This window comes from Pseudomonas sp. 910_23, from assembly GCF_052850795.1.
Window position 1 is genome coordinate 286,603 of sequence record NZ_VXCZ01000003.1, and the last position, 57,208, is coordinate 343,810.

The window sequence follows — 57,208 nt, forward strand, 5'->3', positions numbered from 1 at the left end:
CAAGATCGAAGCGCTCCCACTCAGCAAGAACCTGAATAATCTGGGTATCGAAAAGACCCGAGAAGCCCCCCCTGTCAATACATTCAAAAACCCACGCATCCACGACATCGCCCAGATGATAGTCAACGCGCAGGGCATCGACAGTGACGCCGTCAGGCGGCAAGCAGAAGGTAGGACGTCTACGGAAAGGAACCGTGACACCCTCAATACCATCGGCGAATTTATCCTCGACCTGATTCCGCTGAGAACGGCCATCGTCAATTGGCGTAACGGCAACTATAAAGATGCGGCTGTCGATCTGGCATTTGACGTCTTCGGTTTTCTCACTGCCGGCGTGGGCACCGCGTCAAAACTGCTGAAGGGCGCGCATAAAACCAGCAACGCCATCAGCAAACTGGCGCGCGCCACTCGAATAATCGGCGCCGACGTCTTGAGCGCTTTCAATCCGCTGGGTGGTTTAGGCGATGCGGCGGTGGGCGCCGGCAAACTGGCTCTGGCAGGTGCCGGCGCCGCCGGTGACGGCATACAGCGCCTGCGAGGCATGGCCAGGGGCAGCGATCTGGTCGAGGCAGGCGCGGCCTTCGATGATGTCGCTATCGGCCTGTTCAAGCGTGGTGACAAAAACCTGGAAGCCTCTGCCGTTCTACATGAGGGCAAATGGTACGCCGTGGATGCGAGCACCCGGGAGCCTTACGGCCCGCCTCTCGAGGGGTTCGTTCCGACGCATACTTACATGCCTGTGGCATACGCCCCGAGTCATCCGCAAGCGCATCGATTCGACCCGATAGGTCGACCTACACGTCCCAGGATCAGCAGCAAAGTCACAAGAAAGGAGCTGCCCAAAGGCAGCTATGTAGAAAGCATGAAAGGGAAACTGGAGCCAGGGCACTTCCTGCGCGGTGACGGCAAAGATGAAACCCTGAAAAAATTCATCGAGGAAATGTACGAGACCTACGACGCCATCAAAGAGGGCGCCCTGCCACCACGCATAGTGGCGCCGCAAATCTCCAAGACCGCGCCCGCAGCCGAAGTGATCACAGAGGCACTGAAAGTTTCCAATGGCATCGTGTTCGGAGAGTCCCATAAAGAGATGGCCAGCTTTAAGTTGCTCTTCGACAACGTTGAGAAATTCAAACAGGAGGGGGTGAAGAAGATCTATTTCGAAGGCGTCATCGACTTACCTCCCAAGGGCATTGTCGATGATGGCATCGGCAACCTTGCCAATCCCGCCCTCCCTCGCACCCAACCGACATTTGACGAGCTCAAAGCCAAATTCGAGTTGCATGGCATCGAAGTGTTGCCGCTTGATCACTATTATTTAACCCGGCATAAAGACGCAAAACTAGGCCGCACCGCGACAGGGTTCGGCTCCAGGCAACGCCTCGAAGAGTTCAATTACTATGCGTCAGAAGTGATCCAGGCCAACTCTGGAACGGAAAAGTGGCTTGCCTTGGTCGGTCAATCACACATGAATACCACTGAGGGTGTTCCGGGCTTGGCCGAGATGACAGGCAGCATCAGTATCGGGGTGTTCGACAAACCTTCGCCCAACGTACGAAGCCCTCTCTCCCCCACAGACTTGCCAGGTGACCTGGTTATTCAGGTTTAACCCTGCCCTGCGCTTCGAGCGACAGTGTGTCGCTCGAATGTGCGGTTTATCCCCGCTGCACCCAGCGCTGGTGCAGTCCACGTGCCAGCGCATCCAGCGCGAACCCCAACAGCCCGATCACCACCACCATCGCCATCAACTCCGAATACGCCAGGCGATCACGGGTATCGAGGATGTAATAGCCCAGGCCTGCACTGACCCCGAGCATCTCGCACGGCACCAGCACGATCCATAGGATACCGATGGCCAGGCGTACGCCGGTCAGCACATGCCCGACCACACCAGGAATGATGACTCGACGCAACGTCTCCCAGCGCGTGGCACTCAGGCTCTTGCTCAACTGCAACCACCGCGGGTCGAGTTGACGCACGCCGGCTGCGGTGTTGAGCACGATCGGCCATACCGCGGCAAACGCCAGCAGGAAATAGATCGGCTGGTCGCCTACCCCCATGAGCATCACCACGATCGGCATCCAGGACAACGGCGAAATCATCCGCAGAAACTGGAAGGCCGGCGTGGTCGCCGCTTCCAGTCTGCGCGAACTGCCCACCAGCAGCCCCAGTGGCACCCCCACTAACAGTGCGAGAAACAGCCCGACAAAAATGCGCTTGAGGCTCACGGCAATGTGCAGGTACAGCTCGCTGCGCCCAAGCAGCTCCCACAGGCTGCTTGCGGTGGCCGCCAGCGAAAAACGCGCCGACAGGCCATCGGCCTCGCCGAACACTTTCACACCCAGCCACCACAGCAACATCAAACCTGCCAAGCCGCTCAACCCCAGCGACCAGCCCAGGATTCTACCGTTGTTCAAACGCCAATCTCCTCATGCCGCTCATAGCCGTCCGGCAAGCCGAAGGTTTTCATGCCGCCCACCGCTTCGATCGCCTGACGCACAAAGCGATCATCCACCAGGTCCTTGGCGACAAGCGCCGGATCGAGGTCAGCGAGGAATTTCTTGTCGCCTTCGATCAGAGTGTCCTTCAAGCGCCGCACCAGTTCCTCGGTATAGCTCGGAAATGGATAAGGCTGGAAATCGATGCGGTGCTCGTCCCAATTGGCATGCTGGATCGCCCCGTCCGCCAAATAGGCGGCGCGGTCGCTGGCAGCCGGGGCCAGGACTTTGCTCAACACCGGCTCGGCGTGTGGCGTGTAACGGTTCGGGCCATCCTTGGACAAGAGTTTCACCGCCTCTTCGCGGTTGTCGCGGGTCCACACCTGGGCCTTGACGATGGCGTTCACCACCTTCTGCGACCACTCCGGGCGGTTGGTCAGGTCGTGCTCGTGCATGAACACCACGCAGCACGCGTGGTTGCGCCACACATCACCGGTAAAGCGCTGCACGCGGCCGACCTTGAGGTTCTCGGCCAGCGCGTTGAACGGCTCGGCGACGATATAGCCGTCGATGCGCTTGCTGGCCAGTGCGGGCGGCATGTCCGACGGCGGTAATACGATCAGGTTGACTTCATTGGCGGCAATCGAACTGCCGGTCGCACGCGTCACCGGCGTGAGGCCGTTGTCGCGGAACAGTTGCTGCACCACCACGTTATGGATCGAGTACCAGAACGGAATCGCCACCGACTTGCCGCCCAGTTGCTTCACATCGGTTATGCCTGGCGATACGGTCAGGCCCGAGCCACCCACATGGTTCCAGGCCACGACTTTGGCCGGCACCTTGCTGCCGTAGCGCGCCCACACGGTCATCGGTGACAGCAGATGAATCACGTTGACCTGCCCTGAGATGAACGCTTCGATCACCTGAGCCCAACTGCGCAACAGTACCGGACGTTCGGCCTTGATGCCTTCGGCTTCGAACAGGCCGTTGTTGTGGGCAACCAGCAACGGCGTGGCGTCGGTGATCGGCAGATAACCGATACGCACCGGCGCGTCGGGCTCATTGGCGGCGCGCGCCTGAAGGCTGCTCAACAGCGGCAAGGCGCCGGCGGCACTGAGCACCGCCGAGAGTTTGAGAAAGTCACGGCGCGAGTGGGTCAGGTCATCCAGACACATGGCTAAGCTCCTGTTGTTCAAGGGGGTTGGGTTGAGGGCGGCTCGCCTGCCGTAAGGTTTTCAGAATATCGATACGCAGCGCGCCGATGGCCTCGACCTGTTCGTCCCGAGGTTGCGGCAAGTCGATATGCCATTCACCCAACGTCCGCGCCGGGCGGTTACCCAGTAGCAGGATGCGGTCGGACAGCAGTAGCGCTTCGTCAATGTCATGGGTGATCAATACCGCCGCCGAACCTTGCTCACGGTTGACCTTGAGCAGCAGGTGCTGCATGTCGGCGCGGGTCACTTCGTCCAGCGCGCCGAAGGGCTCATCCAGCAGCAGCACTTGAGGCTGGCGGGCCAGGCAGCGGGCCAGCGCGGTGCGCTGGGCCATGCCGCCGGACAGTTGCGCCGGGAACTGCTGGCGCGCATGTTCCAGGCCTACCGCCGCGATGGCGTGGTCGACACGACGGCGGCGCTCTTCAACACTCAGGTGCGGCTGGCGGGCGAAGTCCAGGCCGAAGGCGACGTTTTTTTCCAGGTTCAACCAGGGCAACAGGCTGGGGTCTTGAAAGGCCACCGCCACCCGTGGGTGCGGACCGCTCAAGGGTTCGCCCAGCACGTGCACACGACCGGCCTGGGGTAGCTGCAAGCCGGCAAGCACACGCAGCAGGCTGGATTTGCCCACGCCGCTGGGCCCCAGGATCGACACCACTTCGCCCGCCTGCAACTGCAAGTCAAACCCTTGCAGTACCGGGCCGCTGGCATACCCCAGGCAAATCCCCTGGGCCGTCATGACCGCCTGGCTCATAGGTTGGCCTGGCGCTGCAACTCAGTGCGCAGTTGCACCAGGCTGGGCGTCACAATCGGCACAAATGCCGACTCGCGCCAGCGCCGCGCAAAGCCACTACCGTGGGCGGTGAGGTAGGCTTTGCCGCCACTGGCCTGCAGTTCAAGCTGCACGGCGCTGGCGGCGGTTTCTGCCAGGGCAATGCGCAGCTTGAACAAGGGGATCGGCTCGGCAGCAAAACGCCCAGCCAGCAACCCGCTCTTGAGCTCGCTGACCAGATGGTCAAGCGTCGCCCGCAAGGCTTCCAGCTCTTCGCGCAACACCGTGCGGCTGGCCCCCAGATGATTGGCCACCTCGGCCAGGGAGCGGCGGGCCAGGCCAATCGACATGCCGCACTGCAAACCAAGGAACGCGGGGCGCACTGCCGGCAGGAACTTGCGCGCGTCCTCGTGCAGCAACCAGTCACGGCTCAGCTCCACGCCTTCCAGGCCAAGGGCAGCGGTGTTGCTCGATTGCAACCCAAGCAGCTCCAGATCGCGGGAGCGCTGCAAGCCCGCCACTGAATCCGGGATCGCCAGGATAAACGGCGTACCACCGCCCGCATGTTCGATAGCAGCTGCGGCGACAAAACCATTCTTGCGCAGGTTGGTCACCCAATGCAGACGACCGTTGAGCGTCCAGCCATGCTCGTTGGGCTCGGCGCTGATCTGCAACGACTCGATACCCGATATGAACTTCATCGCATTCGACAGCCCGGTGGCTCCGGCCAACTTGCCGCTGAGCAGGTCCGGCATCAGGTGTTCGCGCAGGCGCTGATTGGGGCTCTGCAACAAGTACTCGATAAACGAGCGCTGGCCCCAGCACACAAATGCCGCCGCCAGGGAATGGCTGGCCACATTGGCGATGGCCTCGACCGCACCCGCCACATCACCGCCCAGCCCGCCCAGTTGGGTGGGCACACCGATTTTCAGAATATTGACTTCTGCCAGGCGTGGCAGCACTTCCTGTGGATCGCAACTGCCCACGTCCAGGGCCTGCGCTTGAACATCGAGCCAACGGCTCAAGATTGGGTCAAGCATTCATGTCTCTCCTTTTACAGCAGGTGGACCAACGCCGATTCAGCTTGCCGGTTTTTCCCAGCGGTACTGCGCCAGCTCCGGGTTCAGCGGGGTACGGGCAAACACGTTAGCGAAGTTGCACAGGGTTGCCAGGCTTACGCCCAGGATGACCTCCAGCGCGTGGCCCTTGGTATAGCCGGCCGCGAGAAACGCCTCAAAGCCGGCATCGCTGACATCACCCCGAGTGGCGATCACTTCACGGGTAAAGGCGGCGAGTGTCTCATAGCGAGTGTCAGGCAGCTCACCCAGCCGGCGCAGGGCCTCGATCACGTTCTCGGGCAGCTTGGCCTTGTTGCGCGCAACGGCGGTGTGGCCGGCGACACAGAAATCGCACCCGTGGGTGGTAGCAGCAATCAACTGCACCACTTCGCGGTCGGCCAGGCTCAGTTCGGCCTTGGCATTCAAGCCAGAGACAGTGATATAGGTTTCCAGCGCCGCCGGTGCATTGGCCAACACCGCCAGCAGATTAGGAATGAAACCCGAGGCCTTCTGCGCATTTTCCAGGAAAGGTTTCGCCGCTTCCGGGGCGGTGTCAGGGGTGAGCAACGGTACACGGGACATGGAGTGGTCTCCTGTTGGGTTCGAGTGCGCCAGTCTGTTGGTTCTAAAAAAATCGCTCAATAGGCTAAAGTAGCGATTACTTGCTCTTGAGTCTTTCCATTAGATGAATTCGTCCAGCACTCTTGTCGATTGGTTATTAGATAGCCTTGAACTCAATACCAATTTGTTTCACGTCGGCCGCTACTGCGGTGACTGGCACGCCAGCACGCACAGCCTGGCCCAGGCAAGCTTCCATTTGATCGTGCAGGGCGATTGCTGGCTGCATATCGACGGTGATCCAACGCCCCGGCACCTGAACAATGGTGACGCCGTGTTTCTACTGCGTGACCTGGCCTATCGGTTGTCCGGGGAAAGTACCGCGGCAAGCGCCCAAGAGTGCCCTCGCCGGCCGATGCTGCCCCTCGATAGCAGTGCCATGGATGGCGTGGGCCTGGTTTGCGGCTTCTTCCATTTCCAATCCGGCTTGTCGGCGATGATTGTCGACAGCCTGCCCGCCTGGATCATCCTGCGTGCCGGTGATCCATCGTTGACCGCTGCGCGCAATCTGTTCGAATTGATCCTGCAGGAGTGCGAGCGCCTACCCGCGCCCTCCTCGGCCTTGCTCGAACGTCTTTGCCACTTGTTGTTTTTATATGTACTGCGCCAGCAAGTCATCGACAACACTGAGCTGGGCGGCCTGGCAGCGCTGGGCCGGCAACCGGCATTTGCCGGCCTGCTGGAGCAACTGATTGCGCGCCCGGCCGAGCCCTGGAGCCTGGAAAGCATGGCGGCGTGCACGGGGTTATCCCGTTCGGCGTTTTTCAAGCGTTTCAGGGAGTTATGCGGGCAGTCGCCGGGGCAGGTATTGCTGGTGATACGTATGCGCCATGCCTGTGGGCTGCTCAAGGCGGACCAGACCGTGGCCGAGGTCTCGCTGGCGGCCGGGTATCAGTCGGTGGCCGCATTTACCCGGGCCTTTCATAAAGTCACCGGGCAGCAACCTGGCGCCTATCGCAGGGCACAAGCCTAACCTTGTAAACCCGTGCCGGGCCGAGCACGCAAGTGCACCAACCAATCCGTGACGGCCGAGCAACTGGCACTGGCCTGGGTATTGGCCCAAGGTGACTACATCATCCCAATCCCCGGGACCAAGCGGCGTACCTACTTGCAAGAGAATGTCGCGGCGGTATCGATCACCCTCAGCAAGGACGAACTGGCTGGGCTGGATGCAATCTTCCCGGCCGATGCAACCGCCGGTTTGCGCTACCCCAAGGAAGTGATGGCCCTGTTGGATATCTAATTTTCAGCGTGCTGATCAACGGCCTGAATATTCCTGTGCGAAGCGCGGGAGTCAGACTATTCTGACAGCTCCCAGTGTAAAAACCCGCCACACAGGAGGTGTGTCATGCACGCGACTGAGCAGCCGACCCGCTTGGAGCAGATCAGTCAGGAACGCTTCATCCAGGCCCCGATCCATACTGTTTACGATTATGTAACCCAGCCCGACCGCTGGCACGAATGGCACCCCTCCTCCCTCAGCGCCAACACCGGCACCCGCGGCTCATTACCGGTAGGCTCGCGCTTTACTGAAGACATCGACCTGCTGGGCATTCGCGTGTCCATGAGCTACCGCGTGCAAATCGCTCGCTGCCCCGACGAGTTCAAGACCGTGTTCACCTCACTGGCGGTGGACGGTTGTATCCATTATTTTTTGCAAGCCCATCAGGGTGGCACTCGGTTCAAGCGCGTATTGATGTATGAAACCGAACTGCAACTGGCAACCTTGCACGAACGCATGATCAAACTCTCCGCCATTGCCCTGGACCAGCTCAAGCAGCGGTTGGAAAGCCCAGGCTTCGTATAATTTAGAAACATTACCACCGCGTCTCAGTGTAAAAAGCAGGGAGAATGCGCGGTTTATTGCTGCGTTTTCAGTGAGACCCCTGATGAAAAACCCATTGCGATTGGCCTTGCTCTGCGCCCTGCTTGCCACCCCCCTGGCCCAGGCCGCCGAGCTGATTCCCCTAGATGTACACCGCGATGCCAATTGCGGTTGCTGCAAAAAATGGATCAGCCATCTGGAAAACAACGGTTTCAAGGTCAACGACCACGTTGAAGCAGACATGAGCGCGGTCAAGCAACGCCTGGGCGTCGCCCCGCGCCTTGGCTCATGCCACACGGCGGTAATCGATGGCAAATTTGTCGAAGGTCATGTACCTGCCGAACAAGTAATGGCCTTGCGCAAGCGCGACGACCTGCTGGGTCTTGCCGCACCGGGCATGCCCCTGGGCTCCCCAGGCATGGAAGTTGACGGTCGCAGCGAGGCCTATCAAGTCATTGGCCTGACCCGCGACGGCAAAGACGTAGTAGTAGCCGACTACCCGGCACACTGACCGGTGCTGACGGGTTACCTGGGCCTGTTCGTCGCGGCGTTTGGCGCCGCAACGTTATTCCCCCTGCAATCGGAAGCCGTGTTGGTGGGCCTGTTGCTGAACGGCCAGTACCAGCTGTGGCTACTGCTGGGCATCGCCACGTTGGGCAACGTGCTGGGTTCGGTGGTCAATTGGCTGCTCGGACGCTCGGTGGAGCGCTTCAAGGAGCGGCGCTGGTTTCCAGTGAGCGCCAGGCAACTGGACAAAGCTCGCCGACATTACGGGCGTTGGGGGCACTGGACATTGTTGCTCAGTTGGGTACCTATCATCGGCGACCCGCTGACCTTGGTGGCCGGGGTGATGCGCGAGCCGTTGTGGCGGTTTTTGCTGTTGGTTACCCTGGCCAAAGGCCTGCGTTATGGCGTGCTCGCAGCGCTGACGTTGCAATGGGTGTTAATCCCCCGTTAATCCTCTCCCAAGAGCATCCGGACATCTTTCTCGGAGCCCCAGCCCATGCCTTTCATCCGTTCGTTATGCATAGCCGGCCTGTTTTCAGTGAGCGCCACCCCCGTGTTAGCCGCCACCTATGGCCCCGAACTCCAAGGCTTCCAATACCCCCATCCTCTCCAGCATTTCACCTTCCAATCCCAAGGCAAATCCCTGCAAATGGGCTACATGGACGTGCCCGCCAAAGGCACAGCCAACGGCCGCAGCGTGGTGCTGATGCACGGCAAGAACTTCTGCGGGGCCACCTGGGAAGGTTCGATCAAGGCACTCAGCAGTGCCGGTTACCGCGTCATCGCCCCCGACCAGATCGGCTTCTGCACTTCCAGCAAGCCCGATCACTACCAGTACAGCTTCCAGCAATTGGCGGCCAACACCCACCAACTGCTGGAAAAACTCGGCATCCAGAAAGCCACGGTGATCGGCCATTCCACCGGCGGGATGCTTGCCACCCGTTATGCCTTGATGTATCCCGAGCAAACCGAACAGCTTGGACTGGTGAACCCCATCGGCCTGGAAGACTGGAAAGCCCTCGGTGTGCCCTACCAGAGCGTCGACCAGTGGTACCAGCGCGAGCTGAAACTGAGCGCCGACGGGGTGCGCAAATATGAACGCGACACCTATTACGTCGGGCGCTGGAAGCCGGAATACGAACGCTGGGTGGATATGCTCGCCGGCCTGAACAAAGGCCCGGGGCATATCCAAGTCGCATGGAACTCGGCATTGATTTACGACATGATCTTCACCCAACCGGTGTACTACGAATTCAAGGATCTGAAGGTGCCCACCCTGTTGCTAATTGGCACCAGCGACACCACAGCCATCGGCAAAGATGTGGCGCCGCCGGCGGTCAAGGCCAGGATTGGCAATTACCAGGTGCTGGGCAAGCAGGTGGCCAAGCTGATTCCCCACGCCACACTGGTGGAATTCCCCGGCCTGGGCCATGCGCCACAGATGGAAGAACCGGAGCAGTTTCATAAAGCGCTGTTGCAGGGTATGAATGCCCTTTGATTTCGAGGCCCATGGCATGTCGATATAGATCGCAGTGATAGATGACTGGCAGAACGTCGCCAGTGACGTGGTGGATTGGTCGGCGCTGGACGGCGTGGGCCAGGTACATTTTCTCCACGACTACCCCGCTGATACGGCGACAATGGTTGAACGCTTGAAGGGCTTCGAGGTGATTTGCGTCATGCGCGAACGGTCCACCTTCGACGAGGCCCTGCTGCGAGAGTTGCCCAAGCTCAAACTGCTGGTCACCGGCGGTATGCGCAATGCTGCCATCGATATTGCCGCCGCCAAGGCCCTGGGTATTCAGGTGTGCGGCACCGACAGCTATAAACACGCGGCGCCGGAACTGACCTGGGCGCTGATCATGGCCTCTACGCGCAATCTGCTGGCCGAAGCCAACTCGCTGCGCGCAGGCGGATGGCAGGTGGGCCTGGGCGGTGACCTGCATGGCAAGACCCTGGGCGTGCTCGGCCTGGGCAGTATCGGCCAGAAAGTCGCGACGTTTGCCCAGGCATTCGGTATGCGGGTGATCGCCTGGAGCGAAAACCTCACACCGCAACGGGCGGCTGAAGCAGGCGTGACATGGGTCAGCAAGCGCGAGTTGTTTGAACAGGCGGATATACTCACCATCCATCTGGTGCTCAGTGAGCGCAGCCGTGGGCTGGTGGATGCCCAGGCTCTGGCGTGGATGAAGCCCACGGCGCACCTGGTGAACACCGCACGCGGGCCGATTGTGGATGAGCAGGCACTGGAGCAGGCATTGAGCAGTGGCCGCCTGGCCGGGGCGGCGCTGGATGTGTATGCCCAGGAACCGCTGCCGGCTGATCATCCATTTCGCCGCTTGCCCAATGTGCTGGCCACGCCACACGTGGGGTATGTGAGTGAGCACAATTACCGGCAGTTCTATCAACAGATGATTGAAGACATTCAGGCCTGGGCCGATGGCGTGCCCATCCGCGTGCTGGGCTGACGCACCATTTAAGGGCGCCCCCCCCCCCCCTTGTGGCGAGGGAGCTTGCTCCCGCTGGAGTGCGCACCGCTCCAAGATTTTGGGGGCCGCTACGCAGCCCAGCGGGAGCAAGCTCCCTCGCCACAGGGGCATATCGTTAGATTTATTTTGTCCTACAAAAAACCGCGCTAAACCCGGCAGGCTCTGGGATCTGGCCTAGACTCATGACCGATGGGTCCGTTCCAAAACAAAAACCCCGCAAAAAATCTAAACTTTCCAACTCCGCCTCAGGTCAAGTTTTAGGTAAGGACGTGCACGAGCGTTTCACGCCGAATGCCCGTTCATCCAATCTTTTTCAGCCGACGTTGCAACTGGCATACGCCTTGCCAGCTTGTATAGCGCTGGTGTGCCTGGCCGCAGGATGCGGCCACTTGGAGCTGATGGCAGCGGGCCATTAGCGAACCAACAAATGGGAGTGCATTATGATCAGTGCCGCAGTAGATACTCAGGGAGAGCGTTTTAGTCAGCCGGTAGGGGGGCCAACGTCTTTGGTCGACCTGCCCAACACTGTGCGGCCGATCGTGAGTCAGAATCCGAATCGAAAGAAAGTCTTGTTCGTCACTTCCGAGTTCGCCGACCTGGTGAAAACCGGTGGCCTGGGCGATGTGTCCGCCGCCCTGCCCCGCGCCATGGCGCATTTGCACGATGTGCGGGTGCTGATCCCCGGGTACCCGCAAGTGATGGAAAGCGACAATCCGATTCATATCGTCGGTGAGCTGGGCGGCCACGCGGCGCTGCCGCCGTGCAAGATCGGGCGTATGGACCTGGCGGACGGCCTGGTCATCTATGTGCTGATCTGCCCCGAACTGTATGAGCGAGAAGGCACGCCGTACGGCGCCAATAACGGCCGCGACTGGCCGGATAACCATATTCGCTTCGCCCGCCTGGGCCTGGCCGCCGCCGACATGGCCGCCAACCTGGCACAGATCCATTGGTGCCCCGACCTGGTGCACGCCCATGACTGGCCCGCGGGCCTTGCGCCGGCGTACATGCACTGGCGTGGGTCACGCACGCCAACACTGTTCACCATTCATAACCTGGCCTATCAGGGTGTGGTGAGCCTGGCGTCGACGCCCGAACTGGGCATCCCACCCCACGCCCTGCAGCAGGAAGGCATGGAGTTCTACGGCAAGATGTCGTTCCTCAAGGCGGGCATGGCGTATTCCAGCCACATCACCACCGTGAGCGCCACCTACGCCCAGGAAATCACCACGCCGGAATTCGGCTGTGGCCTGGATGGCTTTCTTGCCAGCAAGACTCAACAAGGTTTGCTCAGCGGTATTCCCAACGGCATCGACGAAAGCTGGGAAACGTCTACCGATACGCACTTGACCCACAATTTCAATATCGGCGACTGGGAAGGCAAGGCGATAAACGCCGCCCATGTGCGCGAGCTGTTTGGACTGCACGCGTCCAACGGCCCGCTGTTCGCCGTGGTGTCACGCCTGGTTTATCAGAAGGGTCTGGACCTGACTGAAGCGGTCGCCGGCTTTATCGTCGAAAACGGTGGCCAGATCGCGATCATCGGCCGTGGCGAACCCGAAGAAGAACAGGCCATGCGCGAATTGGCGCTGCGCTTCCCGGGCCAGGTGGGTGTGCGCATCGGCTTCAACGAGACCGATGCCCGTCGCATGTTTGCCGGCAGCGACTTCCTGTTGATGCCTTCGCGCTATGAACCTTGCGGCCTGAGCCAGATGTACGCGCAACGCTTTGGTTCGTTGCCGGTGGCGCGTAATACCGGTGGCCTGGCGGACACCATCGAAGATGGCGTCACCGGCTTCCTGTTCAATGAATCGACGGTGCAAAGCTACGAAGAAGCCCTGCGCCGTGCCTTCAAGGTATTCGCCTTCCCCGGCCTGCTCAACGCCATGCGCAGCCGCGCCATGACACAACCGTTCAACTGGTGCCAGGCGGTTGAACCCTACGCCGAGCTCTACGAACAACTGGTGGCCAAGGCCTTGGGGAAACCAACCAAATAGCCACTTGAACCAACCTGGGAGGTCTTCATAGATGCCGTTACGGACTCTGGACACCTGGCCCCACGGCGCAATCATGCTGGACGCGCAACACACGCGTTTTGCCTTGTGGGCGCCAGACGCTTTTTATGTCAGCGTTGAATTGCAACACGGTAAATCCATCACCCTGCTGCCCCAGGCGGATGGCTGGTTCGAAGTCGAAGCAGCCTGCCCTGCCGGCACGCTCTACCGCTTTAACATCGATGGGGAAAACGCGGTTCCCGACCCCGCTTCCAGGGCCCAGGCCCAGGACGTGCACGGTTGGAGCCAAGTGGTCGACCCCAACGCTTACCCATGGCGCAATACCCAGTGGCAAGGCCGCCCCTGGCACACCGCGGTGATCTACGAACTGCATGTGGGCGCCATGGGTGGCTACGCCGAAATCGAGAAACACCTGCCACGCCTGGCTGAGCTGGGAATCACTGCGATCGAGTTGATGCCACTGGCGCAATTCCCCGGTGAACGCAACTGGGGCTATGACGGCGTGCTGCCCTACGCACCGCAGGCCGCCTACGGTACGCCCGAACAGCTCAAGCACTTGATCGACGCGGCCCATGCCCATGGTTTGGCGGTGATGCTCGATGTGGTCTACAACCACTTCGGGCCCGATGGCAATTACCTGGGCCAGTACGCCAAGGGGTTCTTCCATGAAGACGTGCATACCCCCTGGGGCGCCGGTATCGATTTCGAACGCCGTGAGGTGCGGGATTTCTTCCTTGATAACGCGCTGATGTGGCTGCTCGAATACCGCTTCGACGGCCTGCGCCTGGATGCGGTACACGCCATCGATAATCCCGGGTTCTTGCAGGAGCTGGCGCACCGCGTGCGTCAGCAGGTGCACGACGACCGGCACGTGTGGCTGGTGCTGGAGAACGAGCTGAACCAGGCCAGCCTGCTTAAGGAAGATTTCAACGCCCAGTGGAATGATGACTTTCATAACGTGCTGCACGTGCTGCTGACCGGTGAAACCGACGCCTATTACAGCGACTTCGCCGAACAGCCCACCGCCAAACTGGCGCGTTGCCTGGGCGAGGGCTTTATATATCAGGGCGAAACTACCCGCCACGGCCATGCACGCGGCGAACCCAGCGCGGATCTGCCGCCCAGCGCTTTCGTGGCGTTTTTGCAGAACCACGACCAGATCGGCAACCGCGCCCTGGGCGAACGCCTGCACCAACTGTGTTCGCCCCAGGCGCTGAACGCGGCGACGGCTCTATTGCTGCTCAGCCCGATGATTCCGCTGATGTTCATGGGCGATGAGGTGAATGCGGCCGAACCCTTTCTGTTTTTCACCGACCATCACGGCGAACTGGCCGAGGCGGTGCGCGAAGGCCGGCGCAACGAGTTCGCCGATTTCGCGGCGTTTCACGACCCCGAACAACGCGAACGTATTCCCGATCCCAATGCACTGGAAACCTTTGTGCAATCGGCACCCTCTTTCGTCGAGAACGAGCACACCCAGCTCTATCGTCAGCTGTTGAGCCTGCGTCACCAACACATAGTGCCGCACTTGCCGGGCACTGTAGCCTTGGGCGCGCAGGTGATGGCCGAGGGAGCTGTCACGGCGCGTTGGCGCCTGGGCAACGGCAGCCTGTTGCAGATAGATTTGAACCTGAGCGAACAGCCTCTGGATCACCCCGCGCCACACCCCATCATTTTCCAGACGCCTGCCCAGCAAGGTACGCAGTTACCACCGTTGAGCGCACGCGTTTGCTTATCACCTGCCGGAGAACACTTTTGAGCGAAGCGAACCTGGAACTACTCGCCAGTCGCGCGGGCCTGGCCGTCGATTGGATTGATGCCAACGGTCGCCCGCAACACGTGCAGCCCGAGGCCTTGCGCGCCGTTCTCAAAGGGCTGGGGCACCCGGCCGATACCGACGCCGAGATCGACGCCAGCCTGCAGGAACTGGAGCAGGTGCAACAAGACACGCACCTGCCGCCCTTGATCACCATCGACAGCGGCGCAAGCCTGGACCTGGCGCGCTACTTCTCCCCGGACACCCCGTGTCGCGTCAGCCTGGAAGGTGGTGAAACCCTGGAGCTGCGCCTGGACGGCAATGCGGTGCTGCCTGGGGTGATTGCCCTCGGCTACCACCAGGTGCATATCGATGGGCAAACCTTCACCCTGGCCGTTGCGCCCAGCCACTGCTACAGCGTGGCCGACGCGGTGGACAGCCGCCCCGCTCGCGCCTGGGGCTTGAGTGCCCAGCTGTATGCCTTGCGTCGCCTCGGCGATGGTGGTTTTGGGGACACCCTGGCCCTGGAGCATCTGGTGCGCTCGGCTGCCGAACGCGGTGCCGACGCGGTGGCGATCAGCCCCATGCACGCAATGTTCAGCGCCGACACCGAACGTTTCAGCCCTTATTCACCGTCCAGCCGCCTGTTTCTCAACAGTCTGTACGCCTCGCCCGCCTGCATCCTTGGCGAGCGTGAAGTGCGCGACGCTACCGAGGCCGTCGGCCTGACCGACGAACTGCGGGATTTGGAGCAACTCACGCTGATCGACTGGCCCACCGCCGCCAAGGCCAAGCAACGCCTGCTGCGTGCGCTGTATGAAGACTTCCGCCACGGCGCACATCCGCAACATGCCGACTTCCAGAGCTTCCGCCAGGCCGGCGGCGAGGCCCTGGAAAACCACTGCCGCTTCGAAGCCGTGCAAGCGCAACGTGCCGCCGCCGGCGAAGAGCTCGACTGGCGCCACTGGCCCGAAGACTGGCGCACGCCGCAGAGCCCGGCGCTGGCGCAGTTTGCTGAAGAAAACCGCGATGAGATCGGCTACTTTGCCTTCACCCAATGGTTGATCGCCCGCAGCCTGGCGCGCGCGCAACAGGCCGCCCGTGGCAGCGGCATGGGCATCGGCCTGATTGCCGACCTGGCGGTGGGTGCCGACGGTGGCGGCAGCCAGGCATGGAGTCGCCAGGATGAACTGCTGGCCGACCTCACGGTAGGCGCACCGCCGGACATTCTCAACCGTGCAGGCCAGGGTTGGGGTATCTCCGCCTTCTCCCCGGAAGGTCTCAAGCGCAATGGCTTCCGTGCGTTTATCGAAATGCTGCGGGCCAACTTCGCCCATGCCGGTGGCTTGCGCATCGATCATGTGATGGGCCTGCAACGCCTGTGGGTCATCCCCCTGGGTGCCTCGCCCCGCGAAGGCGCCTACTTGTACTACCCGGTGGACGACCTGCTGCGTTTGCTGGCGCTGGAATCGCACCGCCACCAGGCCATCGTCCTCGGTGAAGACCTGGGTACGGTGCCCGAGGGCCTGCGTGAAAAGCTCAGCGCCCGCTCGATTCTGGGTATGCGCGTATTGCTGTTCGAACAGGACCACGAAGGCCGGTTCACGCCGATTCTTGACTGGCCCGACAACGCCTTGGCCACCACCAGCACCCACGACCTGCCCACCCTCAATGGCTGGTGGCACAGCCGTGATATCGAGTGGAATATCCAGCTCGACCTGATCGACCCTCCCACCGTGGAGCAATGGAGCGAACACCGCCTGCGCGAACGTCATGCACTGCGTCAGGCCTTGAGCCAGGACCCGCAGAACTTTGTCGATGAGATCCGCAACGACACCGACCACGTGATCGACGCCAGCGTGCGCTACCTCGGCCACACCCGTGCGCCACTGGTATTGCTGCCGCTGGAGGACGCGCTGGGCATCGAAGAGCAAGCCAACCTGCCCGGCACCCTCGATACCCACCCCAACTGGCGCCGACGCTTGCCAGGCGAGGCCGCCAGCCTGCTCGACCACGACAGTGCTGCGCGCCGCCTCGAACTGTTGGCCGTGGCGCGCAACCAAGCCTATGAGCGTGACCGATGAACGAACTGCCCCTGCGCGCCACCCAGCGCCTGCAATTTCATAAAGGCTTTACCCTCGATGATGCGGTGCCGCTGGTGCCGTATTTTGCCCGACTGGGCATCAGCCACCTGTATGCCTCGCCGCTCCTGAGCGCCCGCGCCGGCTCCATGCATGGCTACGATGTGGTCGACCCCACCCGCGTCAACCCGGAGTTGGGTGGCGAGGCAGCATTGCGTCGCCTGGTCGCCACCCTGCGTGAACACAACATGGGCCTGATCCTGGATATCGTTTCCAATCACATGGCCGTGGGTGGCGCGGATAACCCCTGGTGGCTGGACCTGCTGGAATGGGGGCGCTTGAGCCCCTACAGCGAGTTTTTCGACATCCAGTGGCACTCGCCCGACCCGTTGCTCAAAGGCCAATTGCTGATGCCGTTCCTGGGCAGCGATTACGGCGAAGCCTTGCAGAGCGGAGCGTTGACGCTCAAGTTCGACGCCGCTCACGGCAGCTTCTACGCCGAGCATTACGAGCATCGCTTCCCGATCTGCCCACGGGACTACGCCTTGATCCTGGGCGGCGATGAGGTGCTCAAACCGCTGGCCGAGCGTTTCGCCGCCCTCGCCTATCAGGACGATGCCTACACCGAAGCCGCTAGGCTCAAGCAGGCGCTGACCGAACGCGCCACCGAGGTCTTACCGGCCATCAAGCAACGGCTGGCCGCTTTCGATGGTCGCCAGCCTGAGGGTTTCGAGCGCTTGCATCATCTGCTTGAGCAACAGACCTACCGCCTGGCCAGTTGGCGCACCGCCGCAGACGACATCAACTGGCGGCGCTTCTTCGACGTCAATGAGCTGGGCGGCCTGCGCGTGGAGCGCACGGCAGTGTTCGAAGCCACCCACGGCAAGATTTTCGAGCTGATCGGCGCGGCCTTGATCGATGGCCTGCGCATCGACCATATCGACGGCCTGGCCGACCCACGTGGTTATTGCCGCAAACTGCGCCGCCGTGTGGACGCGCTGTCGCCACAGCGCCATTTGCCGATCTTCGTGGAAAAGATCCTCGGCGAAGGCGAAACCCTGCGCGAAGACTGGCAAGTGGACGGCACCACTGGCTACGAATTCATGAATCAACTGTCGTTGCTGCAACACCATCCTGACGGTTTTGCTCCGCTGGCCGACCTGTGGACGCGCCACAGCGAACGGCCCTCGGCGTTTATCGACGAAGCCCGCTTGGCGCGCCAGCAAATCCTCAATGGCTCGTTGGGCGGCGACTTCGAAAGCGTGGCCCAGGCCCTGCTGCAAGTGGCCCGCGATGATGTAATGACCCGCGACCTGACCCTGGGCGCGATCCGTCGGGCCTTGCAGGAGCTGATTGTGCATTTCCCGGTGTACCGCACCTACATCAGTGCCAGGGGCCGCAGCGCCGCCGACGACAAGGTGTTCCAGCAGGCCATGGACGGTGCGCGCAGTACCCTTAACGAAGGCGACTGGCCGGTGCTTGAGCACCTGGAAAAATGGCTGGGCGGCCAGCCTTGGCGCAATCGCCCGGTGGGCCGTGAGCGCAAGATCCTCAAACATGCCTGCGTGCGCTTCCAGCAGCTGACATCACCCGCCGCAGCAAAGGCCGTGGAAGACACCGCGTTCTATCGCTCGGCCGTATTGCTGTCGCGTAACGACGTGGGCTTCAGTACCGAACAATTCAGTGCGCCGTTGGCAGATTTTCACCAGGCCAATCAACAGCGCCTCGCTACCTTCCCGAACAATCTGCTGGCCACCGCCACCCATGACCACAAGCGCGGCGAAGACACCCGCGCACGCCTGGCGGTGCTCAGCGAGTGCGCGCCCTGGTATGCCGAACAGGTCGAACACTGGCGCAACCTCGCCGCGCCTTTGCGCGAGGGCACCGACAGCCCCTCGGCGGGTGATGAGCTGATCCTGTATCAGGTGCTGCTCGGCAGTTGGCCGCTGGAGCACAACCCGGACTTTGAGGCTTACCAGCAACGGCTCTGGCAATGGCAACAGAAAGCCCTGCGCGAAGCCAAGTTACAAAGCAGCTGGAGCGCGCCCAACGAAGCCTATGAGCAGGGTGTCGAGCGCTTCCTCAAGCGTCTACTGCTCAGCGAAGCCGGCCAAGCGCTGCGCGATGCGCTCGACAGCGCCGCTCAAGCCATCGCCCCCTCCGGCGCTCTGAACAGCCTGGCGCAAACTTTGCTTCACCTCACCGTGCCGGGTGTACCGGATGTGTACCAGGGCGACGAGTTCTGGGACTTCAGCCTTGTGGATCCGGACAACCGACGCCCGGTGGATTTCGATGCGCGCCAGCGTGCCCTGGATACCCCACCCGACATCGGTGAGCTGTTGTTCAACTGGCGCGATGGGCGTATCAAACAAGCGTTGATCGCCCAGGTGCTGAACGCACGCAGAGCCTGTCCCGAGCTGTTTCGCAAAGGCAGCTATACGCCGCTCGAAGTGGTGGGTCGGCACGCGGAGCGCGTGGTTGCGTTTTACCGTGAGCACCAGGGCCAACAGCTGTTGGTGGTGGTGCCGCGCTGGCCTTATCCGTTGCTGGAAAACGGTGTATTTCCCCACATCAATGCGCAGGTGTGGGGCGATACCCGGGTGAAATTACCGTTCGCCACCACAACACAAAACTGGAAGGGACTTTTTCAAACAGGCGCAGTCACACCCAACAAGGAGCTGTTGATCAGCGCTGCCCTGGGGGATCTCCCGGTCAATGTCTTTATCAATCCTGATAATCAAGAAAGCTGAACATTTTCTGTGAGGAGTTTGTGATGAGTAAAGAAGACAAACGTATTCGCGAACTGGCGCATCAGATCTGGGAGTCTGAAGGCAAGCCGGATGGTGCGCACGATCGCCACTGGGAGATGGCGCGCAAACTGGCCGAAGCCGAGGCGCTGACGCCCAGCAAGCCCAAGCCTGCCGCCAAGCCGAAAACCGCGCCCAAGGCGGCCGCCAAACCCAATCCGGTAGCCGCCAAGCCCGCGGCGAAAAAACCGACCGCCCCGAAGAAGCCAAAACCACCCGCCCCATGATTTTTCGGGCCTGCAGCCGTTATCCCAGGCTGCAGGCCCTTTTTCGTCCATGTCCTTTGCTGAAACACCGTCAGCACGGCCGCGTTCGGCCCGAGAAAAGACCCCTTGCAGGAGCAACACCATGAGCAAACCCGAGAACACCACAGCGACGCCGGATCATGAACCGTCGCGGATTCGTGAAGGTTTGCCCTTCCCGCTCGGCGCCACCTGGGATGGCCTGGGCGTCAACTTTGCACTGTTTTCGGCCAACGCCACCAAAGTGGAGTTGTGCCTGTTCGATGACACCGGCGAAGTCGAGCTGGAGCGCATCGAACTGCCCGAATACACCGACGAGATCTTCCACGGTTACCTGCCCGACGCCCACCCCGGGCTGATCTACGGCTACCGCGTGTACGGCGCGTACGACCCGGCCAATGGTCATCGCTTCAACCACAACAAGCTGCTGATCGACCCCTACGCCAAGCAACTGGTGGGCGAACTCAAATGGTCGGAGGCGCTGTTCGGCTACACCATCGGCCACCCGGATGACGACCTCAGCTTCGATGAGCGCGACAGCGCACCCTTCGTGCCCAAGTGCAAGGTTATCGACCCGGCGCACACCTGGGGCAACGATCAACCCGTACGGGTGCCTTGGGACCGCACGATCATCTATGAAACCCATCTGCGCGGCATCAGCATGCGCCACCCTTCGGTGGGCGAGTCCGTGCGCGGCACCTGCGCCGGCTTGATGGAAGACGACGTGCTCAAACATATCCGCCAGTTGGGCGTCTCTTCGGTCGAGCTGCTGCCGGTGCACGCCTTCGTCAACGACCAGCACTTGCTGGAAAAAGGCATGACCAACTACTGGGGCTACAACAGCATTGCTTTCTTCGCCCCCGACCCGCGCTACCTGGCCAGCGGCAAGATCGCCGAGTTCAAGGAGATGGTTGCGCACCTGCATGAGCAGAAGCTGGAAGTGATTCTGGACGTGGTCTACAACCACACCGCCGAAGGCAACGAGCGCGGCCCGACCCTGTCCATGCGCGGCATCGACAACGCCTCTTACTACCGCCTGATGCCCGACGACAAGCGCTTCTACATCAACGACTCCGGTACCGGCAACACCCTGGACCTGAGCCACCCTTGCGTGCTGCAAATGGTCACCGACTCCCTGCGTTACTGGGCCACCGAGATGCATGTGGACGGTTTCCGCTTCGACCTGGCAACCATTCTGGGCCGCTACCGCGACGGGTTCGACGAACGCCACAGCTTCCTGGTCGCCTGCCGCCAGGATCCAGTGCTGCGCCAGTTGAAAATGATTGCCGAACCCTGGGACTGCGGCCCCGGCGGCTACCAGGTGGGCAACTTCCCGCCAGGCTGGGTGGAATGGAACGACCGCTTCCGCGACACCGTGCGTGCGTTCTGGAAAGGCGACGACGGCCAACTGGCGGATTTTGCCGGGCGCATGACCGCCTCGGGCGAGATGTTCAACCATCGTGGGCGCCGGCCTTACAGCTCGGTGAACTTCATCACCGCCCACGACGGTTTTACCTTGCACGACCTGGTCTCGTACAACGACAAGCACAACGAGGCCAACGACGAAAACAATCAGGACGGCAGCAATAACAACCTGTCGTGGAACCACGGTGTCGAAGGCCCGACCGACGACCCTGAGATCAACGCACTGCGCCTGCGCCAGATGCGCAACTTCTTCGCAACCCTGCTGCTGGCCCAGGGCACTCCGATGATCGTCGCTGGTGACGAGTTCGCCCGCACCCAGCACGGCAACAACAATGCCTACTGCCAGGACAGCGAAATCGGTTGGGTCAACTGGGACCTGGACGATGACGGCAAGGCCCTGCTCAAGTTCGTCAAGCGCTTGATCAAGCTGCGCCTGGCCTACCCGATTCTGCGTCGTGGACGCTTCCTGGTCGGCGACTACAACGAAGACATCGGCGTAAAAGACGTCACCTGGCTGGCGCCCGATGGCAACGAAATGAACACCGAGCAATGGGAAGACAGCCAGGGTCGCTGCCTGGGCATGTTGATGGATGGCCGCGCCCAGGAAACCGGGATCCGCCGGGCGGGTGCCGATGCTACGCTGTTGCTGGTGGTCAATGCCCACCATGACATGGTCAATTTCCGCCTGCCGCCGGTGCCGGAGGGTGAGTTCTGGACGTGCATGCTCGATACCAATGAGCCGGCGATACGCGGCCAGGAGCGTTTTGACTTTGAACATGAGTACGCCGTGACCGGCCGCTCACTGCTGTTGTTTGAACTGCAGCGTGAAGACGAGGTGTGAGATGGCGTTGCACAGTTTCCTTCAGCGCTACCGGGACTATGCGGATACGTACGCCCTGGGTACGGCACTGAAGGCACTTCAGGAAGAAGGCCTCGATCAACTGCCGCTGCCGGGCAGCGGCGAAACCCTGGCCCGCTTCAGTCGGCTGGCCCAGGTGGCCGGCCATGACTTGCGCCTGTGCAAGTTGTTCGAAGGTCATACCGACGCACTGGCGATCATGGCCGAACTCGACAGCCCCGCGCCGCCGCTTGGCAGTACGTGGGGCATGTGGGCGGCCGAACCACCCGCAGCCAAGGTGCGCGTACGGCGCGACGGTCAGTGGCTGATCGTCGATGGACGCAAAGCCTGGTGTTCCGGCGCGGCGGTGGTCAGCCACGGCTTGCTGACTGCCTGGGACGAGGATGATCGGCAGCAGCTGGTGGCCGTGGCGATGGATCAACCCGGCGTCACGGTGTCGGACGAGGGTTGGAATGCGGTAGGCATGGCTGCCACCGGCAGCGTTGACGTTCTGTTCAACGCGGCCAGGGGTATCGCGGTGGGCGGGCCGGGTGATTACCTGTCGCGCCCCGGTTTCTGGCAGGGTGGAGTCGGCATCGCCGCGTGCTGGTATGGCGGCGCGCAACGCCTGGGCGAAGCGCTGCGCACCCACTGTGCGCAACGCTCGGAGCCTCATGCGCTGGCCCATTTGGGGGCAGTTGACAGCGCACTGAACAGCGCCGCTTGCGTACTACGCGCCAGCGCCGAGCAGATAGATCGCGAGCCTCGCGCCGATGCCAGGCAACTGGCCCAACAGGCACGCGCATGTATTGAAGACACCGTCGAGCAGGTCATGCGTCATGTCGGCCATGCGGTAGGCGCCGGCCCCTACTGCAAAGACCCGCACTTTGCCCGGTTGATGGCAGATTTGCCGGTGTATGTGCGGCAAAGTCATGCCGAACGCGACCTGGCTGCCCTCGGCGAACTGGTCACCGGCGACGACTCGGGACGGTGGCAGTTATGAAACCCAATCCGATTGTCGGCCAGGGCACCCCACTCAATCATTGGCAAACCTCGGCACGGCTGGCCGAGTTGCCGCACATCAGCGCCGCGCAGTTGGTACCGCAGGGGCACCGCGCGGTGATCATCGCACCGCACCCGGACGATGAAGTGCTCGGCAGCGGTGGCCTGCTGCAAGGTCTGGCCGTGTTGGAGCGCCCAATCCTGTTGATCTCCGTCACTGACGGCAGCGCCAGCCATCCCGGCTCCAAACGCTGGCCGGTGGCACGCCTGGGCGTGGTGCGGCCGCAGGAGTCGGCCCAGGCCCTGCACCGCCTGGGCCTGCCGTTGCACAGCTTGAAGTGGCTGCGCGGCGGCTTTACCGACAGCAAGGTGGCCGAGCGCGAAGCCCAACTGTGCGAGTTCATCCAGCGTCACCTCAAACCCACCGACATCGTGTTCGCCACCTGGCGCGAGGATGGCCATTGCGACCACGAAGCGGTGGGCCGTGCCAGCGCCAAAGCGGCCCAGGCTGTCGGCGCCACCCTGTGCGAACTGCCAGTGTGGACCTGGCACTGGGCGACTGCCGAAGACCACCGGGTGCCCTGGCATCGGGCGCGCAAGATTGCATTGACGCCCGAGCAAGTGGCACGCAAACGCCACGCGATCCACGCGTTCGCCAGCCAGTTGGAGGGCGACCCGCAGGTCGGCCTGCCGCCGGTGCTGGCACCCTACGTAGTGGAACGCTTGCTGCAACCTTTTGAAGTGGTGTTTGTATGAGTGTGGGCACCCCGTACTTTGATCAACTGTTTGCTGGTAACGACGACCCCTGGGCGTTTCGTCAGCGTTGGTACGAACAACGCAAGCGCGCACTGACCCTGGCCGTGCTGACCCGACCGCGCTATGCCTCGATCTTCGAGCCTGGTTGTGCCAACGGCGAGCTGAGCGCCGAACTGGCGACCCGTTGTGAGCGCCTGCTGTGCTGCGACACCGCTAGCGCCGCCGTGCAACTGGCACAGGCGCGCCTGACCGCGTTTGCTCATGCTCATGTAGAACAGCGCCGGCTGCCCCAGGAATGGCCCGCCGGTCAATTCGAACTGATCGTGTTGAGCGAGCTTTGTTACTACCTTGATGCCAATGATCTGAATCGTCTGATCGATCACGCCCTGGCGGCCTTGACCGATAACGGCCAACTCCTGGCCTGCCACTGGCGCCCGCCCATTGAAGGTTGCCCGCAAACCGCCGAACAGGTGCACGCCCTGCTCCAGCACCGACTGGGTATGCCACCGCTGGTACAGCACCATGACAAGGATTTTCTGCTCGATTTGTGGAGCCGCGATGGCACCTCGGTCGCGCGCCATGAGGGGTTGCGATGATCGGCATCTTGATTCCGGTGCACAACGAAGAAGCGCTGCTGGATGACTGCCTGAGGGCTGCGCAGATCGCCGCCAACCATCCGGGGTTGCACGGGGAAACGGTGCAGATCCTGGTAGTGCTCGACAGTTGCAGCGATGCCAGTGCAGCGATCGCCCAGGCGCATGATGTGCAAAGCGTCCAGGTGCAGGCACGCAACGTAGGGCGAGCCCGAGGCGTCGGCGCACGGCACTTGTTGAACCAGGGTGCGCGCTGGATTTCCTGTACCGACGCCGACAGCCGCGTGGCCCCCGACTGGCTGGTGGCTCAACTGGCCCTGGGCTGTGACGCGGTGTGTGGCACCGTGACCGTGGACGCCTGGAGTGAGGGGTTTGACCCCGCGGCGCAGATTCGTTATCACCAGGCTTACCAGGCGCGTGATGGCCATCGGCACATCCATGGCGCCAACCTGGGCGTGAGTGCCAGTGCCTATGTGCAGGCCGGCGGCTTTGAACCGCTGGAGTGCCACGAGGATGTGCAATTGGTGCGCGAACTGGAACGTTGCGGTGCTTCCATTGCCTGGAGCCATGCGCCGCAAGTGGTCACCAGCGCACGCCTGGATTGCCGCGCCCAGGGCGGTTTCGGCGATTACCTGAAAAGCCTGATGATGGTTTCGTAAAAAAACGACAAACCTGTGACACATCCTTGTCTATGCTGAGAGTGCCTTGCATAGCATCCCAGGATTGGAATGCCGTGCACTCACCGCAGCGGAGCCTGCGCTGAAGTCAAGAGCATTACCCACCGACAAGGACGTGACACCCCATGAAGCCTGCCTCCTCAAGCGAAGGCCGTCGCGGCCCCGCGCAAATCTGGAACAGCGCGCCGCAGTTGGCGCAAATCCCCTGCCTCGCACTGGCTACCCTGGTGCCGCCCGGTGCCCGGGTTGTGGTGATAGCGCCCCACCCTGGCGATGAAGTCCTGGCGTGCGGCGGTTTGCTGCAACTGCTCAGCACGCGCGAGCATCCGCTGAAATTGATCTCCATTACCGATGGAAGCGCCAGCCATCCAGGCTCCCAGGTGTGGCCGGCCAGGCGCTTGAGCGTGGTGCGCCCCCAGGAAAGCGCCGAAGCCTTGCGCCGCCTCGGTATGCCGTTGCACAGCCTCAAATGGATTCGCGGTGGTTTTTGCGACGACGCGCTAGCTGCCCACGAGCAGCCGATGAGCCAGTTCATTGCGCGCTACTTGCAACCTGGAGACGTGGTGTTTACCACCTGGCGCAATGACGGTAATGACGACCACGATGCAGTCGGTCGGGCGAGTGCAAAAGCTTGTAGCCTGGTGGGCGCGCGACTGTATGAACTGGCGATCTGGGCCTGGCATTGGCCGGCACGCGAGGGTGCGGTGATTCCCTGGCAACGCGCACGCAAGGTGCGCCTGGACACCTGGAGCGTGGCGCGCAAACTGCACGCCGCCCATGCCTATGCCAGCCAATTGGTCGGCGACCCGCAGATAGGCTTGCCGCCCATGCTCGCCCAAGTGTTGCTTGAGCGTATGCGCGAACCCTACGAGATCGTGTTCACCTAGGCATTGGCTCGTCTATACCTGTCAGGTTTTACAGTGGCGGCCTTTTCGATCTGCAACTAAGGTGCGACAAGTGCTGCGCCAGTTGAGGTGCAGTCGAGAAAGCCATGCCAACCCATTGCATTGCCCGGTGTTTTCAGATGCAGGTAACTCGTAGTCCCTGATCCGTATCGCGTTCGTTGTTGCCATGGTTTTGAACCGCGCCCGCTGTTCCGGGCGACGGGACATCATTGTGCTCAAGCGAGGACGGATCATGCGCACACGGATAACTTCTTTGTTGTACTCAGCGATTATTCTGACGGCATGGCCGTTTGCCTCGTATGCGGCGTGCACGGTCAATAACACGCCAGGCAACGACACCTCCAGTTGTGACAGCGCCACCGCGCCGGGCTTTATCGATACCGGCGGCGACAACACCCTCGAACTCACCGCCACGGGTCGAGTAAGCGGGAATGTGATCTTTGGAAGCGGCAATGATCACGTGGTTGTCAACGGCCCGAGCGCGGGCATCGATGGCAACCTCAACCAGGGTGATGGCAATAACATTTTCCAGCTCAACCAGGGCAGTATCACCGGATCCATCAGCCAAGGCGCGGGCGCTGATGTGGTGGAGATTTCCGGGGGCCAGGCAGGCGCTGTCAACCAGGGCTCGGGGATCGACCGTTTTGACATGCGCGGCGGCACCATTGCCTCGCTGGAACAGGGCGACGGCCTGGACGTCTTCAACATGAGCGACGGCATCATCACCGGCGGCTTCGACGACGGCGACAATGCGACGATGACCGGCGGCACCATCGGCCGGGTCAACATGAAACTCGATGACAACCGGTTCGATATGTCTGGTGGCCGGATCATCGGCAACCTGGTGACCGGCTTCGGCAAAGACACCATCCTGATTTCAAACAACGCGTTCGTGGGCGGCAATATCAGCGTCAGCGGCGGTGACGATCAGGTGATCATTTCCGGTGGTGAGGTTAACGGGCAAGTGTTGCTCAGCTTCGGTAACGATGAATTTATCTGGTCCGGCGGCAACCTGCATTCCTCCGTGTTAATGGGGGCCGGCGACGATACGGCGCTGCTTCAGGGGCTGGTGGCTGAGCAAGTGGCGGCGGCGCAACTGATAGATGGTGGCGTGGGGATTGACGCCTTGACCCTGGACAACACCAAAACCGCTGATCCCGGCCTGTTTGCCAACTGGGAAAGCATTCACCTGGACAACGGCTCACAAATGAACCTGGGCGGGACGTTGACTCTGGGGGACAGCGAGACTGGCACCGGCGCCCTGCTCATTGATAGCACCAGTTCGCTGCTGGTCAACACGGGCGGGATCAATCCGTTTACCGCCGGCCAGTTGGTCAACGTGACCAACAGCGGCACCCTCGACATGGTCACTGGCAGCACCACCGCCCGTGACACCTTGACCATCAACGGCAACTACACCGGCAACGGCGGGCGTCTGGCGCTGCAAACCGTGTTGGGAGCAGACGACTCGGCCAGCGACAAACTGGTGGTCAGCAGCGGCACACTGCAGGGCAACACCTCCCTGTTGATTACCAACCTTGGGGGCGCCGGCGCGGCGACGTTACAAGACGGCATCCAGATAGTGCAGGCGCTCAATGGCGCCAGCGGGCCTGGCACTGCCTTTACCTTGGGCAATACGGTAACGGCCGGGGCGTTTGACTACTACCTGTTCAAAGGCGCGAGCACGGCTGGAACCGAGCAGAGTTACTACCTGCGCTCCACGATTCCGGTCACACCGCTGCCCGAACCTGAAGGGCCGGTCACGCCAGTGCCTGAGCCGGTGGTTGGAACCCCGCCCCTGCCGTCTAACCCCACTGACAAGGAGGTCCCGATCTATCGCCCCGAAGTACCGCTGTACTCTGTGTTGTTTCCTGCCGCGCAGCAAATCGTGCAGGGCATGCTCGGCACCTATCACGAGCGCATGGGCGATCAGAGCCGGCAACAGCAAACCGGCGGCATGCCGGCAGGTTGGGGCCGGGTCTACGGCAGCAGCAGCCGCCAGAGTCTCGCCGGTGCGGTCAACCCTACGTTGGACGGTTCGCTGACAGGGTTCCAGGTCGGCACCGATGTGTTCGCCAGCCTGCTGGACAACGGCGTGTTGCAGCGCCTTGGGTTCTTCGTCGGTCACAGTCGCCTCAAAGGCAATGTAAAAGGCTTCAACGGCGGCTGGGAGAACAAGGACGCCGGCAAAACTACCTTGCGCGGCGATAGCCTGGGGGTCTACTGGACACTGATCGGCGCCAACCAGGCTTATCTTGACCTGGTGTTGATGGGCACCCGCTTTGATGGCAACAACGAGTCAGCGCGTGGCGTCAAGATGAAAACCCGCGGGCATAACGTTGCCGCCTCCGCCGAAGTGGGCTGGCCGTTCGCGCTGAGCGCTCGCTGGATTCTGGAGCCCCAGGCGCAGTTGATCGTCGGCAAAACCAAGCTCGATAGCCAGAACGACGGTATTTCCGACGTGTCCTATGACGCCGATACCAACGTCACTACGCGCCTGGGTGTGCGCTTGCGCGGCGATTACACCGTTAATGGCCTGCCACTGCAGCCTTATGTGCGTGCGAATGTCTGGCATTCCAGCGCTGGGGACAACAGTGTGATATTCAACGATGTGACGCGTATAGACACCGAACAGAAATCCACCACGATGGATGCCAGCCTCGGGGCAACCCTGCAAGTTGCCCAGGGCATCAGCCTGTACGGTGAAGTCGGTTATGACCGCAACCTGGACAGCAATAGCTTCAACGGCCGCCATGGGACGCTCGGCGTAAGAATGGATTTCTGACCCAGAAACCGCTGTAGGAGCGAGCTTGCTCGCGAAAAACTCACAGACGCCGCGGTCATTCAGCCAACACGCGTTATCGTTGAGATTTTTCGCGAGCAAGCTCGCTCCTACACGGCCATGTAAGACTTTTTCCCAGAGCTTGGATCTGCCACACTGATGCGAATAATTATCAACAGATTTTTTATTCGCCACGGATGGCCTTTGGGAGCCCTATATCCATGTCTGTGCAACAACGCGTCAGCAACGCTTTTTCACCCAGCTCAATGGCGATGGCGATCTGCCTAGCAACCTCACAAGCGGCCCTAGCCGCCGACGCCGAAGCCCCGGCCACCATTGAGCTGGGCGCCACCCAGGTGTCGGGCCAGCAGCTTGGCGCAACCACCGAAGGCAGCGAGTCATACACCACCGGCTCGATGAAGACTGCAACCAAACTGCCGCTGACCCTGCGTGAAACCCCACAAGCTGTCACCGTGATTACGCGCCAGCGCATGGATGACCAGGCCATGACCAGCATCAACGACGTGGTCAACGCAACGCCCGGCTTGTTCCTGAACTACTCCAACGGCCCCGGCCGGCAGGCTTACACCGCACGCGGCTTCAATGTCGACAACCTCATGTATGACGGTATCCCCAGCGGTTACAACGGCGCGTCGGTGGGCGCCCAGCCAAACCTGGCGATGTTCGACCGCGTCGAGGTGGTGCGCGGCGCTACCGGCCTGGTGACCGGCGCGGGCAACCCCTCGGCGGCCATCAACCTGATCCGCAAGCGGCCCCTGGACGAACAGAAAGTCACCCTCACCGGCGCCGCCGGCAGCTGGGATGACTACCGTGGCGAATTCGACGCCTCCAGCCCGCTCAACCCCAGTGGCACCTGGCGCGGTCGCGTCGTCACGTCCTACCGCGACGCCAACAGCTTTATCGACAAGGCCGAGCAGGATCACGGCCTGTTCTACGCCGTCACCGAAGCCGACCTGAGCGAAGACACCACTCTCACCCTCGGCTACTCGAACCAGAAGGACAAGACCAACTACTTCTGGGGGGCTTCGATGGTCGGCCTGGATGGCCATCACCTGGACCTGTCGCGCTCCTACAACCCCGGTACCGACTGGGAAAACAAAGACCAGGAAATCAATACCGTGTTCGCCGAGCTGCGCCAGCGCCTGGCCAATGACTGGAGCCTGCAGGTCAACGCCAATTATTCCGAACAGGACGCATTGTTCTCCGGCTCCTACCAATCGCGCTGGACGAACAAGACCCTCGCCCGCACGGTGTATCAGGCCCGCTATGATGAAAACCAGGCCGGCGTCGACGCCTTTGCCAGCGGCCCGTTTGAGGCGTTCGGGCGCACTCATGAACTGGTGGTGGGCGCCAGCAAGCGCATCTACGACATGACCACTCATAACTACAGCCCATATGAAATGAACTGGCCGATCAATGCCGGCAAACCGAACTTCACCCGCACCAACAACGCTCGTGAAGTCACCACCCAGGACGGTTTCTACCTGACCTCGCGCCTGAGCCTGGCCGACCCGTTGAAGCTGATCCTTGGCGGGCGCCTGGATTGGTATGACTACGACAACCGTGATGGCGACGGCGACTACAAGGTTACCCGCAACCTCACCCGCTACGCCGGCTTGATCTACGAACTGAACGACCAGCACTCGGTGTATGCAAGCTACAGCGACATCTTCACGCCACAGAAAGAGAAGAGCACTGCCGGCACCCCGCTCAAGCCCATCGTCGGCAAGAACTATGAAATCGGCCTCAAGGGCGAATACCTGGGGGGCGCGTTGAATGCGAGCGTGGCGCTGTTCCGCGTTGACCAGGAAAACCGCGCCGTGCAGATCGTTGTGCCGAACTGCCCACAGGCCTCTTGCAACCAGGCCTCGGGGGAAATCCGCAGCCAGGGCATCGACTTCGAACTGCAAGGTGCCTTGACCGAGAACTGGCAAGTCGGCGGTGGCTACACCTACGCGCGAACCCACACCATCAAGGACGATGCCAACCCGCAGAAGGTCAACAAGCAGTTCGACACCGACACCCCCGAACACCTGTTCAAAGTCACCACTCGCTATAACTTCCAGGGCCCACTGGAAAAACTCCGGGTCGGCGGCAACATCTCCTGGCAGAGCCGCATGTACAACGACATCAAGCTGGCCGATGGCAGCACCTACCGGCTCAAGCAAGGCGGTTACGCCGTCACCGACCTGATGGCCGGCTACCGGGTCAACCAACACCTGGACCTGCAAGTCAATGCCAACAACATCTTCGATCGCCGGTACTACCAGTCCATTTCCAACGATGTGGACTATGGCGGCGACTCCTATGGCAGCCCACGCAACATGATGCTGACCGCCAAGTACAGCTTCTGATTCCAGCCTGTACCGTGGGAGGGCCTGCGCCCTTCCACTCAAGTCCCCTTCCCTCCTGCCGATAACCGATTGCCGGATCTGATCCGGTAAAAAACGCTGCACCTGACTTGCTATCGACCAGCGGCCATCGTGGCACGCCACCTGCTTGGTTGCTGACATAACTACATGGAGTAACCGTGAATGCCCCTTCGCACACGCTTTCAGGAGCACTATCGCAAAGCCGACCGCATCATGCTGGCATTGATCTGGCTGATGTTCCTGTTCTCCCTGGGCTTGGCGTTCTGGCATGGCACCTTGCTCCAGGCGCTGATCGTCGGTGGCGGCACCGGCATCGTGCTGACGGCGCTCTACCGTGTCATCGGAGGCACCCGCTTGATGCGTTGCGCACTGGGCGCCGGCTTGATGGTGATGGCGGCGTTGCACATCAATCAGGCGCACGGGGTGATCGAATCCCACTTCGGTATTTTCGCGCTGTTGGCGGTGTTGACCTTCTACCGTGACTGGCTGCCGATCCTGGTGGCGGCGCTGACCATCGCCGTGCACCACTTGGTGTTCCATGCGCTGCAGCACCAGGGTTTTCCGGTGTTTGTGATGGAGCATCACGGCGGCTGGACGATGGTCTTCGTCCATGCGTTTTATGTGGTGATGGAAACCGTCGCCCTGCTGTACCTGGCGGTCCACAGCCAGGCGGAAGCTGTCGAAAGCCAGGAAATGCTTGAGAAGATGCTCGCTGTAACTTCACAGTTCACCGAGCAAAGCGCGCAGGGTGAAGACAAGGTACGCGTGTCCCTGGCCAAGCGCTTCGACCACTTCCTGCAACAACTGACCCACCTGATCGACGGTGTCGCCCGCGACTCCCACGGGCTGGGGCAACTCGGCCAGGAACTGGCCACCGCTAGTGGCACCCTGGAAAAAGGTGCGCGGCATCAACTGGTGCAGATCTGCGAAATGAACGGTTCGATGCAGCGCATGGAGGACGCCATGGGCCACATTACGGTGCAAGTCGAACAAGCCGTCGAACACGCCGGCCAAGCCAGTCAGCAAATTGTTCGCGGCCAGGAGAGCGTCGGCCGCGCCCAGCTTGAAATCAGCCAACTGGCCTCACGCATCAACGGCACTGAATCCACCGTGCAATCGTTGGCCGTGCAGGCCGAGCAAATCGGCTCGGTGCTGGAAGTGATCAGCAGCATCGCCAACCAGACCAATCTGCTGGCCCTCAACGCCGCCATCGAAGCCGCCCGCGCCGGCGAGCAAGGCCGCGGGTTTGCCGTGGTCGCCGACGAAGTGCGCAGCCTGGCACAGCGCACCGCCCTCTCCACCCAGGAAATCAAAACCATCATCGAGGGCCTGCAGCATGGCAGCCGCGAGGCCGTCGAAGCCATGCACGCCAGCCGCGAAGGCGTGGAGCGTTGCGTGCAAGACAGCCAATTGGCGGTGCAGATGCTCCGGGCGGTCGGCGAGGACATCGCGCATATCGATCAACTTAACGGCCGCATCGTCGCGACCACCCGCGAGCAAACCTCGGCGAACCTGGAGATCGTCGGGCGCTTGCAGTCGGTGCAGAGCATCGCCCAAAGCACCGCCGACGATGTCGAAACCCTGGCGCGCAGCAGCGAACGCCTGCCGCCGATTGCAGTGCGCCTGGATGCGTTGGGGCGCAGGTTTCATCCTTGATCCGTCAACCCGAATATCAGCGTAAATGCCGCTCACGCATTGGCGACAGACGTGCTCATTGCAGTGATCAAGGTCGGTTAACCCACCTTGATCACTACCTTCCCAAACGCACCCTTCGCCAAATGCGCGTAAGCCTCACGTGCCTGCTCAAACGGATACACCTGGTCGATAACAGGGCGAATATCGTGTTGGTTGAGGAATTCATTCATCCGGTCGAACGATGACCGAGGTGCTACCGCAATACCGCGAAGGGTTGTCTGCCGAAAGATCAGCGGCATCAAATCAAGCGCCGCCGTCTGACCGGTCAAAAAGCCGATCTGCGCAATCCGCCCGGATGCCTTGGTGGCTGCCACTGACTGGTTGACGCCGCTGCCGCCAGCCACGTCGAGCAACAGGTCGACACCCTTGCCGTCGGTGAGTTTCAGTACCTCGCCAGCCCAGTCCGGAGTGGTTCGATAGTTGATGCCAGCGACCGCGCCCCGGCGTTTCACGGCCTGTAGATTGTCATCGCGGCTTGAGGTTGCAATCACTTTCGCACCCAACGCGGTGGCGATTTGCACGGCGAATATCGACACCCCGCCCGTACCTTGCACCAGCACGGTTTGCCCCGGTTGGATCTGTCCGAAGTCGACCAGCGAATACCAGGCAGTGAGCGCCGCGATAGGCAATGTCGCGGCCTCTTCATCGCTCATGTTGGCAGGTGCAGCCACAGCGCTGTCTTGGTGGATGATCATGTACTCAGCCAATCCGCCCGGTAGCGGCGAGCCAAAGCAGTAATCCGGTTCGTGCGGCCCAGGCGCGCCATCCAGCCAGCGTGAATAAAGATGGGAGTTGACCCGGTCGCCGACTTTGAAGCGAGTCACCCCATCCCCCAGCGCTACCACGGTGCCGGCCGCATCACTCACTGGAATCAATGGTTTGGGGACTTTATGCGGTTCATAAATGCCGTCGACGATGGCCTTGTCGCGATAGTTCAGCGAGACGGCCCCGACCTTGACCAACAACTCGCCAGCCTGCGGTTGTGGGGTGGCTACTTCGCCCAGTTGCAGGTTGTCGAGGCCGAAGTCTTTCAATAACCACGCTTTCATGATGAGTCTCCAAATGCAGGTAATACCCGCAAACCGCAATCGGTTTGCCAGGGGCTCATCATTGGCCAGCGGCGGCGCGCAATAAATACGCAGAAAAAGACAGCTTTGTTCTATCCTGAGACAACAATCACATTCAGGGCTTTCATGCAATTACTCGAATCAATGCGCCTATTCGCCAGGCTGGCGGAGCTCGGCAGTTTTACCAAGGCCGCGCAATCACTGAACATCGGTCGCCCCCAAGTCACCCGGTATATCCAGGAGCTGGAGGCATCATTGGGCGTACGCCTGTTCCAGCGCACCACCCGCAAAGTCGCCCTCACTGCCGAGGGCGAACGCTTTTACGCACGCGTGCAGGACATTCTCGCGGATATCAGCGCCGCCACCAGCATGTTCGACCGCACCGGGGCGACGCTCGCGGGACGTCTGAGGATCGATATCCCGACCGCCTTCGCACAAATGAAATTCATTGATAGTCTCAAGGGCTTCACCGACCGTTTCCCCGGCATCAACCTGGTGCTGGGCGTGACTGATCGGGCCGTGGATTTGGTTGGCGAAGGTATCGATTGTGCGTTGCGCATAGGTAACTTGCCTGACTCCAGCCTCATCGCTCGTCCCATCGCCCGGGCAACCATGGTGACCTGCGCGGCCCCCGACTACCTGCGTGCCCATGGCCACCCAGACACCCTTGAAGCGCTGGCCGGCCATCGAGGCGTCAACTTCCTGTCCGGCCAAAGCAACCGTATATTGCCGTGGCATTTCTCGGTCAAGGGTCATAATCGAACCCTGGTCAGTCAAGCGGGCATTACCGTCACCGAGTCAAACGCCTACGTGCAGTGCGGCGTGTCGGGCTTCGGCATTATCCAGGCGCCCGGCATCACCGTGGCAGAACATCTGCACAGCGGCGCGCTGGTGGAAATCCTGCACGCCTATCGGCCTGCCCCACGCCCGGTGTCGCTGCTGTACCCGAGCCGCACTCACTTGGCGCCGCAGGTGCAGGTATTCATTGAATGGTTGCAGGAGAACTTCGTGCAGCTACAGGCCGAGTGGCTGCACAAGTAAGCCGTAGCGCCACTGAAAACTGTAACAGGCTGCACGTCATCGCTTCCTACCGGCCCACTGCGAAACTCCGCAACCTTCCTTCGGTCGATGCTACAAGAGGCCGACAGTGCCTCAGATGTCTTGTGTGTGTAATGAACGTTGCGGAGACAGCCATGAAAGAAGCCTTCAACGATTTGCCCGGCCCCATAAAGCGACAGGCTGACAGACTCCTTCGCGAGATCGAACTCGCGGGGTCGATGATTCTTGCAGTAAAAGGGGGGGCCAAAGCCCAGGGGTTTGTTCTGGGAATAACCTGCTGCAAGGGGCTGACATCCGAGCGCTGTGAGCAACTGGCAAGCCATTTTGACAGCATTGTAGAGCGCAAGCTGAGGTCGCTGACACTCGGGTTTTAGCGTCAGCGGGATGAACTCTGTCGGCACGCAGAGTGGATCAATGCTATCGCTACCCCCGGCCGCGCTTTTAAAGCTGCGAACAACCTCCTACACTGCCGGGAATTTCCCTGCATCTGCGCAGCCTCGCTCTTGTGCCCTACCCTTCAGGATTACAGACATGCGCCTGGCCGATTTCATCCTTGAGCACCTCGAACCGATTCTGCAAGCCTGGGAAGATTTCGCCAGAACCCTCGACACCCCGGGCGAGGATCTCGACAGCGTGGCGCTGCGCGACCATGCCGAGCAGATGTTGCGAGCCATCGTCAGCGACCTGCGAACCAAACAGACCCGCCAAGAGCAAATCGCCAAGGCCCAGGGCCTGGCCCCCGCGGAGGAGCAGGAGACCGCGGCAGAAATCCACGCCATCACGCGGTTGATGGCCGGCTTCACCATCGATCAGATGGTGTCGGAATACCGCGCCCTGCGCACCAGTGTGGTCAGCCAGTGGATGCGCCAGATCAAGGACGGCACGCCGATCAACGTTGACGACATGACCCGTTTCCACGAGGCCATTGACCAGGCGCTCGCCGAGTCCATCGCCAGCTATTCGCGCGCGGTCGAGGCATCGCGCAACGTGTTTCTGGGCATCCTCGGCCACGACCTGCGCACGCCGCTCGGCGCGATCCTGCTGGGTGCCGACATGCTGCGGCGCTCACAGGATGCGGGCCCCAAGGCGAACAAAGTGGCCAATCAGATCTACACCAGTGTGCGCCGAGCGAGCAAGATCGTCGGCGACTTGCTCGACCTGACCCGCTGCCAGATGGGGCCGGGCATTCCGGTCAGAACGGCCGATATAGATCTCTCACCGCTTTGCCAGCGTGTCGTAGAAGAAATCCGCACGTTTCATCCTGAAGCGATCATCCTGTTCGATTCGAAGACCCAGGCGTCGGGCCAGTTCGACGGCGCCCGAATGGAGCAGGTGTTCTCGAACATCGTCAGCAACGCCGTGCAGCATGGCGACACCACGCGGCCTATCCAGGTCGAGTTGGGGTTACAGGAAGATTTCGCGGTATTTTCCGTGCACAACAGTGGAGAGGCGATACCTGAGGATGTGCTGCCGTTCATCTTCAACCCGATGGGCCGCTTCTCTCAGCGTACTGCCGTCAATCACGGCCCCACAGAGGGCTTGGGCCTGGGCCTGTTCATCGCCTCGGAAATCGTCGCGTCCCATGGCGGATCGATTGAGGTCAGCTCTGATACCGAACACGGCACGGTGTTTCATGTGCGGCTTCCCCTCAATTCGATAGCCTAGGTATCAACACAGCTTCGGCGCGACCCTGAACCGATGGGAAGGGGCAAGCCCTAATGCCAGTCAGTTAAGCGAACGAAATGCTCAAAGCAGCGCAGATCAAATGTGGGAGCGGGCTTGCCCGCGAAGACGTCGGCCCCCACCGCTTTCGCGAGCAAGCCCCCTCCCACAGGAGATCTACGTTTAACTGACCGGCATGGTTATATTCTGAACCCGGTCAACAAGAACAAGTCGATTTGGTTGACGACGCAAGGGCTGGAGCGAGGCCGGCAACTGGCTGATCGGTTGTTTGGAACAAAAGCTCAGGTAAAGGACAACCTGTAGCGCACCTCCACCAGCGTGACGCCGCCCCTCTCAATCTTGAGTTCGCTGCCTGCGTCCTCGACACAACCGACCCTGCGATAAAAGCGCATGGCCCGCTCATTGCGGGCCAGAACCCAAAGCGTCAGGCAGTCATACCCCTGCTGAACCAACGCCTGCAAACCCGCGTTCCACAGCGCCAGCCCGACGCCCGTTTGCCAATACCTGGCCAGAACATAGATGGCCATAACCTCCCCTGCATTTGCCCCGGCGACCTCTTCGTCACGGCTGGCGCCAACGGCTATCCACCCGACAATCTGCTGGTCCACCTCTGCGACCCATACTTCCGGTTCGCCCGCTGTTATCGAGCGACACCAATAGGCTTCGCGCTGAGCCAGGGTGGCTTGCAACCCGTTCAAGTAGTCGGTGGGCATCAGGTCGCGATACGCCTCTTGCCAGCTGCTGATATGCACTTGGGCAATGGCGTTTGCGTCGGTGGGTAATGCTCTGCGAATCATGCGGGCTCCTTCCCTCGTGCACTGAATCTTGTCTTCGCAGTGTGCCTACGGGCCTATGACAAAATCAGTTACGCCGGGGATGAAATAAAGATCTTGCGCTCCGGCACGCAGATGCACTGCCAGCCTCATTGCTGTCCCTGCCGACTGCCCCTATCCTCAACGCTCTCATCCGACCAAACCCGGAGCCGCCATGGACCTCGCCACCCTCGCCCTCTTCTTGCCTGCCTGCTTCGCCCTGAACATGGCGCCTGGCCCCAACAACCTGCTGTCGGTAAGCAACGCCACCCGTTACGGCTACCGCACCTCCTGCCTCGCAGGTCTCGGTCGGTTGCTGGCCTTTGCCTGCATGATCGCCCTCGCCTCCGCCGGGTTGGCGGTGGTGCTGCAAACGTCGGAGTTGTTGTTTTACGGGATCAAGATACTTGGCGCGGCGTATCTGTTTTATCTGGCGTATCAGCTATGGCGTGCGCAACCACAGGCAGAGTCACAAACAGCCGCTCACCAGGTCGGCTTATGGGCCCTGGCACGGCAGGAGTTTCTGGTGGCGGCGGGCAACCCGAAAGCCATCCTGATCTTCACCGCTTTCCTGCCGCAGTTCGTGGTACCTGGCCAACCCATCACCGCACAGTTCGCCCTGCTGGGCGCGATGTTCCTGGCCCTGGAATGGATCGCCATCAGCGCCTACGCCTACATGGGCCTGCATATGCGCCGCTGGTTTGCCGAGCCAAGGGGCAAGCGCATCTTCAATCGTTGCTGCGCGGGGTTGCTGTCAGCGGCGGCGGCAGTGTTGTTAACGGCGCGCAGGGCGTAACCCAACCACTGTCGAAGACCGCCAACGTTGGCACGGGGTGCCTGGATAAAAGGTGGCGCTCTTGGGTTTGCGTGTGCACGTTGACGCAGACAGGCATTGACGTAAAATCGCCACCCCAAAAATTCAGCGCGCACAGCGAGAAGGAGCTTCGATGCGACGGGTGATGATTGTGGGTCAACCTGGGTCAGGCAAAAGCACCTTGGCGCGCAAACTTGGTCAGTGCACGGGTTTGCCGGTCGTTCATATCGACACTATCCACTGGCAGCCAGGATGGATCGAACGCAGCCGCGACGCGAAGACTCAGCTTTGCCTTGAGGTCGAGGCCCGTGAACGCTGGATATTCGAAGGTGGGCATTCAACCACTTGGGACAACCGGCTGGCCCGCGCAGATCTGGTGATATGGATTGACCGTTCGGCGACGCTCCGATTCTGGCGCGTATTGCTCAGGACGCTGCTCAAACGCGGTCAGACTCGGCCTGACTTGCCGGAGGACTGCCCCGAACGACTGGCGAACCTGCCGGAGTTTTTTAGATTCATGTGGCAGACCAAAGAGTCAGCACGAGTAAAGATGCAACAACTCGTGGAGGCTGCCCCACCCGCCTGCCGTGTGGTTCATCTGCGGTCCAATCGGGACACCCGGATATTTCTTGCGAGCATTGGACGTTCGACTGGCCGGACAACGCCAGATTGATCGACGGCTGACGGCTTCACTCCGTCGTTAATGTTGCCGCACCCCGCATAAGCGTGGGTGCTCAACATCAATAACATCGCAATGATGCACCAGGCGGCGTCATTCCTTGGTCAAATCAACCAACGGCGTCTGCCGCACCTCAGTCTCACGCCCATCCTGAATTTCGCTGACCTGCTTCAAAGCCTTATCCACAGCGGCCTTGTCCGCCAACAGGCTGTAGCTGATGCGGAACTGCTTGTGTTCCTTCGGCCCGATTGTCGGCACCAGATTCAGTGGCCGCTGATAACGACGGTTGTAGGAAAAACTCGTCCCCGGCTCCAGCCCCGTGACATAGCCCTGGCCTTGGGTGTCGGTGTTTTTCCAGAGGGAAAATACCGGCAGTGTCTGCGTATTGAAGCCAACCGAAACGCCCAGGCTGCCGGCCTTGTTATGCAGCACGGTCAAGGTATCGCCCTTGGCATCGGCATATGGCACCACGTTGTAGACCGTTTCGTCATAGTCCTTGGTCGGTGCGCGATAGGTTTGCCAGTCGGCCAATTCGCCCTTGGCCTTGTCGTTGAACGGCGACACCTGCTTCACCGGCGCGACGAACTGCGCGCCCTGCTCCAGGAACGGGGTGCTGAAGTTACTGTGATACAGCGCCTGGTATTCCTTCGGATAGTCGCCGTTGTTGGTCAGGGTGTCATTGAGGGCAAACACCACACTGCCGGGTTGAGTGACCAGTTCGGTCGCGACAGAGAAGTCGACCTTCTTGAACGCCTGCTCTTTCAGCTCGCCGCGCAGGGTGATGGCATACGGTGGTTTTTCATCGATATGCAGCGTGACTTTATTCGCAGGAATATTGGCGGCCCGCCCGTGCAGGGTCAGCAGTTCGCCGTTGTCGATGCCGGGGTGGCCGACCCACTCGTAGCCGCAGCGGGTGACCAGCTCGTTGAAACCTTCCAGCCAGCCCAACCCACCGCGGCCATTGAGCTCGATGAACGACGGATTGACCACTTCCTTGACCGGCGAATCCCAACCCATCCGCACATCGCCGACCGAAGCCTGCAACACGTTCATACCGCGAGTCGGCACCACCGAAAGCTTCATCGTGCCGTTATCGATATCAACGATGCTCACCCCCTCCTGCCGACCACCGTGCAAGGTGCGCAGGGTAACGCTGAAGGGCTTGTCGGTTTGTACGCCGAGCTGCTGGCTGGTGATCTGCCAGTTCTGGGCGGCTTTGTCGGTGTCGAGCAGCACGTAATCCCAGGCCATGGCGTGGGAGGCAGCGGACAGTGCGCTGAGGGCAACGAGGAGTTTTAGCGGGGTCATAGCGGTCGCCTTTCTTGGAGTTGTGTGCGATTTATAAACTCGATGAAACGTTTCAGCAAGCTTAACAAGCGAGATGGAGCGGGGAAATGCCAAGAAGAGAATGAGGCTAGTCAGGAATAGACTGGAGCGAAAAAGTGGGGTGAGCGGCTTTCTTTAGCTTGGACAGCAAGCCGTCTTTATTCTCAGGCTGATGCGTAGGGTCAGGAACGATGATGGCGTATCGACATCGTTTTCAGATATGATCAGGAGGCCCTTGGCGCCCGGAAGCAGGAATTCACGCCGTACTCTTATTGAGCCAAAAGCTACGACTCTCGATGCGATAAATTAGATGCTTGTGTTTCAATTTTTTTAAAATGCCCTCCTGACGTGTGACTTAAAGAGTAAGCAATGACGAATAAGCTATACATAAAGACCCTAGCAGCACTACTTGTTTTTTCTCTGACTGGCTGCAGTAACACGCAAAATGACAGAGCGGATTATACTGTGAAGGGCATAGGCGAAGAAATAAGATGCATTGCGCCACCCGCGGACATAGTAGAAACGCTTAACAAGGGTAATTTAGACCTCAGCCTTAAACTTAAGGAAATTCAAAAAATAGCACTCAACTCAAATATTGGCCTTGAAAAAAAGTTCGAAAAAATAAGAGATATCGACCCTCAACTTCAAACTGTCGAGACGGTGCATTATAGGTTTTGCGTGGAATATGCAAACGGAACGTTCACTAAAGAGGAATACAAAGAAATTATACGAGGGCTTCCCGTGTACAACCTCGGTTCCAAAATCCCACCTCCAAGCAGTAGCTCCACCGCACCTAATATCGATTTACCCCAAAAAAGCCCAATTGCCCCGGGGGGTACATGGATTGAGGAGTCTTTGGGTCTGGCGGTAAAAGTCGGTGGAATCGGCGGCGCCTGTTTGTCACCTTGCACGCCTATAATAAAGGCACACATGGAAATAAAAACATCCTCCTACATAATGCCAAACTATGAGGCCGTTGCAGGATCTGCAATAGCGTTCACGCACAACAATAAAACGTACAGCCTTACCGTTATGGAAATCAAGACAAAACCTGCCTATATAGTGATTTACATAGATGAGATCAAGACCTAGAAAGCAGATACTCCTCGGGATGCTTTTTTCGACTGCCAGGCAACTGCATATATCGATGCCAGAGGCAAAATAACTGGCCCACACACTCGCCAAACTTGACGACAACTATCATTTTTGCAACTTGGCCGTAACTAAATCTCTCTTGCAACGCGCGTCCCTCAACCCCGCTTCAGCAAATGGCAGCTTTGCGCCGAAATCCGCCTGTGCCCCCCTTCCAAAAGATTAAAACCCACCGAGTCAATCTCCATGCCTCTCCACCAAAAAATCCACAAACGCCCTAACCCGCGCCGGCATCGCCCCTCCCCCCACAAACACCGCATGAATCGGCTCCACATCCCCCGGGTTAAAGTCCTCCAGCAACACCACCAACTCCCCCCGCTTCACCTCCTCCACCACACTAAACGCCCCAATACGCGCAATCCCCGCCCCCAGCTTTGCCAACTGTGCCAATACCTCGCCACTGTTGCCCTCAATCGTCCCCGCCACCTTCAACGAAAACTCCCGCCCATCCGCCCTGAACGGCCAATCCGGCGCCGCGCGGCGGAAGTTGAAGCGCAGGCAGTTGTGCTGGAGTAGATCCTGCGGCGTTACCGGGGTGCCATGTTTTGCCAGGTAGTCCGGTGAGGCGACGATCACCTGTCCGGTGGAGCCGATATGGCGGGCAGTCAGCGGGCTGTCGGCGAGGGGTCCGAAGCGGATGGCGACGTCGGCCTGGCCGCCGAGTATGTCCACCACCTCATCGCCGAGCATCAGGTCCACGACGATCGCCGGATAGCGGGCGCTGAAGGCGGCGATCAGCGGGACGATGGTCATGCGGCCATGGGCCAGTGCGGCGCTGACTCGCAGGCGGCCGCGTGGGGTGCCCTGGTCGGTGATGGCGTCTTCGACTTCGGCCATGTCTGCGAGGATGCGCCGGGCGCCGCGCAGGTAGGCTTCGCCTTCGGCGGTGAAGGTGATGGCTCGGGTGGTGCGCAGCAGCAGTCGGGTGCCGATGCGCTTTTCGGTGCGGGTAATGATGCGGCTGATGGACGATGGCGTCAGCCCCAGGGCTCGCGCCGCGCCCGACAGGCTGCCGTGCTCGGCAACCATGGCGAACACTTCCATCTCTCCTGACCGACCGCCGATGTCCATTTGTGCCTCCTGCGCAAAGCTGTAGTTCCCGAGCAAGGGCTACTGCTTAAAAAGGCTGGATTGTAGCATTCGGCACACAGATGAGGAGTCAACCATGCGTATCAATCCACCCCTTGTAGCCTTGTCCATCGGTGCCTTCGGCATCGGCGTCACGGAGTTTGCGCCCATGGGCATGTTGCCCGGTATTGCCGCCGATCTTGGCGTATCCATTCCAGCCGCCGGACTGCTGGTGAGTGCCTATGCCATGGGCGTGCTGATCGGCGCGCCGATCATGACCCTCGCCACGGCGAGAGTGCCGCGTCGTTATTTGCTGATCGGGCTGATGGCGATTTTTACCCTGGGCAATTTATTGTCGGCGCTGGCCACCAACTACCAGACCTTGATGATCGCAAGGCTGGTGACGTCGCTGAACCACGGGGCGTTTTTCGGCATTGGTTCGATTGTGGCAGCCAGCGTGGTAGCGCCGGAGAAACGCGCGGGAGCGGTCGCGGCGATGTTTCTCGGGCTGACCTTGGCGACCATTGGCGGCGTGCCGCTGGCGACCTGGTTTGGCGAGAACTTTGGTTGGCGCACGGCGTTCTGGGGTATCAGCGGCCTCGGTGCGGTGGTAATGGCGGCGCTGTGGTGGGCGTTGCCGAATGCACCCGCGCCTAAAGGCGGCAGCCTGATGGCGGAAATCCGCGTATTGGGCCGCGGGCCGGTGCTGGCCGCGTTGGCGCTGACGGTGGTGGGCTCCAGTGCGATGTTCACGGTGTTCACTTACATCGCGCCGATTCTGCGCAACGTCACCCACGCCTCGACCAACTTCGTCACCGGGATGCTTGTGCTGTTCGGTATCGGGCTGACCCTGGGCAACGTGTGGGGCGGCAAGTCGGCCGACCGCTCGGTGGACCGTACCTTGATCACCTCGCTGGTGGTGTTGATTGCCGTGCTGCTGGCCTTCTCGGTGCTGATGCAATGGCCGCTACCTGCCGCCGTGTCGATCCTGCTATGGGGTGCCGCCAGTTTTGCGCTGGTACCGCCGTTGCAGATGCGTGTGATGGAGGCCGCCAAGGATGCGCCTAACCTGGCGTCGGCGATGAACATCGGCGCGTTCAATTTTGGCAATGCGATTGGTGCGGCGTTGGGTGGCGCGGTGATCAACGCCGGTCTGGGCTACCCGGCCATTTCCCTGGCCGGTGCAATCATGGCGGGCCTGGGCTTGCTGATGGTGCTGGGTTTGGCCTGGCGCTCGCGGCGTGCGGGTTTGCGCACTTGCCGGGAAGCTGTGCAAGCCTGAACAGCAGGCTGGAAAGCCTCACCCAACTGCCTTATAACTACGCCCTTCAGTCAAGGAGACGCGTAATGAAAACCATGGTAGTGGGCGCCAGCAAAGGCCTGGGCAAGGCGCTGATCGAGGGGTTGGGCGAACCCGGGGATACGCTGATCGGTGTATCCCGCAGCCGTCCAGAACAGCTCAACCACAAGGCTGATGTGCAGGTGCATTGGATCGAAGCCAACCTGGCCGAACCCGCCAAAGCTGCCCAGGCCATTGAAGCCTCGGTGGCCGAGAGTGGGCTGGATACCTTGATCTACAACCTGGGTATCTGGGAAGAATTTGCCTTCGACCCGGCGTACAACTTTTTGGCCGACAGTGATGAGCAGCTCGAAGCCATTGTCACGCGCAACATCACCGCTACCTTGCTGCTGATCAAACGCCTGCTGCCGGTGCTGCTCGACAGCGCCAACCCACGGATCATCCTGACTGGCTCGACCTCCGGCCTGCCGCAAAGTGGCCGCCCGGAGGTGGCCTTCGGTGCCTCCAAGTTTGCGTTGCGCGGGATTGCCGATGCCTTGCGTGAAGGCTATCGGCATCAGCGCCTGGGCGTGACCTGCCTGAACCTGGGCTACCTGAACACCGAAGACCCGTTGAGCACACCGCTCGCAGTGGCGGCGCAACGCGGTGAAGGCCAGTCGATTCCGGTGCATGACGTGGTGCAAGTGGTGCGCATGACGCTGAACTTGTCCCCGGCCAGTTTCGTCAAGGACATTACCTTGCCGGCGATCCTGGATGAGCGGTTCTGAACGGGGCGGAACGCCCGCGGTTATCGTCTAGACTTCACGCACCTTCCAACCCGAGGAGCCTTGCGATGAACAACAAAAATACGATCTGCCTCTGGTACAACAACGATGCCCTGGAGGCGGCGACCTTCTACGCCAACACCTTTCCCGAGAGTAAAGTGGGGAACGTTCACCATGCGCCTGGCGACTACCCGGCCGGCAAGCAGGGCGAAGTGTTGACCGTGGAATTCACCGTGCTGGGTATCCCCTGCGTCGGCCTGAATGGCGGCCAGATGTTCAAGCACAGTGAGGCGTTTTCCTTTCAGGTGTCTACGGATGACCAGGAAGAAACCGATCGCTTGTGGAATGCCATCGTCAACAATGGTGGGCAGGCAAGCGCCTGCGGCTGGTGCAAGGACAAATGGGGGTTGTCGTGGCAGATCTCGCCACGGGTGTTGGTCGATGCGGTCACCAGTAAAGATCCGGCCGTGGCCAAGCGTGCATTTGAGGCGATGATGAAAATGACCAAAATCGACATCGCTACCATCAACGCCGCCATTGCCGGGAACTGAACTGTGGGAGCGCTCGAGCCTTAGCGAGGCCGCGATGGCGGTGGGTCAGGCAATGAATACCGACAGCACCGCCGCCATCGCAGGCAAGCCAGCTCCCACATTTGGATCGCGTGGCGTCAGGTAGGTATGGGTCGGCAATCCGACAAGCCAACTCCCACCTTTGATCTTCAGTGCAATCCTGAATTGCGCGCCCTCCCCCATGCGCCAAAAAAAGTCATGCATCGGACCGCCCGGTTGCGACCCGGGCGATACCGGCCTATGTTTCAAGCCATGCTGTGATTTGCTGTCCCCCACCCTGTGCCCATCCCGTAACCAGGTGACGACATGCCTACCCTTTCCCGCCCTGCCGTACTTGAACTGATCGGTAACACGCCGCTGGTCAAGGTCAGCCGCTTCGATACCGGCCCTTGCACGCTGTTTCTAAAGCTTGAATCGCAAAACCCTGGCGGTTCCATCAAGGATCGCATCGGCTTGGCCATGATCGACGCCGCCGAGCGTGATGGGCGCTTGCGTCCTGGGGGTACCATCATCGAAGCCACCGCAGGCAATACCGGCCTGGGCTTGGCGCTGGTAGGCCGGGCCAAGGGGTATCGGGTGGTGCTGGTAGTGCCCGACAAGATGTCCACGGAGAAAGTGCTGCACCTGAAGGCCATGGGCGCCGAAGTACATATCACCCGCTCCGATGTGGGCAAGGGCCACCCGGAGTATTACCAGGACGTGGCGGCACGGCTGGCCAAGGATATTCCGGACTCGTTCTTTGCTGATCAGTTCAACAACCCGGCCAACCCGTTGGCCCACGAGACCAGCACCGCGCCGGAGATCTGGGCGCAGACCCAGCATGATGTCGACGCAATTGTGGTGGGCGTCGGCTCGGCCGGCACCCTCACCGGGCTGACCCGTTTCTTCAAGCGCGTGCAGCCAGATCTGGCCATGGTACTGGCCGACCCGGTGGGTTCGGTAATGGCCGAATACAGCCGCAGCGGCCAGCTGGAAACGCCCGGCTCCTGGGCCGTGGAAGGCATCGGCGAGGATTTCATCCCCTCGATTGCCGACCTCTCCAGCGTGCGCCACGCCTACTCCATCAGCGATGAAGAAAGCTTCGACCACGCCCGCCAGTTGCTCAAGGCCGAAGGCATTCTCGGGGGCTCATCCACCGGCACCCTGCTAGCCGCCGCCCTGCGTTACTGCCGTGAGCAAACCACGCCCAAGCGTGTGGTGACCTTCGTCTGCGACACCGGCACGCGGTACTTGTCGAAGGTCTACAACGACCAATGGATGAACGACGCCGGCCTGTTGCAGTACAAGCATTACGGCGACCTGCGCGACCTGATCGCCCGCCGCTTCGAAGACGGCCGCGTGATCAGCGTGAGCCCCGACGACACCCTGCTCACTGCGTTCCAACGCATGCGCCTGGCGGATGTGTCGCAACTGCCGGTGCTGGTAGACGGCCAACAATTGGCGGGCGTGATCGACGAATCGGACATTCTGCTGGGCCTGCACCATGACGCGGCGGACTTTTCCATGACCGTCGCCAGCGCCATGACCGACACCTTGCACACCCTGCCCCCCAGCGCCAGCCTGGCCGAGTTGCAGGCGGAGCTGGATCGCGGCCTGGTCGCCATTATTGCCGACGCCTCGGGCTTCCATGGCCTGATCACCCGCGTCGACCTTCTTAACCACCTACGGAGAACCCTTGCATGAGTCAGCCCAATAAAAGCGCGTTTGCCACCCGTGTGATCCACGCCGGGCAGGCACCCGACCCGACCACGGGCGCGCTGATGCCGCCGATTTACGCCAACTCCACCTACCTGCAAGACAGTCCCGGTGTGCACAAGGGCTTCGACTACGGCCGCTCCCACAACCCTACGCGTTTTGCCCTGGAGCGCTGCGTGGCCGACCTTGAAGGCGGCAGCCAGGCGTTTGCATTTGCCTCGGGGCTGGCGGCGATTTCCACCGTGCTCGAATTGCTCGATGCCGGTGCGCATATCGTTTCGGGCAATGACCTGTATGGCGGCACCTTCCGGCTGTTCGACAAGGTGCGCCAGCGCAGCGCTGGGCACCGTTTCAGCTATATCGACCTGAGCGACTTGTCGGCCTTTGAAGCGTCGTTGCAGGACGACACGCGCATGGTCTGGGTCGAGACCCCGAGCAACCCACTGCTGAGCCTCACCGACCTGCGCGCCGTCGCACGCATCTGCCGTGCCCGCGGAATTATCTGCGTGGCCGACAACACCTTCGCCAGCCCGTGGATCCAGCGGCCGCTGGAACTGGGTTTCGATATCGTGGTGCACTCCACTACCAAGTATCTGAACGGGCATTCCGATGTGATCGGCGGTATCGCCATTGTCGGTGACAATCCGGACCTGGCCGAACGCCTGGGCTTCCTGCAAAACTCGGTCGGTGCGATTGCCGGGCCGTTCGATGCGTTCCTGACCCTGCGCGGCGTGAAAACCCTGGCGCTGCGCATGGAGCGCCATTGCAGCAATGCCCTGGAGCTGGCCACCTGGCTGGAACAGCAACCGCAAGTGGCGCGGGTGTACTACCCCGGCCTGAAATCCCACCCACAGCACGAGCTGGCCAAGCAGCAAATGCGCGGTTTTGGCGGGATGATTTCGGTGGATTTGAACAGTGACCTGGCCGGTGCCAGGCGCTTTCTGGAGAACGTCAGGATCTTCGCCCTGGCCGAGAGCCTGGGTGGCGTGGAAAGCCTGATCGAACACCCCGCGATCATGACGCACGCGAGCATCCCGGCGGCCACGCGGGCGCAGTTGGGGATTGGTGATGGGCTGGTGCGGTTGTCGGTGGGGGTTGAGGATGTGGAGGATTTGCGAGCGGATTTAGCCCAAGCCTTGGCACACATCTAACGTCAAATATCGAGCAAAATGTGGGAGGGGGTTTGCTCCCGATAGCAGGGTGTCAGTCACTGTATTTGTTGACTGATACACCGCTATCGGGAGCAAGCCCCCTCCCACATTAAATCAACTGCGTAATCAGCCTTGGGTGATGTTGGCTCGTGCACTGTGCAGCTTCTTGTAGCTGTCGATCAAGCGCAGATGCCGGTCCAGCCCTTCGAGCTTCATGCTGGTCGGCGTCAACCCGTAGAACCGCACACTGCCGTCCACCGAACCGATCACCGCGTCCATGCGCTCATTGCCGAACATGCGCCGGAAGTTGGCCTCGTAGTCGGCCAGCTCCAGGTCGTCATCCAGCTCCATCTCCAGCACCGCATTCATCGCCTGGTAAAACAGGCCGCGCTCGACAGTGTTGTCGTTGTACTGCAGGAACATCTCCACGCATTCCTTGGCTTCTTCATACTGCTTGAGGGCCAGGAATATCAGCAGTTTCAGCTCAAGGATGGTCAACTGGCCCCACGCGGTGTTGTCGTCGAACTCGATGCCGATCAGGGTGGTGATGTCGGTGTAGTCGTCCAGCTCGCTTTCAATCAGGCGCTCGACCAACGCTTGCAGCTCGTCCTCGTTGAGGCGATGCAGGTTGAGGATGTCTTCGCGGAAGAACAGCGCCTTGTTGGTGTTATCCCAGATCAGGTCGTCCACCGGGTAGATTTCCGAATAGTCCGGCACCAGGATGCGGCAGGCGGTGGCGCCCAGGTGTTCGTACACCGCCATGTAGCACTCCTTGCCCATGCCTTCAAGAATGCCGAACAGCGTCGCGGCTTCCTGGGCGTTGGAGTCTTCGCCATGGCCCGAGAAGTCCCACTCGACGAACTCGTAATCCGACTGGGCGCTGAAGAAGCGCCACGATACTACGCCGCTGGAGTCGATAAAGTGCTCGACGAAATTGTTCGGCTCGGTCACCGCCTGGCCTTCGAAGGTCGGCTGCGGCAGGTCGTTCAAACCTTCGAAGCTGCGGCCTTGCAGCAGCTCGGTGAGGCTGCGCTCCAGTGCCACTTCCAGGCTCGGGTGCGCGCCAAAGGAGGCAAACACGCCACCGGTGCGCGGGTTCATCAAGGTCACGCACATCACCGGAAATTCACCGCCCAGGGATGCATCCTTGACCAGCACCGGGAAACCCTGGGCCTCCAGCCCCTCAATACCGGCGAGGATGCCAGGGTATTTGGCCAACACCTCGGCAGGTACATCCGGCAGGGCGAATTCGCCTTCGATGATTTCGCGCTTCACCGCCCGCTCGAAAATCTCCGACAGGCACTGCACCTGAGCTTCGGCCAGGGTGTTGCCGGCACTCATGCCGTTGCTCAGGTAGAGGTTTTCGATCAGGTTGGACGGGAAATACACCACTTCACCATCGGACTGGCGCACGAACGGCAGCGAGACAATGCCTCGGGCTTCATTGCCCGAGTTGGTGTCGAACAGGTGCGAACCGCGCAACTCGCCCTCGCGGTTGTAGATCTTCAGGCAGTAGGCATCGAGGATTTCACTCGGCAACTCATCGTCCGGGCCCGGCTGAAACCAGCGCTCATCCGGATAATGCACGAACGGCGCATTGGCCAGCTCTTCGCCCCAGAACTGGTCGTTGTAGAAGAAATTGCAGTTGAGCCGCTCGATAAACTCGCCCAGCGCCGACGCCAGTGCGCCCTCCTTCGTCGCGCCCTTGCCGTTGGTAAAGCACATCGGCGAATGCGCATCGCGCACATGCAGCGACCAGACATTGGGCACGATATTGCGCCACGAGGCGATCTCGATCTTCATGCCCAGCCCGGCGAGGATGCCGGACATGTTGGCGATGGTCTGCTCCAGCGGCAGGTCCTTGCCAGCAATGTAGGTGCCCGCCTCGGACGTGGAATTGGGCATCAACAACGCCTGGGCGTCGGCGTCGAGATTTTCCACCTGCTCAATCACGAACTCCGGCCCGGCCTGCACCACTTTCTTCACGGTGCAACGGTCGATGGAACGCAGGATGCCCTGGCGGTCCTTGTCCGAGATGTCCGCCGGCAGCTCGACCTGGATCTTGAAAATCTGGTTGTAGCGGTTTTCCGGGTCGACGATGTTGTTCTGCGACAGGCGAATATTCTCCGTGGGAATATTGCGCGTCTGGCAGTACAACTTCACAAAGTACGCCGCACACAACGCCGACGAAGCCAGGAAGTAATCGAATGGCCCCGGTGCCGACCCGTCGCCCTTGTAGCGGATGGGCTGGTCGGCAATGACCGTGAAGTCATCGAACTTGGCTTCAAGCCGAAGGTTGTCGAGAAAGTTGACCTTAATTTCCATGCGGGCACACCAGAATAACGAGCTAAACAAAATGGCCGCCATTATGAAGCGTTTCGCCGGGAAGTCTCAGGGTTTTGCGTGTGGGTTGCCGATCGGTGGTAACGTCCAACCGACCTGTAGGAGCGAGCAAGCCCGCTCCCACACTTGAATCGCGATACTCATCCCTACAAGGACAGGCCATGGAACCGATAACGACGAACGCTGCACTGGTGATCATTGATATGCAGAGAGGCATGGCCGATCCCGCCCTGGGCCGCCGCAACAACCCAGACGCCGAACTGCGCATACAACAGTTGCTCAATGCCTGGCGACAGGCGCAACGCCCGATCGTCCATGTGCGGCATATCTCCCGCTCTCCCGGCTCGGTGTTCTGGCCAGGCCAACCAGGCTGTGAATTCCAGGACACGCTGCAACCCCTGGGCCACGAGCATGTGGTGGAAAAAAATGTACCGGATGCCTTCATCGCCACGGGCCTGGAACGCTGGCTGCACATGCGCTCGATCAAACAACTGGTGATCGTAGGCGTCATCACTAATAACTCAGTGGAGGCCACCGCACGCTCTGGGGGCAACTTGGGGTTCGACGTAATCTTGGCGGCGGATGCCTGTTTTACTTTTGATCAAACCGACTTGTCGGGACGCCTGTGGCTCGCCGAAGATGTGCACGCGTTATCGCTCAGTAACCTCGCGATGGACTATGCCAGGGTGCTCCAAAGCGGTGAAATCCTCACCCATTGTTAACAGAGAGAGCGGACATGAATCAGGGCAAGCGCATTGTGGTCATTGGCGCCGGTATCGTCGGGGCTTCACTGGCCTATCACCTGGCCGGCAAGGGTGCGAAGGTGACGGTGGTCGATGCCGGTGACGTTGCTTGCGGGGTCACGGCTACTTCGTTTGCCTGGATAAACACTACCTGCGACGCACCCGACCCCATCGCCTCATTGCGCAGTGCTGCGATTGACGCGTATCACCGCCTGGAACATGAGTTGCCCGACGTGAAGATACGCTGGACGGGCGCCCTGTGTTACGGCCCAAACATTCAACCCAGGGCGAACTCACGGATCACTCGTGAGCGTATCCAGGCACTTGAGCCGCAGTTGAAAAACCCGCCTGAATACGCTCAGTTCAAAGCCGAAGAAGGCGCACTGGACGCTGTACAAACCACCCATGCGTTAATAGCCGCCGCCCAGGCCCTCGGTGCCAGGCTGCTGACACACAACCCAGTGCTGGGCTTCAGCAGGCAGGGTTCGCAGGTCACCGGCGTTGAAATCAGCCGGGGCGTCATCCATGCCGACAGGGTGGTGCTCGCAGCCGGAACGGGCACGGCAGCACTGACAAGCCTGCTGGGTTTGCCCTTGCCGATAGACGCCTCGCCAGCGATTTTCATCCGCTACAGCGCCCCGCCCGGGATTGTGCACACGCTCATTTCCAACCCTGAAATGGAAGTACGCGAAAGTGCAGAGGGTATTTGGCTGGCAGCCGAAGACTACCTTGGCAACGCCCCGGAACATCAGCCCGCCGCCATCGCCCGCCGCACCGCCCTGGCCATTGCCGGTGAGCTTGAGGGCGTCACTTCCATCCAGCCACAACTGGCGTGCGTCGGGCTCAGGCCCATACCCGTCGATGGCCTGCCGATCATTGGCGAGTTGCCGAGTGCCAACGGTGTGTATGTCTGCGTGATGCATCCAGGCGTGACACTTGCGGCCATCGTGGGGCAGTTGGTCAGTGAAGAGATCATGGAGAGCATAACGTCCCCTGCCCTGGCGCCTTGCCGACCCGAGCGCTTTTTCAATCCTGAAAAGAGTTAGACGATTCCGGGCGCTCACGCATTCGATTGATTCCTGTCTCCAGCCGCTGAAACCATCCAACTTAAAAATGCGCGCAATCGCGTGCTGAACGTCTCGCACTCGGCGCTTGGGTTGCGTGCTTCAAACAGGAAATAGGCAATGTGTACGCGCATCGAGGGGTAATGCTCAACGAATAGCGCGACGTATTCTTCCAGCGTATGCGGCCACATCCGTGCTTCTTTCGGGCGCAGGGTATGGGTGGCGCGGATCAAGGCCCGCGAAGCTTCCCGCTGCAAGCGATGGCGTATGTGTTCAGTGCTGGCCTGTTCGATGCGCACCAGATAGCCGGTGAGCGCCTGCTCGAAATCACCATTGACCGCCAAGGCGATAGCCCGGGACGGGCGAAACGCTTCGAAGTGCTGTGACAGGTCTTCGCCCCAGACACAACGGCAATGATGTTTGAGCCAGAAGCCCCAACTGTTTCGGTTTTCATGTGCCAAGACTTGAGCACGATGACCGATGTCGAAATCGATCTTGGTGACTTGCCGATGCCGTTGCTCCAAGGCGATTCGAGCCGCCTCCAATTGCTCAAGCACGGGCGCATCCGGTGGTTCGATCAGTATCAGCGTGAGATCCAAGTCGCAAATCCCGACCTCGGCCTGGCCCCGTGCGACGCTGCCATACAGGTAAATCCCGTGCAGCCCCAACGCGGGCTGGGACAGGGTGGCGCAGATATCCACCAGCACGGGCTTGAATTCGGGTTGTATAGGCGCATCGGCGACGGTGAGGATAAAGCCGTCGGCATCGATACCCGCAGGTTGTTGGGTGCTCATGGCCGATGCACCTTGATCACCAGCCCTTCTTCTTCACTCGGCACGCAGAAGTGGCGAGTGATCAGGTCGAACTCGGCGTCGGTCGCGGCAAAGTCATGCTCACCCCGGGCGTTACGCTCATGCAGGCGGGCGCGGCAGCAGTGGTCTTCGCTGAGCACAATGGCCGCGTGCTCGGCAGCCAGGGTTTTGGCGAGCGTGGACTTGCCGGAGGCGATCTTGCCGCACAACAGATGCAGGGTTGGCATAAAACGATTCCTTGTTGGGGCCAAGCAGGATGAGTCATGGCGCTGGCGTCGTAAACACATCCAGGTACATCTGCCAGGAAACATCTCCACCTCTCAATGAACTTTCTGACAAATGACAGGCTCCTTTCCTATGCGAAGTCAGCGCGCCCTGAGTCCAGGGTGCAGAACGATAAGGAGCCGCCACCGACATGACTACCCTACCCACCTACCCCGTCGTCAGACCTGGCCCGCTGCATGGGACCTTACTGGCCGGCACCGTGCCGTTGTTTCTCGGCGCCTTGCTCAGTGATATCGCCTACGGCCAGAGTTACCAGATCCAATGGGCCAACTTCGCCTCCTGGCTGATAGCCGGGGCGCTGGTGTTCTGTGGTTTTGCCCTGTTGTTTGCGCTGGTCAACCTGGTGCGTGCCGAACACAAGGGCGGGCGCCCCGTGGCGTATTTCCTGCTGTTGCTGGCTACTTGGGTACTCGGGCTGATCAATGCCTTCCAACACGCCAAGGACGCGTACGCCATGATGCCCACCGGCCTGGTGCTGTCGGCGATTGTCACCGCCCTGGCGATCATCGCCACCTGGATCGGCTTGACCAACCTGCGCTCAGGAGCTGCCCGATGAAACCACTCAACACATTGACCGTGCTCAGCGCTGCCCTGTTGCTGAGTGCCTGTGGCGGCGAAGGTGACAAGACCCAGGCCCGCGGCCCCGATCCCAAGCTGCCCGAACAACAAAGCAGCCTGCTGCCGAGCATGAAGATCGCCGAGCCCACGCCTTGGGGCGAACAAAAGCCCAAGGTGCCCGAAGGCTACAGCGTGACCGCCATCGCCACCGACCTGGCAATCCCCCGCCAAACTCTGGTGTTGCCCAACGGCGACATCCTCGTAGCCGAAGGCCGTGGCGGCAGTGCGGCCAAGCTCAAGCCCAAGGACGTGATTGCCAGCGTGATCAAGGCTCAGGGCAACACCAAGGTCAAAGGCGGCAACCGCATTACCCTGCTGCGCGATGCCGACGGCGACGGCACCTATGAACTCAAGACCGTGTTCGCCGACAACCTCAACGCCCCCTATGGCCTGGCATACGCCGACGGCAAACTCTATGTGGCCAACCAGGACGCGCTGGTGCGTTTCGATTACGCCGACGGCCAGACCAAGGCCAGTGCGCCACCGGTCAAAGTCACCGACCTGCCGGCGCAGATCAATCACCACTGGACCAAGTCCTTGGCGGTCAGTGATGACGGGCGCCAGCTGTATGTGGGCATCGGCTCCAACAGCAACATCACCGAACGCGGCATGGAAGTGGAGATTGACCGCGCCATGGTCTGGCAGATCGACGCGGCCACTGGCGCGCACAAACCCTACGCTACCGGGCTACGCAACCCCACGGCACTGACCATCCAACCGGGCTCCGGGCAACTGTGGACGGTGGTCAACGAACGCGATGAACTCGGCCCCGACCTGGTGCCGGACTACCTGACGTCAGTGCGCGAAGGTGCCTTCTACGGTTGGCCCTACAGCTACTGGGGCCAGAACGTCGACCCACGCGCACAACCGCAGAACCCAGCCAAAGTAGCCTCGGCGATCAAGCCCGATTACAGCCTGGGTTCCCATGTGGCCGCGCTGGGGGTGGACTTTTCCATCCCGGCCATGGGTGAAAAATTCGCCGAGGGTGTGTTCGTCGGCGAGCACGGCAGTTGGAACCGCGACGCGCCGGTGGGCTACAAGGTGATCTTTGTGCCGTTCAGCAATGGCAAGCCGGCGGGCGAGCCTATCGACTTCGCCACCGGCTTTCGTGGTGACGACGGCAAGACCCGTGGGCGCCCGGTGGGCGTGACGGTGGACCCCAAAGGTGCGTTGATCATTGCCGACGACCTGGCCAATACCCTTTGGCGCGTCACCCGTAATAAATAACCGGGTGTGACAGGGGCGGTGACGCCCCTGTCAGTCGTCCTTCTGCAATTGCGCTTCAAGCCAGGCCAGCAACGCAGCCACCTCCCCCCGACTGCTTGCCCCATGCTGCCTGTACACCGAAATAGCCTCCGGCAGAAACACGCTTTCAGCACAGGGGCGCACCAGTGCCCCACTGTCAATCAGCCTGCTGGCGGTGCGACGCCAGCCCATCGCAACACCGTGCCCTTCCACCGCCGCCTGCAACATCAGCGGGTAGCTGTCGAAGGTGGCACTGCGCGCATCTTTGGCCAACACCCGCCCGAACACCTGCAGCCACTCATCCCACTCCATCAAGTGCGGAGGCTCAGAGCTATGGTGCAAAAAGGTGCAAGGCTGTAACTCACCGAGCGGTAACGGCTGCTGCGGGCACAGGTAGGCGGGACTGCACACCGGAAACACTTCATCAGAAGCGGTAAACATCAGCGTATGGGCACCACTGGCGCGCCGGGTACTTTGCAGGGCTACATCGAAGTGGCCCTCGAATTGCGTGATGGGCCGCGTACAGGTCACCACCTGGATCTCGACCTGCGGGTATTGCTGGTGGAAGGTCGACAGGCGCGGCATCAACCAATAAAACGCCTCGCACAACTGGCACAACAGCACCACCCGATTGCGTTGCGGCGCCGTGCGCAGCTGAGCCGCGCCATCACTGATGCTTTGCAACGCGGCACTGACCACCCGCCCCAATTCACGCCCCTCTTGCGTCAGGAACACCGCACGGTTGCGCCGACTAAAGAGTTTCACCCCCAGGTTATCTTCCAGTCCGCGAATCTGCCGGCTGACAGCCGCCTGGGTGATGTGCAGCTCATCGGCCGCCTTGGAAAAACTTTCCAGGCGCGCAGCGGCTTCAAACGGCAACAGGCTGGCGAGGGGCGGTAAGGTTTTGCCAAGTAGATTCATAATCTGAGGTAATGCATCAAGGGCCGAGAACTCGTTTGTAGCACAGCCGTGCGGCTGGGCACCATGGATCCATTACTTCATGGATCAGCCTGATGAGCACTTCCCAAGCTTCAGTCTTTACCGGCGTGATATGCGCGGTGGTCGCCACCCTTGGCTGGGCACTGAACTTCATTGCGCCCTACGTCACCGGGGCCTACAGCCTCTACGATCTGATGGCAGTGCGCTTTCTGATAGCCGGCGGGCTGGGCATCGTCTGGATGATTGTGTGTCGAGCGCAACTGCGGATGCTCAGCCATGGCCAGTGCCTGCTCGCGGCACTGCTGGGCGCACTGGGTTGCCTGGGCTACGGCGTTTGCATTGCAGGCGGCGTGATCGTCGGTGGCCCGGTGCTGACGCCAGCGTTTGTCGGGATGGTCCCGGTGCTGCTGGCGCTGATAGGCAACGCCAGCGATAAAACCCTGCAGTGGCGTCAACTGGTTATGCCGTTGCTCTGTCTCTCGGTGGGGCTGTTGCTGGTCAATATCAGCAGTCTGCACCAGCCCTCTTCGGGCAGCGGCTCCTGGTTGGCCGGTCTGTTTTTTTCTTTGGGCGCCGTCGCCTTATGGATGGCGTTCAGCGTGATCAACCAACAGCAACTGGCGCACCTGCCGGCCAAGGTGACAGGTGTGTGGACCGCCCTGATGCTAGTGGGGGCCGGTGCCGCTGCGCTGATCATCCTCCCGTGGCTATACGTGTTGGGCGTGTTGCGGTTGCCCACCCTTGGCGCTGGCTGGAGCCAGGCATGGCCGCTGTATGCCTGGAGCCTGGTGATCGCCATGATGTCCACCGTCGTCGGCGCCTGGGCCTGGAACGCCGCGACGCGGCGCCTGCCCATGGTATTGAGCGGCCAGTTGATTGCCCTGGAATCACTGTTCGCCAGCCTGCTGGGCTTGTGGTTTCACCAGCGCTGGCCAACGCCCATGGAAACAGCGGGCCTGGCCGCGGTATTGATCGGCGTAGTAATGGCAGTTCGTATCATCTTGGCGGACGTAAAGACCGTCACAACCCACGATGCTTTAGGGGAGATTCAATCATGACCCACGCGAGTGATGCCTTGGCACTGCGCGAAACTTTCGACTTTCACGGGCAGGCGGTGCGCTGGGGCCAACTCGGT

Annotated in this window: 52 protein-coding genes and 2 pseudogenes (2 of these 54 running past the window's edge); 40 read left to right on the top strand and 14 right to left on the bottom strand. The window is 60.9% G+C overall.

Annotation, left to right across the window (positions count from 1 at the left end; genetic code table 11):
• Positions 1–1,609, top strand: partial view of a membrane-targeted effector domain-containing toxin gene (locus FW800_RS05405; protein ID WP_446437158.1) — the 3' end only. 1,856 nt of this gene lie to the left of the window's left edge; the window shows 1,609 of its 3,465 coding nt (coding positions 1,857–3,465); the start codon falls outside the window, past its left edge; its stop codon occupies positions 1,607–1,609.
• 46 nt (positions 1,610–1,655) lie between these two features.
• Here FW800_RS05405 and FW800_RS05410 read toward each other — a convergent pair whose 3' ends face one another.
• Genes FW800_RS05410 through FW800_RS05430 form a run of 5 tightly spaced genes read right to left on the bottom strand, consistent with a single transcriptional unit; the run spans position 1,656 to position 6,061 of the window.
• Entirely contained in the window at positions 1,656–2,360 is a 705-nt protein-coding gene (locus FW800_RS05410) for an ABC transporter permease (protein ID WP_164699546.1), read from the bottom strand.
• 53 nt (positions 2,361–2,413) lie between these two features.
• Positions 2,414–3,613: an ABC transporter substrate-binding protein gene (locus tag FW800_RS05415; RefSeq protein WP_446437159.1), complete on the bottom strand. Its 1,200-nt coding sequence runs from the start codon at positions 3,611–3,613 to the stop codon at positions 2,414–2,416.
• Positions 3,600–4,403, bottom strand: coding sequence for an ABC transporter ATP-binding protein (locus FW800_RS05420; protein ID WP_005788050.1), 804 nt, complete (start codon positions 4,401–4,403; stop codon positions 3,600–3,602). Before FW800_RS05420 ends, FW800_RS05415 begins: the two co-directional genes overlap by 14 nt.
• A complete protein-coding gene (locus tag FW800_RS05425) occupies positions 4,400–5,461 on the bottom strand; it encodes an acyl-CoA dehydrogenase family protein (protein ID WP_446437160.1) in 1,062 nt (353 codons plus the stop codon). Before FW800_RS05425 ends, FW800_RS05420 begins: the two co-directional genes overlap by 4 nt.
• 39 nt (positions 5,462–5,500) lie before the next feature.
• Positions 5,501–6,061: a carboxymuconolactone decarboxylase family protein gene (locus FW800_RS05430; RefSeq protein ID WP_032875627.1), complete on the bottom strand. Its 561-nt coding sequence runs from the start codon at positions 6,059–6,061 to the stop codon at positions 5,501–5,503.
• A gap of 103 nt (positions 6,062–6,164) precedes the next feature.
• On the opposite strand from FW800_RS05430, the gene FW800_RS05435 reads away from it, so the two are divergent.
• The 21 genes and pseudogenes from FW800_RS05435 to FW800_RS05535 all read left to right on the top strand — a co-directional run.
• Complete coding sequence (locus FW800_RS05435; protein ID WP_446437161.1) at positions 6,165–7,070, top strand: AraC family transcriptional regulator; 906 nt, start codon at positions 6,165–6,167, stop codon at positions 7,068–7,070.
• Between the two features lie 39 nt (positions 7,071–7,109).
• A pseudogene (locus FW800_RS05440) lies at positions 7,110–7,340 on the top strand (aldo/keto reductase); the annotation flags it as partial.
• 105 nt (positions 7,341–7,445) lie between these two features.
• A complete protein-coding gene (locus tag FW800_RS05445; RefSeq protein WP_446437162.1) occupies positions 7,446–7,904 on the top strand; it encodes an SRPBCC family protein in 459 nt (152 codons plus the stop codon).
• Positions 7,905–7,986: 82 nt separating this feature from the next.
• On the top strand, positions 7,987–8,433 hold the full coding sequence (locus FW800_RS05450; protein ID WP_446437163.1) for a DUF411 domain-containing protein: 447 nt from the start codon (positions 7,987–7,989) through the stop codon (positions 8,431–8,433).
• Between the two features lie 3 nt (positions 8,434–8,436).
• A complete protein-coding gene (locus FW800_RS05455) occupies positions 8,437–8,880 on the top strand; it encodes a YqaA family protein (protein WP_446437164.1) in 444 nt (147 codons plus the stop codon).
• Between the two features lie 45 nt (positions 8,881–8,925).
• Positions 8,926–9,927, top strand: coding sequence for an alpha/beta fold hydrolase (locus tag FW800_RS05460; protein WP_446437165.1), 1,002 nt, complete (start codon positions 8,926–8,928; stop codon positions 9,925–9,927).
• A gap of 28 nt (positions 9,928–9,955) precedes the next feature.
• Positions 9,956–10,897 (top strand): D-2-hydroxyacid dehydrogenase family protein, encoded by a 942-nt coding sequence (locus FW800_RS05465; protein WP_446437196.1) that lies wholly within the window; start codon positions 9,956–9,958, stop codon positions 10,895–10,897.
• A 461-nt stretch (positions 10,898–11,358) separates the two neighbouring features.
• A complete protein-coding gene (glgA, locus tag FW800_RS05470; protein WP_005788034.1) occupies positions 11,359–12,915 on the top strand; it encodes a glycogen synthase GlgA in 1,557 nt (518 codons plus the stop codon).
• A gap of 31 nt (positions 12,916–12,946) precedes the next feature.
• The gene (gene treZ, locus FW800_RS05475) at positions 12,947–14,692 is read left to right on the top strand and encodes a malto-oligosyltrehalose trehalohydrolase (protein ID WP_446437166.1); all 1,746 of its coding nucleotides are present in this window, start codon (positions 12,947–12,949) and stop codon (positions 14,690–14,692) included.
• Complete coding sequence (malQ, locus tag FW800_RS05480; RefSeq protein WP_446437167.1) at positions 14,689–16,773, top strand: 4-alpha-glucanotransferase; 2,085 nt, start codon at positions 14,689–14,691, stop codon at positions 16,771–16,773. The genes treZ and malQ overlap by 4 nt, the downstream gene beginning before the upstream one ends.
• Positions 16,770–19,520, top strand: coding sequence for a malto-oligosyltrehalose synthase (locus FW800_RS05485; RefSeq protein ID WP_446437168.1), 2,751 nt, complete (start codon positions 16,770–16,772; stop codon positions 19,518–19,520). The genes malQ and FW800_RS05485 overlap by 4 nt, the downstream gene beginning before the upstream one ends.
• A 23-nt stretch (positions 19,521–19,543) precedes the next feature.
• The gene (locus FW800_RS05490; RefSeq protein WP_005788027.1) at positions 19,544–19,804 is read left to right on the top strand and encodes a DUF2934 domain-containing protein; all 261 of its coding nucleotides are present in this window, start codon (positions 19,544–19,546) and stop codon (positions 19,802–19,804) included.
• Positions 19,805–19,925: 121 nt separating this feature from the next.
• The gene (gene glgX, locus FW800_RS05495) at positions 19,926–22,085 is read left to right on the top strand and encodes a glycogen debranching protein GlgX (RefSeq protein ID WP_005788025.1); all 2,160 of its coding nucleotides are present in this window, start codon (positions 19,926–19,928) and stop codon (positions 22,083–22,085) included.
• 1 nt (position 22,086) lies between these two features.
• Entirely contained in the window at positions 22,087–23,085 is a 999-nt protein-coding gene (locus tag FW800_RS05500; RefSeq protein WP_446437169.1) for an acyl-CoA dehydrogenase, read from the top strand.
• Entirely contained in the window at positions 23,082–23,840 is a 759-nt protein-coding gene (locus FW800_RS05505; protein WP_032880935.1) for a PIG-L deacetylase family protein, read from the top strand. Before FW800_RS05500 ends, FW800_RS05505 begins: the two co-directional genes overlap by 4 nt.
• On the top strand, positions 23,837–24,436 hold the full coding sequence (locus FW800_RS05510; RefSeq protein ID WP_446437170.1) for an SAM-dependent methyltransferase: 600 nt from the start codon (positions 23,837–23,839) through the stop codon (positions 24,434–24,436). The genes FW800_RS05505 and FW800_RS05510 overlap by 4 nt, the downstream gene beginning before the upstream one ends.
• Positions 24,433–25,092: a glycosyltransferase gene (locus tag FW800_RS05515; RefSeq protein ID WP_446437171.1), complete on the top strand. Its 660-nt coding sequence runs from the start codon at positions 24,433–24,435 to the stop codon at positions 25,090–25,092. The genes FW800_RS05510 and FW800_RS05515 overlap by 4 nt, the downstream gene beginning before the upstream one ends.
• A 143-nt stretch (positions 25,093–25,235) precedes the next feature.
• Entirely contained in the window at positions 25,236–25,997 is a 762-nt protein-coding gene (locus FW800_RS05520; protein ID WP_005788016.1) for a PIG-L deacetylase family protein, read from the top strand.
• A gap of 250 nt (positions 25,998–26,247) precedes the next feature.
• Positions 26,248–28,800 (top strand): autotransporter family protein, encoded by a 2,553-nt coding sequence (locus tag FW800_RS05525; RefSeq protein ID WP_446437172.1) that lies wholly within the window; start codon positions 26,248–26,250, stop codon positions 28,798–28,800.
• Between the two features lie 218 nt (positions 28,801–29,018).
• Entirely contained in the window at positions 29,019–31,172 is a 2,154-nt protein-coding gene (locus FW800_RS05530) for a TonB-dependent siderophore receptor (RefSeq protein WP_446437173.1), read from the top strand.
• Positions 31,173–32,339: 1,167 nt separating this feature from the next.
• Positions 32,340–32,846 (top strand): annotated as a pseudogene (locus tag FW800_RS05535) (methyl-accepting chemotaxis protein); the annotation flags it as partial.
• Positions 32,847–32,923: 77 nt separating this feature from the next.
• On the opposite strand, the gene FW800_RS05540 reads toward FW800_RS05535, so the two are convergent.
• Positions 32,924–33,934: a zinc-dependent alcohol dehydrogenase family protein gene (locus FW800_RS05540; RefSeq protein WP_148853957.1), complete on the bottom strand. Its 1,011-nt coding sequence runs from the start codon at positions 33,932–33,934 to the stop codon at positions 32,924–32,926.
• A gap of 144 nt (positions 33,935–34,078) precedes the next feature.
• Here FW800_RS05540 and FW800_RS05545 point away from each other — a divergent pair, with 144 nt between their 5' ends.
• From FW800_RS05545 to FW800_RS05560, 4 genes are all read left to right on the top strand, one after another.
• Positions 34,079–34,993 (top strand): LysR family transcriptional regulator, encoded by a 915-nt coding sequence (locus FW800_RS05545; protein WP_103735035.1) that lies wholly within the window; start codon positions 34,079–34,081, stop codon positions 34,991–34,993.
• A 152-nt stretch (positions 34,994–35,145) separates the two neighbouring features.
• Positions 35,146–35,385 carry a hypothetical protein gene (locus FW800_RS05550; RefSeq protein WP_032880922.1) on the top strand — a complete coding sequence of 80 codons (240 nt, stop codon included), beginning with the start codon at positions 35,146–35,148 and terminating at the stop codon, positions 35,383–35,385.
• Between the two features lie 157 nt (positions 35,386–35,542).
• Complete coding sequence (locus FW800_RS05555; protein ID WP_446437174.1) at positions 35,543–36,676, top strand: ATP-binding protein; 1,134 nt, start codon at positions 35,543–35,545, stop codon at positions 36,674–36,676.
• 102 nt (positions 36,677–36,778) lie between these two features.
• The gene (locus FW800_RS05560; RefSeq protein ID WP_446437175.1) at positions 36,779–36,997 is read left to right on the top strand and encodes a DUF6429 family protein; all 219 of its coding nucleotides are present in this window, start codon (positions 36,779–36,781) and stop codon (positions 36,995–36,997) included.
• Here the strand turns inward: FW800_RS05560 and FW800_RS05565 are convergent.
• On the bottom strand, positions 36,976–37,491 hold the full coding sequence (locus FW800_RS05565; RefSeq protein WP_446437176.1) for an N-acetyltransferase family protein: 516 nt from the start codon (positions 37,489–37,491) through the stop codon (positions 36,976–36,978). The genes FW800_RS05560 and FW800_RS05565 overlap by 22 nt on opposite strands.
• 190 nt (positions 37,492–37,681) lie before the next feature.
• On the opposite strand from FW800_RS05565, the gene FW800_RS05570 reads away from it, so the two are divergent.
• The gene (locus tag FW800_RS05570) at positions 37,682–38,302 is read left to right on the top strand and encodes a LysE family translocator (protein WP_446437177.1); all 621 of its coding nucleotides are present in this window, start codon (positions 37,682–37,684) and stop codon (positions 38,300–38,302) included.
• 151 nt (positions 38,303–38,453) lie between these two features.
• A complete protein-coding gene (locus FW800_RS05575) occupies positions 38,454–38,993 on the top strand; it encodes an AAA family ATPase (protein ID WP_446437178.1) in 540 nt (179 codons plus the stop codon).
• A gap of 99 nt (positions 38,994–39,092) precedes the next feature.
• Here the strand turns inward: FW800_RS05575 and FW800_RS05580 are convergent, their stop codons facing one another.
• Positions 39,093–40,307, bottom strand: a complete 1,215-nt coding sequence (locus FW800_RS05580; protein ID WP_446437179.1) for an aldose 1-epimerase family protein — start codon at positions 40,305–40,307, stop codon at positions 39,093–39,095.
• 387 nt (positions 40,308–40,694) lie between these two features.
• Between FW800_RS05580 and FW800_RS05585 the strand changes: the two genes are divergently transcribed.
• Complete coding sequence (locus tag FW800_RS05585) at positions 40,695–41,417, top strand: hypothetical protein (RefSeq protein WP_446437180.1); 723 nt, start codon at positions 40,695–40,697, stop codon at positions 41,415–41,417.
• Between the two features lie 237 nt (positions 41,418–41,654).
• On the opposite strand, the gene FW800_RS05590 is transcribed toward FW800_RS05585, so the two are convergent.
• The gene (locus tag FW800_RS05590) at positions 41,655–42,548 is read right to left on the bottom strand and encodes a LysR family transcriptional regulator (RefSeq protein ID WP_446437197.1); all 894 of its coding nucleotides are present in this window, start codon (positions 42,546–42,548) and stop codon (positions 41,655–41,657) included.
• A gap of 94 nt (positions 42,549–42,642) precedes the next feature.
• Here FW800_RS05590 and FW800_RS05595 point away from each other — a divergent pair, with 94 nt between their 5' ends.
• The 3 genes from FW800_RS05595 (at position 42,643) to FW800_RS05605 (ending at position 45,160) form a co-directional block, all read left to right on the top strand.
• On the top strand, positions 42,643–43,827 hold the full coding sequence (locus tag FW800_RS05595; RefSeq protein ID WP_078821260.1) for an MFS transporter: 1,185 nt from the start codon (positions 42,643–42,645) through the stop codon (positions 43,825–43,827).
• A gap of 65 nt (positions 43,828–43,892) precedes the next feature.
• Positions 43,893–44,612 (top strand): SDR family NAD(P)-dependent oxidoreductase, encoded by a 720-nt coding sequence (locus FW800_RS05600; RefSeq protein ID WP_446437181.1) that lies wholly within the window; start codon positions 43,893–43,895, stop codon positions 44,610–44,612.
• A gap of 65 nt (positions 44,613–44,677) precedes the next feature.
• Positions 44,678–45,160 (top strand): VOC family protein, encoded by a 483-nt coding sequence (locus FW800_RS05605; RefSeq protein ID WP_446437182.1) that lies wholly within the window; start codon positions 44,678–44,680, stop codon positions 45,158–45,160.
• Positions 45,161–45,205: 45 nt separating this feature from the next.
• Here FW800_RS05605 and FW800_RS05610 read toward each other — a convergent pair whose 3' ends face one another.
• The gene (locus FW800_RS05610) at positions 45,206–45,382 is read right to left on the bottom strand and encodes a hypothetical protein (protein WP_446437183.1); all 177 of its coding nucleotides are present in this window, start codon (positions 45,380–45,382) and stop codon (positions 45,206–45,208) included.
• Positions 45,383–45,484: 102 nt separating this feature from the next.
• Here FW800_RS05610 and FW800_RS05615 point away from each other — a divergent pair, with 102 nt between their 5' ends.
• On the top strand, positions 45,485–46,861 hold the full coding sequence (locus FW800_RS05615; RefSeq protein WP_446437184.1) for a pyridoxal-phosphate dependent enzyme: 1,377 nt from the start codon (positions 45,485–45,487) through the stop codon (positions 46,859–46,861).
• Positions 46,858–48,024 carry a cystathionine gamma-synthase gene (locus tag FW800_RS05620; protein ID WP_446437185.1) on the top strand — a complete coding sequence of 389 codons (1,167 nt, stop codon included), beginning with the start codon at positions 46,858–46,860 and terminating at the stop codon, positions 48,022–48,024. The genes FW800_RS05615 and FW800_RS05620 overlap by 4 nt, the downstream gene beginning before the upstream one ends.
• 126 nt (positions 48,025–48,150) lie before the next feature.
• On the opposite strand, the gene FW800_RS05625 is transcribed toward FW800_RS05620, so the two are convergent.
• Positions 48,151–50,349 carry an OsmC domain/YcaO domain-containing protein gene (locus FW800_RS05625; protein ID WP_032880895.1) on the bottom strand — a complete coding sequence of 733 codons (2,199 nt, stop codon included), beginning with the start codon at positions 50,347–50,349 and terminating at the stop codon, positions 48,151–48,153.
• 179 nt (positions 50,350–50,528) lie between these two features.
• Between FW800_RS05625 and FW800_RS05630 the strand changes: the two genes are divergently transcribed.
• Entirely contained in the window at positions 50,529–51,089 is a 561-nt protein-coding gene (locus FW800_RS05630; protein ID WP_446437186.1) for a cysteine hydrolase family protein, read from the top strand.
• 14 nt (positions 51,090–51,103) lie between these two features.
• On the top strand, positions 51,104–52,156 hold the full coding sequence (locus FW800_RS05635) for an NAD(P)/FAD-dependent oxidoreductase (RefSeq protein ID WP_446437187.1): 1,053 nt from the start codon (positions 51,104–51,106) through the stop codon (positions 52,154–52,156).
• A 14-nt stretch (positions 52,157–52,170) separates the two neighbouring features.
• Here FW800_RS05635 and FW800_RS05640 read toward each other — a convergent pair whose 3' ends face one another.
• A complete protein-coding gene (locus FW800_RS05640; protein ID WP_078821254.1) occupies positions 52,171–52,968 on the bottom strand; it encodes a DNA polymerase III subunit beta in 798 nt (265 codons plus the stop codon).
• A complete protein-coding gene (locus FW800_RS05645) occupies positions 52,965–53,213 on the bottom strand; it encodes an AAA family ATPase (RefSeq protein ID WP_032880889.1) in 249 nt (82 codons plus the stop codon). The genes FW800_RS05640 and FW800_RS05645 overlap by 4 nt, the downstream gene beginning before the upstream one ends.
• Before the next feature lie 188 nt (positions 53,214–53,401).
• Here FW800_RS05645 and FW800_RS05650 point away from each other — a divergent pair, with 188 nt between their 5' ends.
• Positions 53,402–53,827 carry a DUF2231 domain-containing protein gene (locus FW800_RS05650; RefSeq protein ID WP_005787957.1) on the top strand — a complete coding sequence of 142 codons (426 nt, stop codon included), beginning with the start codon at positions 53,402–53,404 and terminating at the stop codon, positions 53,825–53,827.
• A complete protein-coding gene (locus FW800_RS05655) occupies positions 53,824–55,116 on the top strand; it encodes a PQQ-dependent sugar dehydrogenase (RefSeq protein WP_032880887.1) in 1,293 nt (430 codons plus the stop codon). The genes FW800_RS05650 and FW800_RS05655 overlap by 4 nt, the downstream gene beginning before the upstream one ends.
• Positions 55,117–55,146: 30 nt before the next feature.
• On the opposite strand, the gene FW800_RS05660 is transcribed toward FW800_RS05655, so the two are convergent.
• Entirely contained in the window at positions 55,147–56,055 is a 909-nt protein-coding gene (locus FW800_RS05660) for a LysR substrate-binding domain-containing protein (protein ID WP_446437188.1), read from the bottom strand.
• 92 nt (positions 56,056–56,147) lie between these two features.
• Here FW800_RS05660 and FW800_RS05665 point away from each other — a divergent pair, with 92 nt between their 5' ends.
• Positions 56,148–57,131, top strand: coding sequence for a DMT family transporter (locus FW800_RS05665; protein ID WP_103735015.1), 984 nt, complete (start codon positions 56,148–56,150; stop codon positions 57,129–57,131).
• A protein-coding gene (locus FW800_RS05670) for an alpha/beta fold hydrolase (protein WP_248136068.1) crosses the window boundary here: on the top strand, positions 57,128–57,208 show its 5' end (the start). 780 nt of this gene lie beyond the right edge of the window; 81 of the gene's 861 nt are visible here — the first part of the coding sequence; its start codon is at positions 57,128–57,130; the stop codon falls past the right edge of the window. The genes FW800_RS05665 and FW800_RS05670 overlap by 4 nt, the downstream gene beginning before the upstream one ends.

What these genes read in the sequence shown, in the direction of transcription:
- FW800_RS05410 (WP_164699546.1), bottom strand. Translation starts at nt 2,360, where the DNA reads ATGTTGCTGTGGTGGCTGGGTGTGAAAGTGTTCGGCGAGGCCGATGGC.
- FW800_RS05415 (WP_446437159.1), bottom strand. Translation starts at nt 3,613, where the DNA reads ATGTGTCTGGATGACCTGACCCACTCGCGCCGTGACTTTCTCAAACTC.
- FW800_RS05420 (WP_005788050.1), bottom strand. Translation starts at nt 4,403, where the DNA reads ATGAGCCAGGCGGTCATGACGGCCCAGGGGATTTGCCTGGGGTATGCC.
- FW800_RS05425 (WP_446437160.1), bottom strand. Translation starts at nt 5,461, where the DNA reads ATGCTTGACCCAATCTTGAGCCGTTGGCTCGATGTTCAAGCGCAGGCC.
- FW800_RS05430 (WP_032875627.1), bottom strand. Translation starts at nt 6,061, where the DNA reads ATGTCCCGTGTACCGTTGCTCACCCCTGACACCGCCCCGGAAGCGGCG.
- FW800_RS05435 (WP_446437161.1), top strand. Translation starts at nt 6,165, where the DNA reads ATGAATTCGTCCAGCACTCTTGTCGATTGGTTATTAGATAGCCTTGAA.
- FW800_RS05445 (WP_446437162.1), top strand. Translation starts at nt 7,446, where the DNA reads ATGCACGCGACTGAGCAGCCGACCCGCTTGGAGCAGATCAGTCAGGAA.
- FW800_RS05450 (WP_446437163.1), top strand. Translation starts at nt 7,987, where the DNA reads ATGAAAAACCCATTGCGATTGGCCTTGCTCTGCGCCCTGCTTGCCACC.
- FW800_RS05460 (WP_446437165.1), top strand. Translation starts at nt 8,926, where the DNA reads ATGCCTTTCATCCGTTCGTTATGCATAGCCGGCCTGTTTTCAGTGAGC.
- glgA (WP_005788034.1), top strand. Translation starts at nt 11,359, where the DNA reads ATGATCAGTGCCGCAGTAGATACTCAGGGAGAGCGTTTTAGTCAGCCG.
- treZ (WP_446437166.1), top strand. Translation starts at nt 12,947, where the DNA reads ATGCCGTTACGGACTCTGGACACCTGGCCCCACGGCGCAATCATGCTG.
- FW800_RS05485 (WP_446437168.1), top strand. Translation starts at nt 16,770, where the DNA reads ATGAACGAACTGCCCCTGCGCGCCACCCAGCGCCTGCAATTTCATAAA.
- FW800_RS05490 (WP_005788027.1), top strand. Translation starts at nt 19,544, where the DNA reads ATGAGTAAAGAAGACAAACGTATTCGCGAACTGGCGCATCAGATCTGG.
- glgX (WP_005788025.1), top strand. Translation starts at nt 19,926, where the DNA reads ATGAGCAAACCCGAGAACACCACAGCGACGCCGGATCATGAACCGTCG.
- FW800_RS05500 (WP_446437169.1), top strand. Translation starts at nt 22,087, where the DNA reads ATGGCGTTGCACAGTTTCCTTCAGCGCTACCGGGACTATGCGGATACG.
- FW800_RS05505 (WP_032880935.1), top strand. Translation starts at nt 23,082, where the DNA reads ATGAAACCCAATCCGATTGTCGGCCAGGGCACCCCACTCAATCATTGG.
- FW800_RS05510 (WP_446437170.1), top strand. Translation starts at nt 23,837, where the DNA reads ATGAGTGTGGGCACCCCGTACTTTGATCAACTGTTTGCTGGTAACGAC.
- FW800_RS05515 (WP_446437171.1), top strand. Translation starts at nt 24,433, where the DNA reads ATGATCGGCATCTTGATTCCGGTGCACAACGAAGAAGCGCTGCTGGAT.
- FW800_RS05520 (WP_005788016.1), top strand. Translation starts at nt 25,236, where the DNA reads ATGAAGCCTGCCTCCTCAAGCGAAGGCCGTCGCGGCCCCGCGCAAATC.
- FW800_RS05525 (WP_446437172.1), top strand. Translation starts at nt 26,248, where the DNA reads ATGCGCACACGGATAACTTCTTTGTTGTACTCAGCGATTATTCTGACG.
- FW800_RS05530 (WP_446437173.1), top strand. Translation starts at nt 29,019, where the DNA reads ATGTCTGTGCAACAACGCGTCAGCAACGCTTTTTCACCCAGCTCAATG.
- FW800_RS05540 (WP_148853957.1), bottom strand. Translation starts at nt 33,934, where the DNA reads ATGAAAGCGTGGTTATTGAAAGACTTCGGCCTCGACAACCTGCAACTG.
- FW800_RS05545 (WP_103735035.1), top strand. Translation starts at nt 34,079, where the DNA reads ATGCAATTACTCGAATCAATGCGCCTATTCGCCAGGCTGGCGGAGCTC.
- FW800_RS05550 (WP_032880922.1), top strand. Translation starts at nt 35,146, where the DNA reads ATGAAAGAAGCCTTCAACGATTTGCCCGGCCCCATAAAGCGACAGGCT.
- FW800_RS05555 (WP_446437174.1), top strand. Translation starts at nt 35,543, where the DNA reads ATGCGCCTGGCCGATTTCATCCTTGAGCACCTCGAACCGATTCTGCAA.
- FW800_RS05565 (WP_446437176.1), bottom strand. Translation starts at nt 37,491, where the DNA reads ATGATTCGCAGAGCATTACCCACCGACGCAAACGCCATTGCCCAAGTG.
- FW800_RS05570 (WP_446437177.1), top strand. Translation starts at nt 37,682, where the DNA reads ATGGACCTCGCCACCCTCGCCCTCTTCTTGCCTGCCTGCTTCGCCCTG.
- FW800_RS05575 (WP_446437178.1), top strand. Translation starts at nt 38,454, where the DNA reads ATGCGACGGGTGATGATTGTGGGTCAACCTGGGTCAGGCAAAAGCACC.
- FW800_RS05580 (WP_446437179.1), bottom strand. Translation starts at nt 40,307, where the DNA reads ATGACCCCGCTAAAACTCCTCGTTGCCCTCAGCGCACTGTCCGCTGCC.
- FW800_RS05585 (WP_446437180.1), top strand. Translation starts at nt 40,695, where the DNA reads ATGACGAATAAGCTATACATAAAGACCCTAGCAGCACTACTTGTTTTT.
- FW800_RS05590 (WP_446437197.1), bottom strand. Translation starts at nt 42,548, where the DNA reads ATGGACATCGGCGGTCGGTCAGGAGAGATGGAAGTGTTCGCCATGGTT.
- FW800_RS05595 (WP_078821260.1), top strand. Translation starts at nt 42,643, where the DNA reads ATGCGTATCAATCCACCCCTTGTAGCCTTGTCCATCGGTGCCTTCGGC.
- FW800_RS05600 (WP_446437181.1), top strand. Translation starts at nt 43,893, where the DNA reads ATGAAAACCATGGTAGTGGGCGCCAGCAAAGGCCTGGGCAAGGCGCTG.
- FW800_RS05605 (WP_446437182.1), top strand. Translation starts at nt 44,678, where the DNA reads ATGAACAACAAAAATACGATCTGCCTCTGGTACAACAACGATGCCCTG.
- FW800_RS05610 (WP_446437183.1), bottom strand. Translation starts at nt 45,382, where the DNA reads ATGCATGACTTTTTTTGGCGCATGGGGGAGGGCGCGCAATTCAGGATT.
- FW800_RS05615 (WP_446437184.1), top strand. Translation starts at nt 45,485, where the DNA reads ATGCCTACCCTTTCCCGCCCTGCCGTACTTGAACTGATCGGTAACACG.
- FW800_RS05620 (WP_446437185.1), top strand. Translation starts at nt 46,858, where the DNA reads ATGAGTCAGCCCAATAAAAGCGCGTTTGCCACCCGTGTGATCCACGCC.
- FW800_RS05625 (WP_032880895.1), bottom strand. Translation starts at nt 50,349, where the DNA reads ATGGAAATTAAGGTCAACTTTCTCGACAACCTTCGGCTTGAAGCCAAG.
- FW800_RS05630 (WP_446437186.1), top strand. Translation starts at nt 50,529, where the DNA reads ATGGAACCGATAACGACGAACGCTGCACTGGTGATCATTGATATGCAG.
- FW800_RS05635 (WP_446437187.1), top strand. Translation starts at nt 51,104, where the DNA reads ATGAATCAGGGCAAGCGCATTGTGGTCATTGGCGCCGGTATCGTCGGG.
- FW800_RS05640 (WP_078821254.1), bottom strand. Translation starts at nt 52,968, where the DNA reads ATGAGCACCCAACAACCTGCGGGTATCGATGCCGACGGCTTTATCCTC.
- FW800_RS05645 (WP_032880889.1), bottom strand. Translation starts at nt 53,213, where the DNA reads ATGCCAACCCTGCATCTGTTGTGCGGCAAGATCGCCTCCGGCAAGTCC.
- FW800_RS05650 (WP_005787957.1), top strand. Translation starts at nt 53,402, where the DNA reads ATGACTACCCTACCCACCTACCCCGTCGTCAGACCTGGCCCGCTGCAT.
- FW800_RS05655 (WP_032880887.1), top strand. Translation starts at nt 53,824, where the DNA reads ATGAAACCACTCAACACATTGACCGTGCTCAGCGCTGCCCTGTTGCTG.
- FW800_RS05660 (WP_446437188.1), bottom strand. Translation starts at nt 56,055, where the DNA reads ATGAATCTACTTGGCAAAACCTTACCGCCCCTCGCCAGCCTGTTGCCG.
- FW800_RS05665 (WP_103735015.1), top strand. Translation starts at nt 56,148, where the DNA reads ATGAGCACTTCCCAAGCTTCAGTCTTTACCGGCGTGATATGCGCGGTG.